This window comes from Pseudomonas sp. Sample_10 (assembly GCF_004321495.1).
In the GTDB taxonomy this organism is placed as follows: Bacteria; Pseudomonadota; Gammaproteobacteria; order Pseudomonadales; family Pseudomonadaceae; genus Aquipseudomonas.
In genome coordinates this window covers 1-54,679 of sequence record NZ_RCOE01000003.1, presented here as the reverse complement: position 1 = coordinate 54,679, position 54,679 = coordinate 1, and the positions used below count along the sequence as shown (strand labels likewise).

Below are 54,679 nucleotides of genomic sequence, written 5' to 3'. Positions count from 1 at the left end.
CGTCCGGCCCGTGACCTGCTGGCGGCGATTCCCGCCGGGGACGTGCGTTCGGCCATCGATATCGGCTGCGGCCCGGGCAACTCGACCGAGTTGCTGGTGGAGCGCTTCGCCGGTGCCACAGTGCGAGGGCTGGACAGTTCGGCCGACATGATCGAGGCCGCACGCAAGCGCCTGCCCAACGTGCGGTTTGATGTTGCCGACATCGACACCTGGAACGACAACGGCCCGTTCGATGTGATCTTCGCCAACGCGGTGCTGCAGTGGGTGCCTGATCACGCCACATTGCTGCCTTCGCTGGTGAATAAACTTGCACCCGGTGGCAGCCTGGCAATCCAGATGCCGGACAATATCAATGAGCACTCCCACCGCTTGATGCGCGAAGTGGCTGCTGATGGGCCATGGGCAGGCAAATTGGCGAACGCCGCCGGCCAGCGAACCGACATTGAAAGTGCAAGCGGTTACTACTCGATACTGAAAGCCTGCTGCACCCGCGTCGATGTGTGGCGCACCACCTACCATCATCCACTCGCAGGGGGCGCCTCGGGCGTCGTCGAGTGGTTCAAGGGCAGCGGTTTGCGGCCGTTTCTCGAGCCGCTGAATGAGGCCGAGCGGGCGCAATACCTCAAGCAATATCAGACAGCTATCGAAAAGGCCTACCCGGCGTTGAGCGACGGATCGGTGCTGTTGCCGTTTCCACGGTTGTTCATGGTGGCGACGCGCTGAAGCGAAATAGGGACAGATAAGTCATCTGTCCCTATTTTTGACCGCTGAGAAAATCACTGCGGTTTGCTTTTCCTTGAGCGCCTGGCGCTCAAGTATTCAAAAACAAATGAAGCAAAGCCGAACAACCCGATCATTGAAATGATCATGATCCCCAACTCTGAACTTTCCATGCTGATCTCGATGCGAAGGGTGAGCCCAGAGGATAAGACATCCATTTACGGTCTCAACGCCTTGCTACGCCTTCTTTACTGGCGCACGCCGATCCTTACGCAAAATATACGGGCGGCTTTCAGCGCTGCACGCAACCAACATCATCATCGGTGCTTGAATCGATCTTCGTAGGAGCCGGTCGGCACAATACCTGTGGGAGCTGGCTTGCCAGCGATGGCGATCGTGAAGATGCTATCGCCAGCGAGCCGGCTCCTACACAGGGCCATTATGCAATCAGGAGGGTTCTGCATCCATTCGACGGGCAATGACATCCAACACATCGCAGCCATCGCGCAAAGGTATGCAGCACAACAATGCGAAATCGCTGAGGATGACCGAGTCAGTGCTGATTTCACCGCGCATCGCGAGGTTTTCGAGAACCTGTGTCACAGCACCGATTCGATAACGGGCGCTGCTGAGCAGGGAATGCAAGGGTTGGGTGGTGTTGACGTAAAACGTGGGGAGGTCGTCGGCGTTGCTGGTTAAAGCCATGAACTCTTTCATGAGTATTGCTCCACTGAGTTGAGGTCTACCAGCCAATCGTCGCCAAACGAATGGGTGGCAACTGTACGCAGGTTGGCGAACCGGAGTGGAAGCCGGCAGATCCGAGGATCTCCCACGCACAGCTGCCATAAAACGACAACTCTACAGATGCAAAAACGCCTGCAAACAAGCCAGAGCGCTTTTGCATTCCACTTCAGGTCGCCAAACCCGACACGCCATTTGGGCGTGCCCGGACTATAGGTCTCATGACAAAGACACAGCAATGCGCAAGTGTACGGACATTTCCCAGACTATTGTAGGACGTTGCTTTATCTGCGAACCGGACGGCCAAGCGCCTGCTCAAAGCACGATTTCAGCAACTCCCGCCCATAAAAAAACCGGCCACTGGGGCCGGTCGATACATCGCTGAAAACAAGCTCAGCCCTGCTGCAACACCTTGAGCGCTGCCGACGCCAGAAAGCCCGAACGGCTTTTCTCTTCCGGGTGGTGCAGCACATATTCATCAATCCGGTTGAGCAGGTAGCCAGGAAGCGTGATGTTCAGCTTCTGGGCCTTGCCCAGGTATTTGGTCACGTCGATGTCCACCAGCGCCCAAGCACACCCTGCGTATTTCGGATCGGCTGCATGCAAGGTCACCTTGTTGGCGGGCGGAATGGGTGAACCGTCTTCGGCCAGAATCTCGAAATGACCTTCGATGGCTTCGCGTGCCATTGCCATCGCGTCATCCAGATCTTCCCCGGCGGAAAAACACCCCGGAATGTCAGGGACTTCAACGCCCCACGCGTGTTCATCGTTGCCCATTGAAATGGCAATTGGGTAAAGCATGTTCAGTGTCCTCCGAGGACTAGGCGCCTACCATTCGATCAAAGCAGCGCCTGTTGCAAAATACTGATGGCCGTTTTCTTGAGCAGATCTTTCTTCGGGTGAGGAACCGTCACCAACCCCGGCTTGGTCGGGTGCTTGAAGTGATGATGACTGCCCCTGATCCGTACCAGATACCAGCCGTCCGCAACGAGTTGGCCTATCAAGAATCGACTATTCACAACACCTCCTTGTGGTGTGCTTGTGGTTACTATACCTACTGAATTTTTGTAATCAACACTATAACCACCAAATCGTCCTGGTTTGGCGGTGTGCTGTGATAAAAGTCGAGTCTAGGAGGACGTGGCGGGAAGGGGATTATGCAACGCTGGATTTAAATGTTTTGTGTATTGCGAGGTTTTTCTACGAGTACGCTCGCAGGAAAACCAGAGATAAAAAAACCGGCCATTTGGACCGGTTTTGAGCGCTGCATCCCCTGTCACGCAACACCTGCAAGCAGACTTTCATAAGGGATTCGCAACCCGTCATGAAGGCGCTTGATCATCGACAGGCTCAGTTTACGCTTGCGATTCAGCACTTCCGACACGCGTCCGCTCGTACCGATGAAGGGTTCCAGATCACGAGGCGTCAGGCCTTGCTGATCCATGCGAAATTTTATCGCCTCAATTGGATCGGAAGGCGGCATCGGGTAATGCTCGTCTTCGTACTTTTCGATGAGCAGCGCAAGAATTTCCAGCTCATCGCCATCGGACGAGCCTACTTCCGCGCCCCATAGCTGCTCAACGCGGGCAAATGCCGCGGTCAGGTCCTCTTGGCTGCGAATGGGTTTAATGTTCATCATACGGTCTCCGCATTGATCTGATCGTACTGGGCGTGGGTGCCAACGAATCGTATGAAACCGAGTTGACGCTGGTAATCAATTGCCATGATCACCCGGTACTTATTTCCGCCGATGTTGAATACAACCCTGCCACCTTTGAGGATGCTTGCTGTCCTCAGCTCCGCTTTGACTTCTTGCGGCGTGCTGTAAACGGCCTTTTCCATGTGCCGATACCATTCAACCAGTGGTGTTTCGGAGTCAGCATAAGCTGAGCTGCTTTCCCAGAACTCGCGCAATGTCCCTTTCGCAATCACACGCACTGCATTTCCTCCCATTTTGGGAGATGGTAGTCGTCGCTTTAAAGAGATGCAATCTCTGATTTCCGGACCAAATCCGTTTAGAAGACAAAAAAAACGTTAACAAAACTTAGATCTTGCGCAAAAACGCTAATTTTCCGTCTATGGAAAATCGAACCAAATCGCGCCCACAAAAAAACCGGTCACAAAGGACCGGTTTTTTCCGTCTCTACATCCCCCGTCAAAACCCTCTCAACGTGAGACCAAAAATTCGATTGGAGCGGGTGAAGGGAATCGAACCCTCGTTATCAGCTTGGGAAGCTGGAGTAATGCCATTATACGACACCCGCTCAGAGCGGTGACTTTGTACCAGATGTGCGTGTGGAAATGAAGTTTTTCTTTGCGCGATACGGCTTTAGCGCAGGTGAAACACTACAAGGACCTGAGACGGTCATTCGCGGGCAAGCCTCGTTCCTGCGGAACCGGGCTTGCTCGCGATGACGCTGTTTCAGATGGCCAATGCATGGTGGTCCTGGACGTAGTGGTAACGCGGTCGGCTTTCGTGCTGCGCCGGCTTCAGGAACCCCATCAGTGCGTTGCGGCTGTCTCGGCAGGCGGCTTTGTGTTCCATGTCGAGAAAATGGCCGGTGGCCTCAAGGGTGGTGAAGGTGGCGTGTTGCACGTGGTTGGCGAACAACCGGGCGCCATCGGCGGCGGTGTATTCGTCCCATTCGCCGTTCATGAACAGCACCGGCACATTGATTTTCTCTGCCGCTTTGAAAAAGCACTGGCGGTCGCTGTGCAACAGATCGCTGATGTGGAAATGCATCTGCCCGTACTCGTGATCGGCCAGGCTGCTGACGTGCCTGTAGTTGAAGCGCTTGAACAACGTCGGCAGGTGTTTGCCGATGGTGCTGTTGACCAGGTTGCCGACCCGGTCGCCATCACGGCTGCCGAGGTAGTCCACACCGCGCTCGAGATAGTCGAGCATGTGCGCGTTGATCTCCGGCGAGAACGAGCTGATCACGGCTTTTTCGATGCGCCGTGGCCGTTGGGCGAGGGCGACGAGGGTCGCGGCGCCACCCCAGGAAAACGACAGCACGTGTTCGGCGGCGAAGTGGTCGATCAGCTCCAGGAGGATCTGCCCTTCGACTTCCTTGGTCAGCAATTTCTCATGCAGGTTGTGGGCTTTTGACTTGCCCGCGTAGGGCTGGTCGTAGCAGACCACATTGAATTGCGGATGGAGGTTTTTCACGGTTTGTGCAAACGACGCAGTCGTGGCCATCGAGCCGTTGACCAAGATAATGGTCTTCTCTGCGGCGTCTGCGCGATAGAACTCCGTGTAAACCCGATACTGACCCTGTATATCCAGCACAGCGATTTCTGGCCTCATGTCATAAGACTCCTGGCAAGCGGGTATGCGCGCAAAAGAGATTGCACGAGCTTTGTGACAGGTAGGCATATGCCTTGGAATTTGGAGGCCCATGTCGATCCAGTGCAGTCCGGTCGACGGGTATTGTTATTGGCGGGCAGTCTGCCGGGTGAGGCCGGAACCCAAGGGTCCCTACCGGCAAAAAGTTTCTTAGAAGTATGTTGTGACTCGTCGGTCACAATTCGGGCCGACGTCCTGATTCAAGCAGGGGTCACATCATTGCGCAAGTGCTTTGGTAAATTGTTCGACAACTTCTGCTGAGTGGTAGGCTGCTTAGATCGATTGGATCTCTTCGGCGCTTAAAGCGCGGTATTCGCCCGGTTTTAGCGAGGTGTCGAGTGCCAGCGGGCCCATGCGTTCGCGGTGCAGGCGCAGCACTTTGTTGTTGAAGTGGCCGAACATACGCTTGACCTGGTGATAGCGGCCTTCGACGATGCTCAAGCGTGCGCACTTTGGTGCGAGCAGCTCCAGTTCGGCGGGTTGGGTGGTGAGGTTTTCGAAGGCGAAGTACAGGCCTTCGTGGAATTTGATTGCGTATTCGGGGCCGATGTCCTGTTCGGTTTCAACGAAATAGACCTTCGGCAGTTTGGTCTGCGGTTGGGTCAGGCGTCGTGACCAGCTGCCGTCGTTGGTGATCAGCATCAGGCCGGTGGTGTTGAAGTCCAGGCGCCCGGCAATGTGCAGCTCGTCTTTGTCCGGCTCGTGGATCAGGTCGAGAACGGTCGGGTGTTGCGAGTCGCGGGTGGCGCTGACGCAACCGGCAGGCTTGTGCAGCATGAAGTGACGCAACGGTTTACCGGCTTGCAGTACGTCATTGTCGACTTCAACGCGGCTGAATTCACGGACCTCACTGTGTGGATCGCTGACGACTTTTCCGTCGATCCGCACGCGTTTTTCCACCAGCAACAGGCGCACTTGCTTACGGTTGAAGCACGACAGGTTGCTGAGGAAACGGTCGACGCGCATGTTTGAAAGTCGGCAAGAAAAGGGCCGCGCATCTTACTCGATCGGTCGAGCCGCTGCTTGCAACTGCAACTGCAACTGCGCCTCGACTTCGGCGCAGCGCGGGCACAGGCATGAAGCGTTGCGCAGTTCGGCCGGCAGTGCCTGGAGCACCGCCGGGTCGATACTGACGCCATAACACCAACACGCCCGATCGGCAGTTCGCGGATCGGCCAGGGTGCAGTCGTTGGGGGCGCCGCAAGCGGGGCACAGATCAGGCTGGTTCATAACGGGAGTGAGGCTTTTCCACGCAGGTTCGATTGCGGCCACTTTGTTTGGCCCGATACATCGCATGATCGGCCCGCGACAGCAGGGTGTGCAAGGTGTCGTTGGCTTGCAGGGTAGTCAGGCCGATGCTGACTGTCAGATGCAGCACGTTGCCGTTGTAGGCATAACGTTGCTGTTCCACGTGCCGGCGAATTTTCTCGGCGATTTTCAGACCCGTCTCAGCGTCGGTGTCCTTGAGCATCACGATGAATTCTTCACCGCCCCAGCGGCAGACAATGTCGGAATGCCGCAGACAGCTTTCCAGATCCCGCGCAAAGCCGATCAGCACCTGATCGCCGGCAAGGTGGCCGTAGGTGTCGTTCAGTGCCTTGAAGTGGTCCAGATCCAGCAGCAACGTCGTCAGCGGCTTCGGTTCGCGCTGAGCTTCGTGCATCGCTTGTGCAGCCAGCAGATCGAAGCCTCGGCGATTGGGCAACTCGGTCAGGCTGTCGAGGGTGGCCTGGGCCTGGATTCGGCTCTGATAGCGCTTGATCACCCGGTTGAGCAGGGTCAGCACGCTCAGGGTGACCACCAGGCAAATCAGCAGGTTGAGGTACAGCGAGCGACGGATGTCACTGAGGTCACCGTCTTCGAGTTTGTCGACGAACAGATACCAGTTCAGCTCCGGGATGAACCGCACGTTGAGGAAATGGCCCTGGCCCTGGCCGGAATATTCGTAGCTGCCGCTGTGGGGCTTGGGCAACTGGCTGACCAGGTTTTTCATGCTTTCAAGTTCGCCCAGAGGCTGCCCGGCCTGGGCGCCTTGCGGACCCCCTTCGGCACCGGTGAGTACCAGCCGCCCAAAGGTGTCGACGAAGTACACACTGCGCTGGTAATGCTGTTGGTACTTGTCGATCAGTTTTATCACGGCATCGACCGTGAGCCCGACACCGGCGGCACCGATGAAACGGTTGTTGTAGTCGTAGACTTTGTAGTTGATGAAGACGGTCAGGTTGTCCTTGTTGGCGAGGTCCGGGTCGACGTTGATCTCGTAGGGATCCTTCATGTCACGCACCCGAAAATACCAGGCATCTCGCGGTTCGGTGGCCTTGACCTGCTTGAGCACTCCTTTGGCGTGGTAGTAAGTCAGGCTGGTGTTGGAGACGAAAAACGCGGTGTAGGCGCCGTAGTGGGTCATGACCTCGTTGAGATAACGGGTCATTTGATCGGTGTCTTTTTCACCGTTGACCACCCAGTCGCGCATGAAGGTGTCACGGGACATCATCGAGGAAATAAGGATCGGTCTGACAAGGTCTTTCTGGATTTCCGAGTACACCGTATCGGAAGTCAGCGGCAGTTCGGTGTTGACGATGTTGTCGCGGATTGATGCCCGCGAGGCGTAGTAACTGAGGAATGACGTGGCCAGGAAACCTGCGCCCAGCAACCCGATCAGCGTGAGTATCAACCAGCGTTGAGAATACAGCGGCGAGCGGAGCGGCATGGCAATTCCATTGTCAGTAATCCGATGGCAGACATTCTAAGGGCTGTCGCCGAAAATAACTGCTCCATGTACGCCGCGAATGGTCGTTCCCACACAGTTGGAGGGTTTGATCGTTCCCACGCTCCGCGTCCCTTCGCCCCGGTGACGCGGAGCGTCACAGGAGCGTTCCCACGCAGAGCGTGGGAACGATCAGTCAGGCGAGGGTTTTCAGGTAGGCACGCCAGCCGCCCAGGTGGCTGATATTCACCGCCCCTTCCAGTCCATACGATTCGCAGATAAACCCGCTCTCCCAGCGACCATCCGCCAGTTGCACCTTGCCCAATCCCAGCGGCGCGGGAATCCCGATCAGGAATGAGCCAAGTTCACTGCTCGGCAATTCCCACACTTCGACGGCGATGGCCACGCCACCTTCCTTGACGCGGACCATGCCCGGACGAAACGGCGGGCCACCGGCCAGGGCGTAGAGTTGATAGTCGGGTGAGCTGGTCGTCGTTTCCACCCATCGAGCGCCGCGCTGCTTGAGCTGCCAGTTCAGCGCCAGCCCGTCCAGGTGTGCGCCGCAGACCACCAGCCGCGCACGATCATTGCGCGCCACGGATGTCGGAGCAGGGGCAGACAAACCCTGCTGGCGCTGCAAACCAGCGGCCACGCTCAACAGGTATTGATCGGTAAACGCCCGACCAAACAGCGTCACACCCCAAGGCAAACCGTTGCCCATGAAAGCGCTGGGCACGGCCACAGCGGCGTAGTCCAACAGGTTCATGAAATTGGTGTAGTAGCCCAGTTCGGAATTACGCTGGACTGGTTCGGCGGCGAGTCCTGCCAGTGTGACCGGGCGGCCGATGGTTGGCGTGATCACGCAGTCGAGATTTTCCAGCGCCTTGTCGCACAGGGCTTTCAACGCTTGCAGATGGTATTGGGCGCGGAAGGTTTGCACGCCACTGACAGCCGGGGCCTTGGCCAGCACGGCGCGGATCACCGGCAACACGGCCTCGGGATTTTGCGCCATCAACTCGCCGGCCACGCTGTAGCGCTCAGCCACCCAGGGGCCTTCATACAACAGGCGCGCGGCTTCAAGGAAGGGCGACAGGTCGAGCTCAACGGCTTCACCGCCCAATGCCTTGAGCTGATCGATGGCCTCGGCGAACAGCACCGGCCCCTCGGTGCAGCCGAAGAACTCCAGGTCTTGCGCCCGCGGCACACCAAAGCGGAACGGACGCACGACACCAAACGCCGAGCCGTCATTCCACAGCGGGTTGCTGCGGCTGTACTCATCCCTTGGGTCTAGTCGGGCGGTCAATGCCAGCAACTGACTGGCTTCGCGGGCGGTCGCGGTAAACGTGGTCACGCAGTCCAGCGTACGACAGGCCGGCACTACCCCGGCGGTGGAGATCAGGCCCTTGGTGGCTTTCATCCCGACCAGATTGTTCAGCGCTGCCGGGACGCGTCCGGAGCCTGCGGTGTCGGTGCCCAAGGCAAAACTCGCGACACCGAGCGCTACTGCCAACGAAGAACCGGCACTGGAACCGCCCGACGGATATTCCGGCAACACGCTGTTCGGGCACGCGCCATAGGGCGAACGACTGCCGTTGAGGCCGGTAGCGAACTGGTCGAGATTGGTCTTGCCCAGCGGCACCGCGCCCAGCGCCAGCAGTTGTTCGACGATAGTGGCCGAACGTTGCGGTACGTAGGCAAAGGCCGGGCAAGCCGCCGTGGTCGGAACGCCCGCCAGATCAATATTGTCTTTGATCGCGAACGGCACGCCGTACAGCGGCAGGCTGTCGATTTCTCGACCGTCGAGCGCGGCTAGATAGGGTTCCAGTTCTTCGACACTCAGCAAGTGGATGAACAGGTGGTAGTCCGGGTTCAGCGCTGCGGCTTTGTCCCGCAGGCTCAGCAGCAATTGCCGAGGTGTGGTGCTGCCGTCGCGGTAGGCGTTGCGCAGGGCGTCGAGTTGCAGATTGATGTTCATGGTGTGCGTCCTTTTCAAAATGGGTTCAGTCGAGTGCCAGCACCACGACGCGCTGTCCGGCGCGCACCGCCGAACCCGGTTGCACGCGGATCTCGCGCACCACGCCGGCCATCGGGGCGAGCAGGGGGATTTCCATCTTCATCGACTCCAGAATCACCAGCACATCGCCGGCTGCGACACGGCTGCCGGTTTCCACCTGAACCTGCCAGAGGTTGCCCGCGATGTGGCTGTCGACGCTCAGTTGGCCATCGTCCAGCGGTGCGTCTTCGATCACTTGCGGGGCCAGTTCCTCGCTATCGAAATGCGCCTGGCCGCTGGCGATCCAGCGCTCGCGTTCGGCATTGAAGGCGGCTTGTTGCTGGTCGCGAAAAGCATTGATGGTCTCGGCTTCCTGTGCCAGAAACGCCTGGTAATCCGCCAGGTTCAGCTGGCTGTGCTCGATGTTCAGATCGAAACGCCCGAGAGGGAAATCCCGGCGAATGCGCAGCAGTTCATCGGAGCTGACCGGGTAGAAACGGATCTGGTCGAAGAAGCGCAGCAGCCACGGTTTGCCGTCGAACGCGGCGACCTCGCGGTAGCGGTTCCACATCTGCAACGTGCGCCCGACGAACTGATAACCACCGGGGCCTTCCATGCCGTAAACGCACATGTAGGCGCCGCCGATACCCACCGAGTTCTCGGCGGTCCAGGTACGGGCCGGGTTGTACTTGGTGGTGACCAGGCGATGGCGCGGATCGAGCGGGGTGGCGACCGGTGCGCCGAGGTAAACGTCGCCCAGGCCCATCACCAGATAGCTGGCGTCGAACACCGTGCGTTGCACTTCATCGAGGTTCGGCAGGTCATTGATACGGCGGATGAACTCCAGATTGCTCGGGCACCACGGCGCGTCCTTGCGCACGGTGGTCATGTACTTCTCGATCGCCAACTGGCACGCCGGATCGTCCCAGGACAGCGGCAGATGGACGATGCGCGACGGCACTTGCAGGTCCTTGGCGGCGCACACCGCGTCCCATTCACCGGCGACGATGCCGAGCAGGTCGGACAGCGGCAGTTGTTCGGGTTGATAGTGGATTTGCAGGGAACGGATGCCGGGTGTCAGGTCGATCACACCGTGCAAGTCTTGGCTTTCCAGCGCCTGCATCAAGGCGTGGGCGCGGAAACGCAGGACGAGGTCGAGTTCGGGGGCGCCGATCTCAAGCAGCAAATGCGTGTCGCCCGACAAACGCGCGACCAGTCGGGTATCGTCCTGGCCAAGATCCAACACCACTGGCGACACAAGACCCTGTGGGAGCACTTGGCCTGTGGCGAGCGAGCAAGCTCCCTCGCCACAAAGGCTTTGTGTTGCCAATTGACGGGCGGTCTTGAGGTCGACGGGTAGAAACTGCACCTTGTCCCCAGCCTTCAATTGCCCCAACTGCCAAAGATCGGCCTCGATCACCGTCACCGGGCAAACAAACCCACCGAGGCTCGGGCCATCCGGGCCGAGGATCACCGGCATGTCCCCGGTGAAATCCACCGCACCGATGGCGTAGGGATTGTCGTGAATGTTCGACGGGTGCAGACCCGCCTCGCCACCGTCGGCCCGCACCCATTGCGGCTTCGGCCCGATCAGGCGCACGCCGGTGCGGCTGGAATTGAAATGCACTTCCCACTGCGTAGCGAAGAAGGTCTCGATGTAGTTCTCGGTGAAATATTCCGGGGCTCCGTGGGGGCCGTAGATCACACGGATCTGTCGCACGGCTGGCAACGCGGTGACGAGTTCCTCAGTCAGTTGGTGACCGACGCTGAGGTCGCTCAGCGCCGGAACATGCAACACGTCACCGGCCCGCAGGGCACGACCGCCATGGCCGCCGAACTGGCCGAGGGTGAAGGTGCTTTTGCTGCCCAGATAATCCGGCACTTGCAGGCCGCCGCGCAGGCACAGGTAGCTGCGGGCACCGGCGCCGGCGATGGTGCCGAGACTCAAAGTCGCCCCTGCGGGGATCAGCAACGCCGTGTTCATCGGCACGCTTTCACCGTTCAACGTCAATGGAATCACAGCCCCGGTCACGGCGATCACGGCTGCGCAGTTGAAGCGCAGCAACGGCCCGCTCATGGTGATTTCCAGTGCCGCTGCGCCTTCGTCGTTGCCCAGCAAGCGGTTGCCCAGACGCAATGCACGACTGTCCATCGGTCCCGACGGCGGTACGCCGACAGCCCAGTAGCCGAGGCGGCCGGGATAGTCCTGGACACTGGTCTGGGTGCCGGCGCTGATGACTTCGAAAGTGTTGGCCTGATAAACCAGGCCTTCCAGGCAACGGGTCCATGGCTGGCCGCTGGCGAAGGGGGTATCGAGCAGAATCTGCCGCAGATAATCGCGGTTGGTCTCCACGCCATACAGTTGGCTTTCGCCGAGGGCTTGATGCAAATCGGCACGGGCTTCTTCGCGAGTCGGCGCCCAACTGATGACCTTGGCGATCATCGGGTCGAAGTAGGGCGGGATCTCGCACCCGGCCTCGACCCACGTGTCGATGCGCAGTTGTATGCCGTTGGCCGAAGGGAAATCCACCGCAGTGAGCAAGCCCGGGCTCGGCTGGAAATCCCGTCCCGGATCTTCCGCATACAGCCGCGCCTGGATCGCGTGACCCTCAGGTTTCAAGCCGTGCATCAGCTCGCTCAACGGCGGTAAATCACCGGCCGCCAGTTGCACCATCCAGCGCACCAGATCGACGCCCCACACCTGTTCAGTGACGCCGTGCTCTACCTGCAAGCGAGTATTCACTTCCAGGAAATAGAAGCGTTGGGCGTCGCTGTCGAAGACGAATTCCACGGTGCCGGCGCTGCGGTAACTCACTGCTTTGGCCAGTTTGATCGCGGCGGCACAGAGTTCATCGGCCATGCCGTCCGGCAGGTTCGGTGCCGGGGTTTCTTCGAGGACTTTCTGGTTGCGCCGCTGTACCGAGCAGTCACGTACACCGAGGGCGATCACTTCACCACAACCATCGCCGAACACTTGCACTTCCAAGTGGCGGGCACGCTGGATGTACTTCTCGATGAACACACCGGCATCGCTGAAATTGTTCTGCCCCAGGCGTTTGACCGCTTCGAAGGACTCGCTCAACTCGGCTGCACTGCGGCACACCCGCATGCCGATGCCGCCACCGCCGGCGGTGCTTTTGAGCATCACCGGGTAGCCGACCTGTTCACCGGCGAGCAGGGCGGCGTCGAGGTTGTCGAGCAGTTCGGTGCCTTCGAGCATCGGCACGCCGTGTTGTCTGGCCAGTGCACGGGCGGTGTGCTTGAGGCCGAACACCCGCAGTTGCTCTGGCGTCGGGCCGATGAAGGCGATGTCGGCGGCTGCGCAGGCTTCGGCGAACGCAGCGTTTTCCGACAGAAAGCCATAGCCGGGATGGATCGCCGTGGCGCCCGTGGATTTGGCGATGGCGAGGATTTTGTCGACCGCCAGATACGTGCCGGCGGCGGCACCTTCGCCGAGGCTGTGGGCCTCATTGGCTTGCAGGATGTGCAGGCTGGCTGCATCGGCTTCGGAGTAAACGGCAACGCCCTGGACGTGCAGTTCGCGCAGGGTACGCAGGATGCGACAGGCAATGGCGCCACGGTTGGCGATCAGGACTTTTTCGAACATGGCATAACCCCTGAAGGGGATGCGGGCCGTCCCGCAGTTTTTCGATAAGCGCCGAGGTCGTCCCCAGCGGCAGAATCAATTCTCTTCAGACCAGCACCGACTCCTGTGGGAGCTGGCTTGCCAGCGATAGCGATGGGTCAGTCGCCATCAATGTGCAGTGTGTTGGCCTCATCGCGGGCAAGCCCGCTCCCACAGTGTTAGCGGTGGTCTGGAGATTTCAGGCACTGCCCGGAACGGGCCTGGCACAGGGCAAACAACCAACGGCGCAACCGCGAAAATTTCAGTTCCATACCAGCAGCTCCGCAGGGGTCGGGTTGTAGGCGTTGCACGGGTTGTTCAGTTGCGGGCAGTTGGAGATCAGCACGATCACGTCCATCTCGGCACGCAGATCGACGTATTTGCCTGGTGCGGAAATCCCGTCTTCGAAGGTCAGCCCGCCGTCGGCGGTGACCGGTACATTCATGAAGAAATTGATGTTCGGCCCGATGTCGCCCTTGCCCAGTCGTCCGTCGTGGACGCAAGCGCGCAGGTAGTTGTCGCGGCAGCTGTGCATGTAGCGTTTTTCCAGGGCGTAACGCACGGTGTTGCTCTCTTGTGCACACGCGCCGCCGAGGGTGTCATGACGCCCGCAGGTGTCGGCGACGATGGTCAGCATCGGCTTGCCGAGGTTGGAGTACAGCACGCTGCCGGTACTCAGGTACACGCTGTTCTGCCGGCGCAGGGTGCGCTGTACGTCGTAGCGTTCCCTGGGGTTGGCAACGCTGTAGAACAGAGTATCGACCGCCTGGTTGCCTTCGAGGTCGAGAATGCGCAAGGTCTGGCCGGCCTTGACCTCCATCAGCCAGGGTTCACCGGCGGGGATGGTGGCGCGGTAGATCGCGTTTTCCGGCTGCTTTTCAGTGTTGATGAGAGCGAGTGACATGGCAGCGATCCTCAGGCAAACAAACGGTCGGTGTTGATGAAGCCGCGCTCGTTTTCCGGGCGCGAGGTGCGGCAGTGTTCGGCGACGCTGGGATCGGCGTTCATCCAGCTCAGCTTCAGTGGTTTCGGTGCGTACTCGGGCGAAGGGTCCATCGGATGTTGCAGCGCGGTGAGCACCACCAGCGTGTCCATCGGTGCGTACAACTCGATGTAATCGCCGGCCCTGGAATTGCCCTCGACAAAGTGGAAGCGCCCGCCGTCATCGACGTTGACGCGACTGAACAGGTTGAGGGTCATCAGCAAGTCCGACAGGCCCAGACCCCATTTGCCCAGTTCCACCAACAGGTTGTCGGTGCCGTTGCGGAAGAAGCCGTTGCGCAGTTCCTGGTAGCGCCCGGCGCCGTATTTTTCCGCGACTTCTTCAGCACAGAGAACGCCGCCGAGACTGTCGCTCCAGCCGCAGGTGTCGGCGGTGATGGCGGCCAGCACGCGGCCCATGTCCGAATACAGGCAATGACCGGCGGTGAGCTTGGCGGTGTGCTGGCATTTGAGGCTGTCGGGCAGATTCAGGCGCTCGGTTTTTTCGTTGGCGTTGAGCAGCGTCAGGCTGACGTTGGCGCCGCCGCGAAGGTCGGTCAGGCGCAGCAGTTGGCCGCGCTTCAGGACAAAGGAGCGATGACCTCCACCGGGGAGCATTTCTTCGGCGAAGGGCGGGAACAGTTGGGTCGAATCAGTCATGTGGAAGTCCTCTCAAGCGGTTCGAAGCGCGCTTGCCAGTTGCACCGGCAAGGCATCGACGGCGGCACGGGTGGTGCGGCGGTCAGTGTTCAAAGGGATGTCGTAGGTGATGCGGGCGCCATAAGCGCCTGGGGCATGCGGATCGAGGCGGACCTTGTCGAAGACCAGCAAGCGGGTGCCGAGGCTGAAGCCTTCGCTCAGGTCGTGGGTGACCATGAATACGGTCAGTTGCGTCTCGCGCCACAGCTCCAGCAGCAAGGCGTGCATGTCTTTGCGGATGCCCGGATCGAGTGCGCCGAAGGGTTCGTCGAGCAGCAACACCCGGGGCTTCATGATCAGCGCTTGGGCGATGGCCAGGCGTTGCTGCATGCCACCGGAGAGCTGCGCCGGGTACTTGTCCAGCGAGTGCCCGAGACCAACTTTGTGCAACAGCACGGCGGCTTGCTCGCGGGCAGCCTTTTTGGCGCTGCCGAACAAACGCCCCAGCAAGGGCGAGCGGGGCAGTTCGAGGCCTAGGGCAACGTTGTCCAGCACGTTCAAGTGTGGGAACACCGAGTAGCGCTGGAACACCACGCCACGGCTGGCATCCGGCTCACCGGCCAAGGCCTGGCCATCCAGCAGGATTTCGCCGCGACTGGCTTTTTCCTGGCCGAGCAGCAAGCGCAGGAACGTCGATTTACCGCAACCGGACGCGCCGACCAACGTGCAGAACTCACCCTCACTGACGCTCAGGTTCAGGCCTTCGAGCACCACCTGATCGGCGTATTGCTGCCAGACATTTTTAACCGTGATGAAGCTCATGCGCGCGCTCCTTCGTACCAGGGGAAAGCGCGTTGGGTCAGGCGTTTCAGAGCCCAGTCCATCAGCCAGGCGAGCAGGGTGATCCACACCACGTAGGGCAGGATCACGTCCATTGCCAGGTAGCGGCGCACCAGGAAAATCCGGTAGCCCAGACCGTCGGTCGAAGCGATGGCTTCGGCCGCAATCAGGAACAGCCACGCCGAACCGAGCATCAAGCGCAACGAGATCAGCAGCCGTGGCAGCAATTGCGGCAGTACCACCCGCAGCATCAAGGTCCAGGTCGAAGCGCCGAGGGTCTGGGCCTTGATCAGCAGTTCCACGGGGATTTCCCGGGCGCGTTGTTCCAGGTCCCGGGCCAGTGCCGGGGTGATGCCGATCACGATCAGCATCACTTTCGACAACTCGCCCAAGCCGAAAACGATGAACAGGATCGGCAGGATCGCCAGCGGTGGCACCATCGACAACACCGTCAGCAATGGCGACAACGGCGCCCCGAACAGCGGCAGGGTGCCCGCCGCGATGCCCAGGCACAGCGCGGCCACGGCGCTGATGCCCAGGCCGATGGCCAGGCGACGCAGGCTGGAGGCGGTGTCTTGCCACAGCAGGTAGTCGCCGGTGCGGCTGTCAGCGGCGAAGGCCAGGCGTTTTACCGCATCGGTCATTTGCACGGCGCTGGGCAGCAGCTTGTCATTGGGGTTGTCCGCCAGTCGCTCGGCCGACCCCATGAAGTAGGCGAACAGCACCAGGGCGAATGGCAGGATCACCAGCAACAGGCGACTCGGGCGATCCGGGTGACGATTGATCAGGCGCATGGCCAAGTCCTCTTTTTACAACTTGGCGTCAGCGGCCATCTGCACGTAGCTGGGGTCGAAACGCAGCTTGAGGTTGCCCTTGTCGCCGCTGGTCACGCCATTGGCGAAGGCCATGCCGACCGCGCTGGTGTCCTTGGCGCCTTCACCCAGCAAGCCGTGCTGGAAGGAGAACTCGGCGACCTTGCGCATGGTTTCCGGCAGTTGCTTGCTGGTGCTGAAGGCCAGGGCTTCTTGCGGGGTGGCGAACAATTTGGTGGTGTCCAGTTGCGCCTGGAAACCCGCAAGGTCGGTGCCCGAAGCCTTGGCCATGTGCTCAAGGGCAGCCTTGCCGGCGGCGTTTTTCGCGTTCATCAGCTCGACCACTTCGAACCAGGCGCCGGTCAGGGCTTTGCCCAAGGCCGGGTTGTCTTTGAGGGTGGTGCTGTTGACCACCATCATGTCCATGATTTCCCCGGGGATCTGACTGGAGTTGAAGACTTCGGTCACCGCAGGTTTGGCCTTGATGTCCGAGAGCATCGGGTTCCAGGTGGTGACGGCGTTGACCTGATCGGTGTTGAAGGCCGCCGAGATATCGGCGTCCGAGGTGTTGACCACTTTCAGGTCTTTCTCGGTGAGATCCACCGAATCCAGGGCCCGGGCCAGCAGGTAGTGGGACACCGAGAGCTCGACCAGATTGACGTCCATGCCCTTGAGGTCGGCGACTTTCTTGCCTTCGCCTTTAAGCACGATGCCGTCGTTGCCGTTGGAGAAATCGCTGACGATCAGCGCGGTGCTGTCGACGCCGCCAGCGGCCGGAATGGTCAGCGCATCCATGTTGGTCATGGTGCAGCCGTCGAACTGGCCGGCGGTGTACTGGTTGATGGATTCGACGTAGTCGTTGAGCTGCACCACATCGATCTTGATGCCGTACTTCTTCGCCCATTTATCGACGATGCCTTGGCTGCCGGCGTATTCCCAGGGCATCCAGCCGGCATAAATCGTCCAGCAAACGCTGAAGTGGTCTTTCTGGGCGGCCTGGGATTGGCTGCTGAGCAACGCTGCAAACGCGGCGGCGAGCAAGGCGGGGAAACGTAGTCGGGACATTTCGGAATCTCCAGTTGATAAGGGCGGGCAGGAGTCAACGCGGCACCGCGAACGGTGGCTTGTCTCCCGGGCTTTTGTCCCGCCGTGTAACCTCAACTGGAGGTCGCCAACTCTCGGACCAGTCACTCGCACTTGCGAGCCGGAACCCTAGTCAGCCATTTGCAAATTGTGGTGCCGCGAACCTGTGATGACTCCTGCACGCGATTGCTAAAGCGAGACCCGTGCCAAGTCCGTAGAAGGCCTCTAGCGTGGGGGCGTGCAACATCTACGGTGAGTGCGCGAGGGGCGGGCTGCTTTGAGATGGTGCGTCGATGCACTGAGATGTGGCGCGGGCGGCCGCTGATCCGAAGGTCACTGCAATCCGGCACTCGGTGAGGGAATTTCAGTCAAAACAGGAGTCAGTCGGGCCTGCTCCGATTGTGGGTCTTTCAGGAGGCCGCCATGTTTCGTCGACTGTTGCTCGGTGCATTTTTGGGGCTCGGGTTGACCGGTTGTTATTACTACACCGGCTCCTACGACGTGTACTCCTCGCCTTATTACTACCCTGGTTATTCACCTTATTCCTACTATTACGGCCCACGCTATTACTACGGCGGTCCGCGCTTCTATGGTGGCTACCGCTATTACTACTGGGGCGGGCACGGGCCTCGGCATTACGGCGGTGGATATCGCCATGGTCACTACTAATCAGCCCGTGAATGGATGAAAAACCTTTCATCGGGCAGATGTTTCAACTTGTTGCTGGGACGCACCGGATTCGGAATTCGATGTCTGATCTTTCGACAGTCGCCGAATCATTGACTGTCGCCCGCCAGCGTCGCTGGTGCGGCTCACTCGCGGTCCAGGAGGCCGCTATGCTCTGTCTAAAAATGCTGCGTCGAGTGCTTTTGATTGCTGTGTCGGGCTTATCCCTGGGTGCATGCGTGCCTTATTCCGATGGAGGCGTCAGCTACTACAGTTCCGAGGTGTATACCTCGCCAGCGCCGGGCTACTACGCCGGGGGCGATCGTTACTATTCCAATGGCGGTTATTACTCGCCACCCGCCCGTTACTACGCGCCTCCTGCGCGATATTACAAACCAACGCCGCGCTATTACTCGCAGCCGCGGATCTACCAACCCGCACCGCGCTACTACCAGACGGCGCCGCGCCACTATCAGTCGCGCCCCGACTACCGGGCGCATCAGAGTCATGGCTGGGATGGCCGCAACCGTGGTGGTTGGGATGGACGTGACCGTGGTGGCTGGGACAGCAATAATCGGGGCCATGGCGGGCGTAACGACAACTATCGCGGTCGAGGTGACCATAACGGGCGCGGTGATCGGGACGGCCGGGGCAATCACCGCTGATCATTGCGTCTAATGAGAAAATCTGTGGGAGCAAGTTCGCTCCCACAGTTCGTTCAGAACTGGGAAAGATCCGCCAACGGATGCCGCCCCTCCCAAGCCTTGTGGAAGTGCGCTTCCACCACCGTTTCAGGCACGTTATTGATGTCCGGCCAGTGCCAGTGCGGTTTCTGGTCCTTGTCGATCAACCGCGCGCGTACGCCTTCGCTGAACTCCGGATGCCGGCAGCAGTTGAGGCTTAGCGTGTATTCCATCTGAAAGACTTCGGCCAGTGACAGATGTCGGGCGCGGGCGATCTGTTCCCAGACCAGGTGAGCGGTCAGAGGTGAGCCTTCGCTCATGGTCCGGGCGGCGCGACTGAGCAACGGATCGGCGTCATCACGCAATGGGCTGACCGCCTTCCATGCGCAGCGCACATCACTGACATCCAATAATTCATCGATGCGCTGGCGCCGCGGCAGCCACTGAGGCTCGGGCATTTGCGCAACGGCTTCCTGCTGCAAGGCCTTGAGCAGACTGTTTAGTTGCATCGGCGTCTGTTCCTGCCAGTTCAATTGCAGCAGACCTTCGATCAAATCTGCCTGCTGTTCATCGAGCAGGAAGCGATCGGCCAGGTCCAGATCAATCGCATCGCGCGCGTTCATGTGGGCACCGGTCAGGCCGAGAAACAATCCGAGCTTGCCCGGCAGGCGCGACAGGAACCAACTGGCGCCTACGTCGGGGTACAGGCCGATGGTGATTTCAGGCATGGCCAGTCGACTGCTCGGCGTGACAATACGAATGCTCGCGCCCTGCAGCAGGCCCATGCCGCCGCCGAGCACATAACCATGGCCCCAACAGATCAACGGTTTTGGATAGGTGTGCAGGCTGAAGTCCAGGCGATATTCCGCTGAGAAGAAGTTCGCGGCCAGAGGCGGCACTTCGCCCGGATGGGCCCGGCAGGCATCTACCAGGCTGCGTACCTCGCCGCCGGCGCAAAAGGCTTTGGCACCGTTGCCACGCAGCAGCACGCAAACGATTTGTGGCTCTTTGGCCCAGGCATCCAGTCGGTCGCGCAAGGCGTTGATCATGGGCAAGGACAGTGCGTTCAGCGACTTTTCGGCATCCAGTGTCGCAACGCCGATGCGGGCGCCGTCGGTGCCGGTGAGTTCTTCGAAGTGCAGATTCATCGTGACCTCGATCGGGAATTTGAGGGTTAAGTATGATCGCTGTGTAGGAAAGTGCCGGATCTGTGTCAGATCAATTGACAAGCGAGGTGTGCTTTCCTAGGGTTCGCCCCATTGTTTTTGCCGGATGTAACCATGACTGCTGACGACCGTATCAAACTCGAACCGAGCTGGAAGGAGGCCTTGCGTGCCGAATTCGACCAGCCCTACATGACGGAGTTGCGAAACTTTCTGCAACAGGAGCGGGCGGCCGGCAAGGAGATCTATCCACCGGGTCCGATGATTTTCAACGCACTCAATTCCACGCCGCTGGACAAGGTCAAAGTCGTGATTCTCGGCCAGGACCCGTACCACGGCCCGGGCCAGGCCCATGGTTTGTGTTTCTCGGTGCAACCGGGCGTACCGGCGCCGCCCTCGCTGGTGAACATCTACAAAGAGTTGAAGCGTGACCTGAACATCGACATCCCCAACCACGGTTATCTACAGAGTTGGGCCGAGCAGGGCGTACTGATGCTCAACACCACCATGACTGTCGAGCGCGCCAACGCCAATGCGCACAAGGACAAGGGCTGGCAGTTTTTCACCGATCGGATCATCGAAGTGGTCAGCCAGCAGCAGCCGCACCTGGTGTTCATGCTGTGGGGCGCTCATGCGCAGAGCAAACAGAAGCTGATCGACGCCACCAAACATCTGGTGTTGACCTCGGTGCACCCGTCTCCGCTGTCGGCCTATCGCGGGTTTCTTGGTTGCGGGCACTTCAGCCGAACCAACAAGTTTCTCGAGCAGAATGGCGAGACGCCGATCGAGTGGCGGTTACCGCCAATTTGATGATTGCCCCATGGGCCCTTGTGGCGAGGGAGCAAGCTCCCTCGCCACAGGTCCATCAGTCTGAATCCGGGTTTCGGTTCCAATACTTGAACAACGGCTCCGCCAGAAACAACACAAACAACAACCGCATCACCTGCATCGCCGTCACCAGCGGCACCGACAATTGCAGGGTCTCCGCCGTCAGGCTCATTTCGGCAATCCCGCCCGGCATCATGCCCAACGTCAGCGAACGCAGATCCAGGTGGGTCAGCGCACTCAAGCCCAGTGCCGCTGCCGTGGCGATCAACATGGTCAGCACCGTGCCGATCAAGGTCCGGCCCATGAATGAAGGCGCGCGACGGAAAAACTGCCGGTTGAAGTGACAGCCCAGACCGCTGCCGATCAACCATTGGCCGATCTGGCTGCCGCCGTTGGGCAAGCCGATGTGCAAATCCCAACCGATACTCACCGCCGCACTGACCAGCAACGGTCCGAACAGCCACGGATTGGGTTGACGCAGGCGCTCCCAAATCCAGGCGGCCAACGCTCCTGCGGGAAACAGAATCGCCAGCCAGCGCCAATCGATGCTGCCAGCGTGGGAAATCGGCGCACCGTCGCCCATCAGGTATTTGAACGCTGCCGGGACACACAGTACGACGACCAGCACGCGCAAGCTTTGTCCCGCCGCAACACGGCTGAGCACTGCGCCGTTGCGGGCGCCGAGGTTGACCATCTCCCCGGAGCCGCCCGGCATGCTGGAGAAAAATGCGGTGGCGCGATCTTCACCGGTACGCCGCATCAACCAGACACCGACCACGGCCGACAGGCTGGTCACCAACGCACCAAAGAAAATCAAACCGAAATGACTCAGTACCTGTTCCATCACCACCGGGGTGAAGTGCAGGCCAATACCGATGCCGACGATCCACTGGCCGCACTTGCGTCCGCCAGGGATTTCGGCCAGTTGCCACGGCGTCAGGCAGCGCACGAGGATGATCGCCAGCAACGAGCCGACCATCCACGGCAAAGGCCAGCCGACCTGACTGGCGAGATAACCGCCCAGCAGGCCGACCAGCGGGGTTCCCCACCAAAGCTTGAAGGGGGACCGATCAGACATCGGCGATAGCGCGTTGCGCAACGGAGCGCTTGCGCCAGATGCGTACAATCGGCACCAGCAACATGACCACGATCAACCCCCAGACACCGACGGTGATACCGCTCGACCAGAGAATATCCAGCGAACCGTTGGAAATCGACAAAGCCCGACGAAGATTCTGCTCCATCAAACCACCGAGGATGAAACCCAGCAAAACCGGCGATAACGGGAAGTCCAGCTTGCGCAGGATGTAACCGAAAATACCGATGCCGATCATCAGGAACAGATCGAAGGTCGTGGCGTGTACGGCGTACACGCCAATGGCGGTGATGATGGCGATCATCGGCACCAGCGCCCAGTTCGGTACGGCAAGGATTTTGGTGAAGATGCGAATCATCGGGATGTTCAGGATTACCAGCATGATGTTGGCGATGAACAAAGAAGCAATCAGCCCCCAGACGATGTCCGGTTGCTGCTGAAACAGCAGCGGGCCGGGCGTGATGTTGTACAGCGATAGCGCGCCAATCATAACTGCCGTGGTGCCCGAGCCGGGAACGCCAAGCGTCAGCATCGGCACCAGAGCACCGCAAGCCTCTGCGCCAATGGCGGTTTCCGGTGCAGCCAGGCCACGCTTGTCGCCTTGACCGAATTTTCCGCCGGGGCCTGCGATGCGTTTCTCGGTCATGTAGGCCACGGCGCTGGCCAGCGTCGCACCAGCCCCCGGCAGCACGCCCATGATGAAGCCGAGCACCCCGCAACGCATGTTCACCCAGAACACCGAAGCGGCTTCCTTGAAGTTGAACAGCATCCGGCCGGTCGCCTGGAAGGCTTCCTGGCCACGGTGGGTTTTTTCCAGCAGCAACAGGATTTCGCTGATGGAGAACAGACCCAGCACCAGCACCACGAATTGAATGCCGTCGGTGAGGTGGATGTTGTCGCCGGTGAACCGGTACACACCGCTGTTGGCATCAATGCCGACGGTCGACAGGAACAGGCCGATCAGCGCCGCGATAAACGTCTTGAGCGGCCGATCACCCGCCATGCCGCCAAGGCAGACAATCGCAAACACCATCAGCACGAAGTATTCCGCGGGGCCGAAGGCGATCGCCCACTTCGCCAGCATCGGCGCGAACACCACCATCCCGCAGGTGGCGATGAAGGCGCCGATGAACGAACTCCATGCCGATAGAGACAAGGCCACTCCGGCCAGACCCTGGCGGGCCATCGGATAGCCATCGAGGGTGGTCATGACGGTCGAGGCTTCGCCCGGAATGTTCAACAGGATCGAACTGATCCGACCGCCATATTCGCAACCCAGGTAAACCGCCGCCAGAAGGATCAGTGCCGACTCTGGTGGCAGACCCAATGCAAACGCGATCGGGATCAGTAGCGCCACCCCGTTGATCGGACCCAGGCCGGGAAGCAGACCGACAACGGTGCCAATCAATGTGCCGCTCAGTGCAGTCACCAGGTTGTAAGGGGTTAGCGCGACACCGAAGCCGTGACTCAAATAACCAAGCGTATCCATATCAGTTCTCCAGAACGTCGAGCAGGCCCAGTGGCAGTGGCACGTCCATGACTTTGTCGAACAGCAGGTACAGGCCGACGCTCATCAAGCTGATGATGACTGCTCCCGGCAACCAGCGTCCGCCGTACAGGCGGGCCAGCGGAATCCCAACCAGCATGCTGCTGAGGATGAAGCCCAACGGTTCGAACAGCCCGGCGAAAACCAGCAGCAACAGCACGCAGACAGCAATCTTGGTCAAGGTCTCGCGATCCATCGGCGGATCTTCATCGGTGTGCTTGATTGGCGAGGGGCGATACACCATGTAAACCAGCGCCAGGCCCATCAGCCCGAGCATCAACAGCGGAAAGGCCCGCGGGCCGATCGGCTCGTAGGAAAAAGGTGCCTGATAAGGTAGGGCCATCGCCACCAGGCTCAGGCAGACCAGCAACAGCACCGAAGCAAAAATGCGTTGTAAGAGCATGAGGAACTCCTGTGCCGCGATTCCGCCAAACGGAGTCGCGGCCACTAGACAGAGGCGATCACTGGATCAGGCCGAACTCTTTGGCCAGCACTTTGTAGTCCGCAACTTGCTTCTTCACGTAGGTGTCCAGTTCCGGGCCGGTCATGGCGAACGGGAACAGCTCACGCTGATCGCGCAGCTTGGCGAACTCGGGTGAAGCGAGCAGTTTGTCGAAGGAGTCCTTCCACCAGGCGTAGTCTTCGTCGCTGACTTTCGGCCCCAGGTAGAAACCACGAACCACTGGCCAGACGATGTCGTAGCCTTGTTCGCGAGCGGTAGGAATGTCCTTCATTTCCGGCTCGTCCAGGCGCTTGTCGGAGAACACCGCCAGCAGGCGCATGTCGCCGCTCTGGATGTGCGGCATGGAGTCGGAGATGTCGGTGCTGCCGACCTGGATGTGACCACCGAGCAGGGCGGTGGCGATTTCTCCGCCGCCTTCGAGGGCGACGTAACGCAGGTCACGCGGGTTGATCCCGGCGGCTTTGGCGATCAGCGCGGTTTGCATCCAGTCCTGGCTGCCCACGGTGCCGCCGGAACCGATCACCACTTTGCTCGGATCTTTTTTTAGAGCCTGCACCAGATCGTCGAGCGTCTTGTAGGGCGAATCGCTTTTCACCGCGATGGCACCGTAGCTGGTGCCGACAGCGGCGAGCCAGCGCACATTGGTTTCATCGAAACGCCCGAACTTGCCTTGTGCCAGGTTCAATAGCGAACCACTGGACCATGCCACCAGCGTGCCGGCATCGGCCGGGCGTTGGGCGACCACCGCGTTGTAAGCAACCGCGCCGACACCGCCGGGCATGTAGGTCACACGCATGGGCTTGGTCAGCAATTTTTCATTGACCAGCGCGCTCTGTGCCAGTTTGCAGGTCAGGTCGAAACCACCACCCGGGGAGGCCGGAGCGATGCATTCCGGACGTTTGGGTTCGGCCATCAGTTGACCGGCGAACAGCATGCAGCTGGCGGCGAGGGCGAGACGGCGCATTGATCGATTCATTTTTGTCTCCACAGGAGTTTTTGTTTTTGGGGATGATTCAGGTGCGGCAGTTACGCGCCGTGCAGCCGGGTTCGACGCTGGCGAAGGTATACGATGGGGAGTGAGCGATGGGGCGGGGCGTGCAAGCCTGATGTTGGTTCGACAACATGATTGGGTACCTCGGTTATTGTTCTTATTGTCGAAAACGCATCGAGGCGTTTTTCGGGAGCTACATTTCAAAGCACGATTGGATGGCAGGCAGACGAAACCATCCGTCGCCCGACTCTAACGGCCCAACCTTTCGCTAACCTTTCAGAAGACTTTCACGGTTGTTCAGGCTTCACAGCGACGGATGCCGCTGTAAACTCCGCGCCAAAGAATGGTGTCGACCATCCCTGAATGAGGAAAAGATCCATGCGTGTTCTGCTCGTCGAAGACCATCTGCAGCTCGCCGAAAGTGTCGCCCAGGCGCTCAAGAGCACCGGTTTGACCGTGGATGTGCTGCACGACGGCGTGGCGGCCGATCTGGCGTTGGGCAGCGAGGAATACGCCATGGCGATCCTCGATGTCGGATTGCCGCGCATGGACGGCTTCGAAGTCCTCGCACGCTTGCGCGCAAGGGGCAAGAATCTGCCGGTGTTGATGCTGACGGCGCGCAGCGACGTGAAGGATCGGGTGCATGGCCTCAACCTTGGCGCCGATGATTACCTGGCCAAACCGTTCGAGTTGACCGAGCTCGAAGCGCGGGTCAAGGCCCTGCTGCGCCGCAGTGTGCTGGGTGGTGAACGCCTGCAACGCTGCGGCGTGCTGGCCTACGATCTGGAGACCCGGCGCTTCACGCTCGCCGAGGAGCTGCTGACCCTGACCTCGCGCGAGCAAGCTGTGCTTGAGGCACTGATCGCCCGTCCGGGGCGGGTGATGAGCAAGGAGCAACTGGCCTCCCAGGTGTTCGGCCTCGACGAAGAGGCCAGCCCCGACGCCATCGAAATCTATGTGCACCGTTTGCGCAAAAAACTCGACGGCCAACCGGTTGCCATCGTGACCTTCCGCGGCCTCGGCTATTTGCTGGAAAGCCGCGATGCATAAACCCAGCAGTCTGCGCTGGCGGTTGCTGTGGAATCTGGCATTGCTGCTGGTGGTATTGATGCTGGCCAGTGGTTTGAGCGCGTACTGGAACGGTCGCGAGGCCGCCGATACCGCCTATGACCGAACGCTGCTGGCCTCAGCGCGGACCATCGCTGCGGGTCTCTCCGAGCGCGATGGCTCTCTGAGTCTCGACGTGCCCTACGTGGCCCTCGACACCTTCGCCTACGACAGTGCCGGGCGGATTTTCTATTTGGTCAACGATATCCATCAAAACCTGATTTCCGGCTACGAAAACCTTCCGGCTCCTCCGCCCGGAACCCCGCGCACCGATGATTACCCGGCGCTGGCGCGGTTCTATAACGCGACGTATAGGGGGCAGAACGTGCGGGTCGTCAGCCTGCTCAAGGCTGTCAGCGAACCTAACATGAACGGCATGGCGGAAATCCGCGTGGCGGAAACCGATGAAGCGCGGGTAAGCATGGCTCGCAGCCTGGCGGCAGACACTTTGCTGCGTCTGGGCATGTTGGCCGTCGGGGCGCTGATGATCGTCTGGTTCGCGGTGAGCGCCGCACTACGTCCGCTGGAGCGCTTGCGCACGGCGGTCGAGGAGCGTCAGCCCGATGATCTGCGGCCGTTGCCGCTGGTTGAAGTGCAACACGAATTGTGGCCGTTGGTGCGTGCGCTCAATCACTTTACCGAACGTCTGCGTGGACAATTCGAGCGACAGGCGCAATTCATTGCCGATGCCGCCCATGAGCTGCGCACCCCGTTGGCGGCGCTCAAGGCGCGGCTTGAGCTGGGCTTGCGTTCGGACAAGCCACAAACCTGGCGCAGCACACTGGAAACCGCGGCGCAGGGCACAGATCGCCTGACTCATCTGGCTAACCAACTGCTCTCGCTGGCGCGGGTCGAAAACGGTGCCCGGGCGATTGCCGAGGGCGGCGCGCAATTGCTCGATCTCAGTCAATTGGCGCGAGAGCTTGGCATGGCCATGGCGCCGCTGGCCCACAAACGCGGCGTAGCGCTGGCGCTGGAGGCGGACGAGCCGGTCTGGTTGCGTGGGGAGCCGACCCTGCTTAACGAGTTGTTGAGCAATCTGGTGGACAACGCACTGGCCCACACGCCGCCGGGCGGCAACGTTATTTTGAGAGTCTCGGCACCAGCGGTACTGGAAGTCGAGGACGATGGCCCCGGAATACCTCTGGCTGAGCGCGAGCGAGTATTCGAACGTTTTTATCGACGCAACCAGCAAGTGGCCGGATCAGGTTTGGGACTGGCGATTGTCGGCGAGATCTGTCGCGCACACCTGGCGCAGATCAGCCTGCATGATGGTGAGCATGCAGGGTTGAAAGTTCGGGTGAGTTTCATTGCCGGGGAGTGATGGCATCTGTTCTGGAGTGTTCGCGGGCAAGCCTCGCTCCTGCAAGACGGTGGAAATCGTGTAGGAGTGAGGCTTGCCCGCGCAGCTTTCAGTAAAACATCGAGCGCGTTTCTTCCAAATCAGCACACATAGCCTTGTTGTCCGGATCGATCCCGAGTTTGACGAAGGCCGGAACGCTGAAAGGATCGATGCGTGAAATCGGGTGATCGGTATCTTTGTGGCAATACAGGCTGGCAACTTGCACCAAGTCGACATAATCGATCTGGGCTGATTGGCGCTTGAAGTTCTGATACAGCAGTGGCACCTGTACCAGCAATTCCGGAAACTCCCAGACCCTCAGAAGTTTGTCGCCGAGCAGCGGATGAATGCGCTCGATCACATGGTTGAGGCTGACCGGATCGGACAACAGTTCGTAGTGGTCTTCGGCATACGTCAGGATCGGCAACACACCTATTTGATGCACCAGTCCGCCAAGGGCTGCCTGATCGGGTTTGAGCTGGGTGTAGCTGCGGCACAGCGCATAGCTGACGCCGGCGATTTCCAGGCTCTTGCGCCAGACATCGCGCATTTTCTGTTCCACCACCTCGGAGCGGGCATGGAAAATCTGCTCCATGACCAGGCCAATCGCCAGGTTGCTGCTGTAGTTGATGCCCAGGCGGGTGATTGCCGTGTGCAGATCAGTGACTTCCTGGGTTGCGCGTAGCAGCGGGCTGTTGACCACTTTGATCAGGCGAGCCGACAGCGCCGTATCACGGCCGATGACTTTGCTCAAACTGCTGATACTGATTTCCGGGTCTTCAGCGGCCTTGCGAATCTGCAACGCCACTTCCGGTAATGTCGGCAGAACCAGGTCATCGTTATCGATGGCCTCAACCAAATCCTGTTGGACCTTTTCCGCCAGCTCAATCATTTAGTTTCTCTAGGTGTCGCAAAAAAGTACTGCGTTCAACGCTGGATTTCGCGGTCACGGTCCAGTTGATAAGGCAGGTCGAGCAAGTGCAGCGCAGGGCCGTCAATTGCACCCACATGAATATCGCCACCTTCTGCAGCTTCGGCTTGCAATACGGCCAACAGTTCAATGTGGTTTTCGCCACGGGCTGCCAGCACCACTTCACCGATTGAACTGTTGTGACTTGGGGAGAACAGTTGGGTACCGGGCTCAGGCAGGTCGCTGGCATCCAGTTTCACGCGATAGAGTCGACGCTTGAGTTTGCCCAGGTACTGCATCCGGGCAACGATTTCCTGACCGGTGTAACAGCCTTTTTTGAAACTCACGCCACCGACAGCTTGCAGATTGAGCATCTGCGGAATGAACAGCTCGCGGGTACCGGGCATGACCTGGCCGATCCCTGCACGGACCTGGCCCAGCAGCCACTGATTCAAGTCGCTTTCGGCCAGCATGGCGGACAGCTTGCCCTTGATGCTGTCGGCTTGATCGGCAGCGACCCAGAGTTCGGCACGCTCGGGTGAAATGCGAATGGCGATCAAACCGTCGTGACGCACAACACTGTCGGTTTCTGCCGGCAGGTCAAGTCCGAGGCTCTTTATTGCAGCATCGCCATGCTCGATGCCGAAACGAATCCAGGCAGCACTTTCGTCAGTCAGCTTGGACTTGGAGAACACAGCGTATTTTTTCAGGTCCGCCAATTGAGGTTCCAGCAGTTCACTGGCCATGGCCAGCAAGACGCCGTCACCTTCGAGCAGGATACGGAAGCTCGATTGCATCCGGCCTTTCTGGGTGCAGCGCGCGCCGAGGCTGGACTGTGTGTCGCTCAGGTAATTGAGGTTGCAGGTCAATTGGCCTTGCAGGAACTTGCCGGCGTCCGCGCCGCGGACCGCCAGAACACCTTCATGAGACAGCGTGCAGAAAAAAGCAGAATCGGCCATGGGTCATCGCAGGGTTAAAGAGTCTGGGGGACATGATAAGGGGGCGCCTTCGAAATGGGTAGTTCACAAAGGATCGCCGGTGCCCGACCAAAGCCGACTGTTCGGCGAAGCGCGGGGCTGTATACTTGCGGCCTATTTGAGGAGCGCTCCATGGTCGAAGATGTTGAACTGAATCGCCTCTACTGGCACAGCCGCCGCGGCATGCTTGAACTTGACGTGTTGCTGGTGCCGTTTGTGAAAGAGGTTTACGCAAGTCTGAACGAGGTGGATCGTGCGTTGTACGTCCGCTTGCTGGAATGCGAGGATCAGGACATGTTCGGCTGGTTCATGGAGCGCAACGAATCGGAAGATCCGGAGCTTCAGCGCATGGTTCGCATGATCCTGGATCGTGTCCAGCCCAAGTAATTCTTTCGAATGCCGCTGGCATGCCTCGCGGCAGTTGCTGGCGGCTTACGTTTTTGCCCAGTTGTTCGCACTGGGTTCGTTGCTTCTTCTTGAATTACCGCTCTGGGCCAGTCTGTCGGGTGCTTTGTGCTGCCTGCTCCATGGCATTCGGGTACTGCCACGCCAGATTCTGCTGACACACCCACAAGCGTTTTTGGGCTTGCGTCGCGATGCCGATGGCTGGCAGTTATGGAATCGGGCGGCGGGGTGGCAATCGGTGCAGCTGCGGCCCGATAGTTTGGCACTGCCCTGGGTGGTGGTGCTGCGTTTTCGCCTGCAAGGTGAGCGACGGATCCGGGCCATTTGCGTACCCCGGGATTCGCAGGCGGCGGATATACACCGACGCCTGCGGGTTCGGCTCAAATTCAGTCGGCGTAGGTGGGCGGCACCAGAATAGTGTCCAGCGCCACTGGCAACATGTTCGGATAGTCGAGGGTGTAATGCAGGCCGCGACTTTCTTTACGCTCCATGGCTGACAGAATCATCAATTCGGCCACCTGAGCCAGGTTGCGCAACTCGATCAGGTCGCGGCTGACTTTATAGTTGCTGTAGAACTCGTCGATTTCATCGAGCAGCAACCGCACCCGGTGTTGGGCCCGTTGCAGACGCTTGTTGGTGCGCACAATGCCGACGTAGTCCCACATGAACCGACGCAACTCATCCCAGTTGTGCGCAATGATCACGTCTTCATCGGAATCCGTTACCTGGCTCGCATCCCAGGCGGGCAGGGCGATGGGGGCAGAAATCTGCGGCAACTGCTCAATGATGTCCGCAGCCGCCGAGCGCGCGTAGACAAAGCACTCCAGCAGCGAGTTGCTGGCCATGCGGTTGGCGCCATGCAGGCCGGTGAAGCTGGTTTCGCCAATTGCGTACAACCCGGGTACGTCGGTGCGACCTTGCTGGTCGACCATAACGCCGCCGCAGGTGTAATGCGCGGCCGGAACCACCGGGATCGGTTGCTTGGTGATGTCGATGGAAAATTCCAGGCAACGCTCGTAGACAGTCGGGAAGTGCGTCTTGATGAAGTCTTCTGATTTGTGGCTGATGTCCAGATATACGCAGTCAATGCCCAGGCGTTTCATCTCATGGTCGATGGCCCGTGCGACGATGTCCCGGGGCGCCAATTCGGCGCGGGGATCGAATCGCTGCATGAAGCGTTCGCCATTAGGCAGCTTCAAGTGCGCGCCTTCGCCGCGAAGGGCTTCGGTGATCAGGAAACTCTTGGCCTGCGGGTGGTACAGACAAGTCGGGTGGAACTGGTTGAACTCCAGGTTCGCCACCCGGCATCCCGAGCGCCAGGCCATGGCAATGCCATCACCACAGGCACCATCGGGGTTGCTGGTATAAAGGTAGACCTTGGCTGCGCCACCGGACGCGAGGATCACGAAACGGGCGCCATAGGTATCGACTTCTCCGGTACCACGATTGAGCACGTAAGCGCCCAGGCAACGGTCGCCTTCTAGGCCCAGGCGTTTTTCGGTGATCAGATCGACGGCGACGCGCTGTTCCAGCAGTTCGATGTTCGGCCGTTGCCTGGCCTGGGTCAGCAAGGTTCTGAAAATCGCCGCACCGGTAGCATCGGCGGCGTGGATGATACGTCGATGACTGTGTCCACCTTCGCGGGTCAGATGGAACTCGAATCCGCCGTCCTCAACAGTCGATTGCTCATCACGAGTAAAGGGTACGCCTTGGTCGATCAGCCATTGAATCGACTCTTTACTGTGCTCGACAGTGAAGCGTACGGCGTCTTCGTGACACAAGCCGCCGCCGGCATTCAGGGTGTCATCGACATGGGACTCGACGGTATCGGTGTCATCCAGTACCGCAGCGACACCGCCCTGCGCCCAGAATGTCGAGCCATTGGCGAGGTCGCCTTTGCTCAGGACAGCGATGCGCAAATGACCGGGCAAGGTCAGCGCCAGGCTCAAGCCGGCAGCACCGCTGCCAATTACCAGAACATCGTGTTGAAACTGTTGGCTCATTTCAGGATTCCGCTCAAAGCGACCCGGGTCAGGGAGGCGCTGGACAACTGGACAGGCGAGTCAGGTTCGCGAACAGCCCACTAGTATATAGAGGGGGGGATCGGCACAATAGCCGAGCCTATATGGCATTGTGAAACTACTGTGATGGAAAAGAGCTGACGCTTCGTCGGATGTTTTTTTGGTCGATTTGGCGACAACTGAACTGTATCGTGGATTTAACAGTCTTTTTCGCCGCACGGTCGCACAATGTCGGTTCATGCAGCTATAAATATTTGGAACTTTTGCCAAAGGCCCAAGATCAATAGACGGTTGCCTGATTCAAGGGACAGTGTCGGCTTCAGCGCGGGATCTGCTTTGGATCCTTGCCAGCGAAACCGATGACAAGATTATTCGCGCAGCCGGGGAATCTCGCGCTGCGTTTTTCGTGCGTGCCGATCAGAGCCCGCAGGAAACTTGCCTGGAGGGGGAGAACTTTTGCGAAAAGCCCGAGTCTATGTTTGCAAGTCCGGACGTTTAGTTGTGCAAGCCTCCTTCGAGCTTATCGAGGAGTGTTCATGCTAACCCAGGAAGAGGATCAGCAGCTGGTCGAACGCGTTCAACGCGGCGACAAGCGAGCGTTCGATCTGCTAGTGCTGAAATACCAGCACAAAATTCTCGGGTTGATCGTGCGTTTTGTGCACGACACCCATGAAGCCCAGGATGTGGCACAGGAAGCCTTTATCAAGGCCTACCGTGCACTAGGAAATTTTCGCGGAGACAGCGCGTTTTATACGTGGCTTTACCGCATCGCCATCAACACGGCGAAGAACTATCTGGTTTCACGCGGCCGCCGGCCGCCGGATAGCGATGTCAGTTCCGAGGATGCAGAGTTCTACGATGGCGATCATGGCCTCAAGGATCTCGAGTCGCCAGAACGGGCTTTGCTGCGGGATGAGATCGAAGGCACCGTCCATCGAACCATTCAGCAACTGCCGGAAGATTTGCGTACGGCTTTAACTTTACGTGAATTCGATGGTCTGAGTTACGAGGACATTGCGAGCGTCATGCAGTGTCCGGTGGGTACCGTGCGCTCCCGGATTTTCCGCGCTCGGGAGGCCATCGATAAAGCCCTGCAACCGTTGTTGCAGGAAAACTGAGACAGCGGCGACAGCCAAGAGAGGAACGCCATGAGTCGTGAAGCCCTGCAGGAATCGCTGTCCGCAGTGATGGATAACGAAGCGGACGAATTGGAATTGCGTCGGGTACTCAGTGCCTGTGACGATGTTGAAACTCGTGAAACGTGGGCTCGTTATCAGATCGCTCGGGCAGCAATGCACAAGGATCTGCTGCTTCCACGTCTGGACATTGCTGCGGCCGTTTCGGCAGCCCTGGCTGACGAAGCCGTACCGGCAAAAGCCACTCGTGGTCCATGGCGCAGCCTGGGTCGTCTGGCTGTCGCTGCTTCGGTAACGGTTGCCGTACTGGCGGGCGTTCGCCTGTACAACCAGGACGAGATCGCCGGTGTCGAACTGGCTCAACAGTCCAGCCAACAGAATCTGGCCGCTCCTCAAGTCAAGGGCCCGGCTGTTCTGGCAGGCTACAATGAGAGTTCGGAAGCCACTGGTCCAATGGCCAACGGTGTGTTGCAAGGTCAGCCAGGCTGGCATGATCAGCGTCTGCCAAGCTACCTGCGCCAACATGCTCAACAGGCTGCATTGAAGGGCACTGAGAGCGCTCTGCCTTACGCTCGTGCCGCAAGCCTGGAAAACCGTTAAGGAGGATCATGCGCGCCAAACCTCTACTTTCGCTTCTGCTCGGTGGCTGGTTCGTTGTTCCAGCCCACGCCGATGAAGCCCAGGACTGGTTGACCCGTCTTGGTCAGGCCGAGCAACAGCAAAGCTTCTTCGGTACCTTCGTCTACGAGCGTAACGGTAGTTTTTCTACCCATAACATCTGGCACCGCGTCCATGATGGAAAAGTCCGCGAGCGTTTACTCCAGCTCGACGGATCGGCTCAGGAGGTTGTGCGCGTTGATGGTCAGACACAATGTGTCAGCGGCACCCTGATAGCTGGGCTTGGGGACTCTCCCAATTCCGCCGCTCGTGCACTTGATCCACAAAAGCTCAAGAATTGGTATGACCTTGCTGTTATCGGCAAGTCGCGTGTTGCCGGGCGTTCAGCGGTAATTGTGTCTTTGACGCCTCGCGACCAGCACCGCTACGGTTTTGAGTTGCACCTGGACAAGGAAACCGGGCTGCCACTCAAGTCGTTGTTGCTCGATGACAAGGGGCGCCTGCTTGAGCGATTCCAGTTCACACAACTGGACACCGCTGATGTTCCGTCCGATCGCGATTTGCAGCCCGGCAGCGATTGTAAGGCGGTCAACCTCGACAGTGACAAGGCTTCGGCGGTGAAGACAGCCCAGGCCTGGCATTCAGACTGGTTGCCACCCGGATTCGAGCTGACCAGCAGCACGGTACGCAAGGATCCCGAGACCAAAACCCAGGTCAATAGCCTGATGTATGACGATGGTCTGGCGCGTTTTTCTGTATTCCTTGAGCCATTGAACGGCGCTGCCGTCACTGATACCCGCACTCAGTTGGGGCCAACGGTGGCTGTATCCCGGCGATTGACCACTGCGCAAGGTGAAATGATGGTGACGGTAGTGGGTGAAATTCCGGTCGGCACCGCTGAACGGATAGCCTTGTCCATGCGCAACGACGCCACTGCAACCAAGCAGTGAGCTGCAGTCGAAATGTTTCGTGAGCATTTCAGTTTGCAAATCCCCCCAAAATTTTTTATAGGTCAGAGCCCCTCGGCTCTGGCCTTGTTTGTTGTTCCCGGAACAAAAATACCGGCGTATCGTTTCCGGTGTTCCTTGCTCCATATCGCTTAACCATGCTCGTCGTAACGGGAGCCGTATGTCGATACCACGCTTGAAGACTTATCTTTCCATTTTTGCCACCGTGCTGGTGCTCGGTCAGTCGGTCGCTGCACAAGCAGTCGAATTGCCTGACTTTACGCAACTGGTTGAACAGGCGTCGCCCGCGGTCGTGAACATCAGTACCACGCAGAAGCTGCCGGATCGTAAAGTGAACCAGCAGATGCCTGACCTTGAAGGATTGCCGCCAATGCTGCGCGAATTCTTCGAGCGCGGCATGCCGCCGCAACCGCGATCGCCGCGCGGCGATCGTCAGCGCGAAGCCCAATCCCTGGGTTCGGGTTTCATTATCTCGCCAGATGGCTACATTCTGACCAACAACCATGTGATCGCTGACGCTGACGAAATTCTTGTGCGTCTTGCCGATCGCAGTGAAATGAAAGCCAAACTGGTCGGTACTGATCCTCGCTCCGACGTGGCGTTGCTGAAAATCGAAGGCAAGGATCTGCCGGTTCTCAAACTCGGCAAATCCCAGGATCTGAAGGCCGGTCAATGGGTTGTGGCGATCGGTTCGCCGTTCGGTTTTGACCACACCGTCACTCAAGGCATCGTCAGCGCCGTCGGTCGTAGCCTGCCGAATGAAAACTATGTGCCGTTCATTCAGACCGACGTGCCGATCAACCCGGGCAACTCCGGTGGTCCGTTGTTCAACCTCAACGGGGAAGTGGTTGGCATCAACTCACAGATCTACACCCGTTCCGGTGGTTTCATGGGCGTGTCGTTCGCGATTCCAATCGACGTGGCCATGGACGTTTCCAATCAGCTCAAAAGTGGCGGCAAAGTCAGCCGTGGCTGGTTGGGTGTAGTGATTCAGGAAGTGAACAAGGATCTGGCCGAGTCGTTCGGCCTGGAAAAACCGGCCGGTGCGCTGGTTGCCCAGATCCAGGATGACGGTCCGGCTGCCAAGGGTGGGCTGCAGGTGGGTGATGTGATTCTGAGCATGAACGGTCAGCCGATCGTCATGTCCGCCGATCTGCCGCATCTGGTGGGTGCACTGAAATCGGGGTCCAAGGCTAATCTGGAAGTGATCCGCGAGGGTAAGCGCAAGAACGTCGAACTGACGGTTGGAGCCATTCCTGATGAAGACAAGGAACTTGATGCATTGCCGAAGTCTGGTGCAGAGAGCAGCAGCAATCGCCTGGGTGTGTCGGTTGTCGAGTTGACCGCGGAACAGAAGAAAACCTACGACCTCAAAAGTGGCGTGGTGATCAAGGAAGTGCAGGAAGGTCCTGCCTCGATGATCGGTCTGCAACCGGGTGATGTCATTACTCACCTGAACAACCAGGCGATCGAGTCCACCAAGCAATTCACTGACATCGCCAAGGCGCTGCCGAAGAATCGTTCGGTGTCGATGCGTGTATTGCGTCAGGGGCGCGCCAGCTTCATCACCTTCAAACTGGCTGAATAAACCGGTTGCAGGTTGAACAAAAAAACCGCCTCGAAAGAGGCGGTTTTTTTATGCGGGTTTCAAATTATCCCATCATGTCCTTGATCATGCGCTCCTGCTCCATCAGCTCTCGCTGGCGGGCATCGATACGTGACGACAGTGGGAAGTTGGTGCCAGCCTTGCGCTTGGCGAAGTCCAGTTGCTGGATGGCCTGGCGGTAGTCGCCGACCAGCGCGAAGTATTCGGCCCGTGCCTGATGCAGGCCGATGATGTTGCCCGACAAGCCGCGCGTTTCTGCCACCTGATACCACACGTCCGGATCGTCCGGGCGTGACTTGAGCAGGCCTTCCAGCGCTTTTTCGGCGTCCGCGGCGCGGTTTTGTTTCAGCAGCAGATCGACACGCACCTGGTTCAGTGGATAGTTGCCGGGGTATTGAGTCAGCATCCGGTCAACCCGCGTTTGCGCGTCGGCCAGCCGATTGTTGGTGATATCCAGATCAATCTGCGCGAGGTTGTAGATGATCTCGTTTGGCGCCTTGGCCAACAACAGCTTGAGATTTTCCCGTGCCTCGTTCAATTGGCCGCCCTTGACCTGGGCGATGGCCAGGCCGTAGCGAGCAACATCGCTTTTCGGGTTTTCATCCAGCTGGGCACGGAAGCGCTTGGCACCCAAACCTGGCGTTTCCTCATAGATCAATTGAACGCGAGCGCGAATCAATTGATAACGCAAGGTGTCTTCGATACCACCCTGTGGCGCCTGTTCGGCGCGGTTGCGGGTGTCCGCGATCCGCGATTCAGTAACCGGGTGAGTCAGCAGGAATTCCGGTGGCTTGGCATCAAAACGGTACTGCCGCCCCAGGCGCTCAAACATGGAGGGCATCGAGCGCGGATCGTATCCGGCTTTTTCCAGGTTGAGGATGCCGATACGGTCGGCTTCCTGTTCGTTCTGGCGAGAGAAGCGCCGTTGTTCCTGGATCGCCGCCGCCTGCGTACCCGCAATGGCCGCGATCCCGGCATCACCGGCACCGGCTGCGGCAATCACGATACCGGCCAGCAGCGCGGCCATCATCGGCACTTGCATGCGTTGTTGTGCTTCAACGCCACGGGCAAAGTGGCGCTGCGACAAGTGAGCCAGTTCGTGCGCCAGTACCGAAGCGTATTCGCCTTCGCTCTGGGCGTTGAGGAACAAACCACCGTTGACCCCGACAATGCCGCCGGGTGCTGCGAAAGCGTTAAGTTGTGGACTGTTGATCAGGATGAACTCAAGACGCCGGTCATTGACCTGGCTGGTTTCGACCAGGCGATAAACGCTGGATTCGACGTAGTCCTTGAGTTGCGGGTCGTTGAGTTGTGACACCTGGCTGCGCAAAAGCGCGAGCCAGGCACGGCCCAGCTGGTATTCCTGCTGCGGCGAGACAATGGCAGAACTGGCGTCGCCGAGTGACGGCAGGTCGTCGGCGAAGCCCGGTGAGGCGAGCAGGCAAGCGAGCGTCAGCAGGGTAGGGCGCAAAAAAGTCATGCACAGAGCCTTAGTCGACAAAGAGCTTACTGTAGCCGGACACCAGCCCTGCGACCAGATATTCTAGGCAACTCGACTACCCGACCCGGAGTGATGCAATGATCGATGCTGTAGCCCATGACGTTGAGCTGGACGCCAGCGGCCTGAATTGTCCGTTGCCGTTGCTCAAGGCCAAGATGGAACTCAATCGGATGGCCAGTGGCGCGATACTCAAGGTCATTGCCACCGATGCGGGCTCGCAGCGCGACTTTCGCACCTTTGCCCGATTGGCCGGTCATACGCTGCTTCGTGAAGAAGACGAGGCGGGCGTTTACCGTTACTGGTTGAAAAAAGCCTGAAACCTGCGGCATTTGTTCTTAAGGATTATTGATGTTCAAAGTGTTACGCGACTGGATTCAGCGCTATTTCTCGGATGAAGAAGCAGTGGTGTTGGCGGTGCTGCTGTTTCTTGCGTTCACCGCGGTCCTCACCCTGGGCGGCATGCTGGCGCCAGTGCTGGCCGGGATGGTGCTGGCCTACCTGATGCAAGGGTTGGTGGTAGCGCTCGAACGGATGCGCGTGCCGGGCTGGGTGGCGGTGGGGCTGGTTTTTGCCTTGTTCATGGGGGTGCTGCTGGTATTCATCGTGGTGGTCGTGCCGCTGCTTTGGCATCAATTGATCACGTTGTTCAATGAATTGCCGGGCATGCTCGCCAAGTGGCAATCGCTATTGTTGTTGTTGCCCGAGCGTTACCCGCATCTGGTATCCGACGAGCAGGTGCTGCGGGCCATCGAAGCGGCGCGGGGCGAGATCGGAAAATTTGGCCAGTGGGCACTGACGTTCTCGCTATCGAGCCTGCCGTTGCTCGTGAATATCATGATCTACCTGGTCCTGGTGCCGATCCTGGTGTTCTTCTTTCTCAAGGATAGAGCCATGATCGGCCAGTGGGTGCGTGGCTACTTGCCACGCGAGCGGGCATTGATCACCCGGGTCGCCCATGACATGAACCGACAGATCGCCAACTACATTCGCGGCAAGGTCATCGAGATCTTCATTTGCGGTGGCGTGACCTACATCGCCTTCGTTGTTTTGGAACTCAACTACGCGGCGCTGTTGGCATTGCTGGTGGGAATTTCGGTAGTGGTGCCTTATGTCGGCGCCGTGGTGGTGACCGTGCCGGTGTTTCTGATTGCACTGTTCCAGTGGGGCTGGAGCGATGAATTCATCTACTTGATGGCGGTGTACGGGATCATCCAGACGCTGGATGGCAACGTACTGGTGCCGCTGCTGTTCTCCGAGGCAGTCAACTTGCACCCGGTGGCGATCATCTGTGCAGTGCTGCTGTTTGGCGGGCTGTGGGGGTTCTGGGGGGTGTTCTTTGCCATTCCCCTGGCGACACTGTTCAAGGCGGTGCTGGACGCGTGGCCGCGCAAGGAGCCGGTCGTGGCGCCACTGCTGTAGATTGTGGTGAAACGAAAAAAGATCGCAACCTGCGGCAGCTCCTGCGGGATTGGGTTCGATGCGCAGAAACGGCGACGAACTCTATTCTTGCAGGACCATGGGCTGCGATCTTTTTGGTATCAGGCCTTGTTCAGCGCCTGAGCGGCAGCCAGCACGGCATCAACATGCCCCGGCACTTTCACGCCGCGCCATTCCTGACGCAAGACGCCATCCTTGTCGATCAGGAATGTACTGCGATCCACGCCCATGTATTCCTTGCCGTAAAGCTTCTTCAGCTTGATCACGTCGAACAGCTGGCAAAGCGCTTCTTCCTTGTCGCTGATCAGCTCGAACGTGAACGCCTGCTTCGCCTTGAAGTTCTCGTGGGACTTCAGGCTGTCGCGAGAAACCCCGAACACTTCGGTATTGGCGGCTTTGAAAGCCTGCAGTTGATCGCGAAAGCCCTGACCCTGGGTCGTGCAGCCCGGTGTGCTGTCCTTTGGATAGAAGTAGATCACCACTTGCTTGCCTTTGAGGTTCGCCAGGCTGACGGTCTGCCCACTGGTGGCGGGTGCTTCGAAGTCGGCAACCGGTTGGTCGATGGCAACGGCCATGAAAAGCTTCCTTACATTGGGTTCTGTGGGCGCCACGGTTCGATCAGGGCATCCAGGTTCAGCGCGTCGGCGAAGTCCAGGAACTGATCGCGCAGCCAGCTGATTTGCACGCCGGCCGGCAACGTCACGGTAAATGTGGCATTGAGCATGGTCCCGCCGGTCTGCGGTGCCTGATACGTGTCGCAGGTCAGGTTTTCCAGCTCGACGTTGTGATCCATGAAGAACTGGCACAACTCGTTGATGATGTCGGAACGGTAGGCCGAACTGACATAAGCAACATAAGGCAGGGCCTGGGGACGATTCTCCAGAGCCGCGCTGCGTACCACGTTGACGGTAAAGGCGTGCCGTTTGGCCAGTACCGGCAGGCTGCCTTCCAGGCGTGCCAGGGCATCCCAGCTGCCGGAGACTTCGAGAACCAGCGCACTGCACTCGCCATGACGGGTCAGGCGGGAGGTGACCACGGCGCAGCGGTTTTCATGGCTGGCACGGCACAGGACGTTGGTCAGCTCCATGGGGTTGGCGCCGAGGGCACTGATGACAAGGAATTGTTCGCGAACTGTGGGGGTGGACATGCAGCATTCCTAAAGCGATGAGCGGTCGGTACTTCTATCGGCTCGTTCTGCCGGGAGTGAGCCTGCGAATGCGGATTCAGAAAGCTCCGGGCGCAGGCTGCAACGTGCTCCAGTATGGCAGGAGCGGAGGGTGGCAACGCTGGGACGGGGCTTGTGATGCCGAAATTGGAGGCTCGAACCCGATGTACGAGCTTGTCAGTATCGATCAAAGTCTGAAGGGTAGCGAAAAGCGACGCCAAGGGGAATGGCGGCAGCGCAGTACTTCGCTTGTACAAGCATCTTGGCGCCAGTACCATTACCGCTCTCTTTTTCCGGCAGGAGCGGTTTCATGATTGCGGGCAGTATGGTGGCACTGGTCACACCCATGGATGCACAAGGGCGTCTTGACTGGGCCAGCCTCAGCAAGCTCGTGGATTTCCACCTCGAGAACGGCACCCATGCCATTGTCGCAGTCGGAACTACCGGCGAGTCGGCAACCCTTGATGTCGAAGAACACATTGCCGTCATCAAAGCCGTGGTCAAGCAGGTCAACGGTCGCATTCCGGTGATTGCCGGTACCGGCGCCAACTCGACTCGCGAAGCCGTCGAGCTGACCCGTAACGCCAAAGAGGCTGGCGCCGACGCTTGCCTGCTGGTCGTGCCGTACTACAACAAGCCGACCCAGGAAGGCCTGTACCAGCACTTCAAGCACATTGCCGAAGCCGTCGACATCCCTCAGATCCTCTACAACGTTCCTGGCCGCACTTCCTGCGACATGCAGGCCGAGACCGTCATCCGCCTGTCCACCGTGCCGAACATCATCGGCATCAAGGAAGCGACCGGCGATCTGAAACGCGCCAAAGCCATCCTCGATGGCGTCAGCAAGGATTTCATCGTCCTGTCCGGCGATGATCCGACCGCTGTCGAACTGATCCTGCTGGGCGGCAAGGGCAACATCTCGGTGACTGCCAACGTCGCTCCGCGCGAAATGGCCGATCTGTGCGAAGCCGCTCTCAAGGGCGACGCCGCGACCGCCCGTGCAATCAACGAAAAACTGATGCCTCTGCACAAAGACCTGTTCATTGAAGCCAACCCGATTCCGGTGAAGTGGGCTTTGGTTGAAATGGGCCTGATGCAGGAAGGCATTCGCCTGCCGCTGACCTGGCTGAGCGCACCTTGTCATGAAACGCTTCGCACGGCCCTGCGCCAGTGCAGCGTCCTGGTTTAATTGAGGAAGTACTACGCATGAAGCGAATGGCCGGACTTTCCGCACTTGCCTTGATTATCTCCAGCACCAGTGGCTGCGGATGGATCTGGGGCCCGGAAGGTTATTTCCGTGACCGTGGTAGTGATTACCTGGAAGCGCAACAGACTGCACCGATGCAACTGCCACCCGACATCACCACCGCCAAGCGTCTGGATCCGCTGTTGCCGATCCCGCGCAACGTCGCCGACGACACCGCCAAGGGCGAGTATGTTGTGCCTCGTCCGCAGCCGTTGTCGGCCGCTGCCGATGCCAGCCCGTACTCGCTGCAAAAAAGCGGCGACTCACGCTCGATTCTGGCGCAGAACCCTCCGGCCGAAATCTGGCCCGTGGCTGTTCAGTTCTTCCAGGACAACGGTTTCCGCCTGGATGAACAGCGCCCGCAAACCGGTGAGTTCACCACCACCTGGCAGCGTTCCGACGAACTGTCTGCTGCCATGGCCAAGCGCCTGAGCGCTGCCGGTGTCAGCACCGACAGCGAAACCCGTGTACGGGTACGTATCGAGCCGGGCGTGCAGCGTAATACCAGTGAAGTCTACGTGGTCAGCGCCGAGCGTCCCGCCGGCAGCACTGCCGACGTCGCTTTCACCAACCGTTCGGTCAACACAGGCCTCGATGCTGCACTGGTCGACGACATGCTGGCGAGCATGAGCCGCATCTCCGAGAAGGGCGGTTCTGTCTCCATGTTGGCTTCGCGTGATTTCGATGCGCCAAGCCGTGTCAGCCTCAGCGAAGACGGTAGCGGCAACCCGGTGCTGAACGTCGGTACCGATCTGGACCGTGCCTGGTCGAGCGTCGGTCGTGCGCTGGAACAAGGCGAGTGGCGCGTTGAGGACATCAACCGCAGCCTGGGCCTGTACTACATCAACCTGGCCGAAAAAGCCGAGAAGAAAGACGACAAGCCTGGCTTCTTCAGCAGCCTGTTCGGCAGCGCGCCGAACAAGGAAGAAGTTGAAGCCCGCGCCGAGCGTTATCAGGTTCGCCTGAGCAAGGTTGGCGAAAACGTTCAGGTTACCGTCGAGAAAAACATCAACACTGTCGCGCCTGCTGACGTCGCGCGCAAAGTGTTGAGCGTCATTCAGGACAACCTGGGCTGATCAAATGCGTTTTGCCGTTCTCGGCAGCGGTAGCCAAGGGAACGGCACGCTGATAGCCAGCGCTGAAACGTATGTGCTGGTGGATTGTGGTTTCTCCCTGCGGGAAACCGAAAAACGCCTGCTGCGCCTGGGTGTGAACCCTGCGCAGCTGAGCGCGATACTAGTGACCCACGAACATGCCGACCACGTGCATGGCGTGGGTTTGCTGTCTCGGCGCTACAATCTGCCTGTCTACCTCAGTCGCGGGACCTTGCGCGGGATGCGCAAACCGATTGAACCCGCAGGCCTTCTGGCCGGTGGCGAGCAACTGCAAATCGGTGCCTTGAGCATTGGTGTCATTGCCGTGGCCCACGATGCGCAGGAACCGACGCAATACGTTTTCAGTGATGGTGAGCGGCGCTTCGGCCTGTTGACCGATCTCGGCTCGTATTGCGACAAGGTGCTGGACGGTTATCGGGACCTCGATGCGTTGATGATCGAGGCCAACCATTGCCGTGACATGCTGGCTCGCGGTCACTACCCGTATTTTCTCAAGCAACGGGTAGGCGGTGAACTGGGGCATTTGAACAACCACCAGGCGGCATTCCTGGTGTCCGAGTTGGGCTGGCAAGGCCTGCAACACCTGGTCCTGGCCCATCTGAGCAGCAAGAACAACCTGCCGCAGCTGGCCCGGCAATGTTTTGTCGACACCCTCGGGTGCGACCCGGACTGGCTGCAATTGGCCGATCAAGATTCAGGGCTCGACTGGCGACATATCGCCTAGCCCATCTACTTAGCAAGCGGAGCCCATCATGGAAAAACGTGAAGAACTCTACCGCGGCAAAGCCAAGTCGGTTTACAAGACCGACGACGCTAACCGTCTGATCCTGCTGTTTCGTAACGACACTTCGGCGTTCGACGGCAAGCGCATCGAGCAGCTTGACCGCAAAGGCATGGTGAACAACAAGTTCAATGCCTTCATCATGCAGAAACTCGAAGCCGCCGGTGTGCCGACCCAGTTCGACAAACTGCTGGGCGACAATGAGTGTCTGGTGAAGAAACTGGACATGATCCCGGTTGAATGCGTTGTGCGTAACTACGCCGCTGGCAGCCTGGTCAAGCGCCTGGGTGTTGAAGAGGGCATGAAGCTCAACCCTTACACCTTCGAACTGTTCCTGAAAGACGACGCCAAGGGCGACCCGTTCATCAACGAATCCCACGTCGTGGCGTTCGGTTGGGGCACCGCCGAGCAACTGGTTCGCATGAAAGAACTGTCGCTCAAGGTCAACGAAGTCCTGAGCAAACTGTTCGACGACGCCGGCCTGCTGCTGGTCGACTTCAAACTGGAATTCGGCGTTTTCCACGACGGCACCATCGTCCTGGGTGACGAGTTCAGTCCGGACGGCTGCCGCCTGTGGGACAAGGCCACCGGCAAGAAAATGGACAAGGACCGCTTCCGTCAGGGCCTCGGTGACGTCATCGAAGCCTACGAAGAAGTCGCCAACCGTCTGGGCGTACCGCTTTAATCGACGCAAGCATCTGATAGCACAGAAATATTTCGCTCAGGGGGTTCGCTTCCGGCAAAAGTGTTGTTATGATGCGCGCCGTTGGAGAGATGCCAGAGTGGCCGAATGGGACGGATTCGAAATCCGTTGTACCTTCACCGGTACCTAGGGTTCGAATCCCTATCTCTCCGCCATTACATAGAAAAAGCCCCGTAGCTGAACAAGCTACGGGGCTTTTTTGTTTGTCCGGTTTTTTGTCGATGATTGATCGTCGGACCGAGCATCGTTTCGATGTAGGAAAAATACGCCGATTTACGAGAAAAATTACTCTCTGTTGTCGCTGAATTTACCGCTCCCTTAATCCATTGGCCGCCCCCGAGGTTCAGCGTTTTCTCCCGAAATATTCTCTGACACCCCCAGACTTCCCTCGAAAAAAACCTCATCTACTCTGGCATGCACAGGTCAGCGACCTGTTGTAATCAGCCATCGCAAGGAGCGAACTATGTATTTTGAGATTTACAGGCAAACCCGCGGCTCGATCCTGACTGGCAAAGGTCAGTGGAGGTGGCGTTTGCGGGCAGGGAATCATGAAACGATCGCCAGTGGCGAGGCATACGTCAACAAAGCTGATTGCGTGCATGCAATCAGCTTGATCAAGGGGACATCTGACCTGACGCCGGTCAAGCAGCTCCAGGCATGACGTGTCGAAGCTGCTCAATATCAGGGCAGCTTCGTTATATAGACGCCGATTGCGACATCTCCCTAAACTGTCGGCAGTTTTTTAGCGCCGGGGCAATGGATGAATCGCAACGAACTACGCAAGGCCGACATCAACCTGATGGTGGTGTTTGAGTCGCTGATGCTTGAGCGTAATGTCACCAAGGTGGCGAAGAAGCTGTTTCTCGGCCAGCCAACCATCAGCTCGGCGCTCAACCGCTTGCGTACGATGTTCGATGATCCTTTGTTCATTCGCGTCGGTCATCGCATGGAGCCGACGGCGCGGGCCGAAGAGATCTTTCGCTATCTGTCGCCGGCACTGGATTCGTTATCGGTGGCGTTGAGCCTGACCCACGATTTCGACCCGGGTAACAGCACTATGACCTTTCGTATAGGGATGTCGGACGATGTCGAGTTCGGCCTGTTGCCGCCCCTGCTGCGCGCGTTGCGCCAGGAGGCGCCGAAGGTGGTTTTCGTGGTGCAGAATGTTGATTATTGGCGAATTCCAGACCTGCTGGCGTCGGGGGATATTACGGTGGGTATCAGCCAGACTCGCGGCCTGCCCGCCAATGCCAAGCGTAAATTGCTGCGTCACATCTCTCCCAGCGTATTGCGCGCCGACGCATGCGATACGCCATTGACGGTTGATGAATACTGCTCGCGCCCGCATGTGCTGGTGTCCCATATCGCCAACGTCAGCGGTTTCGCAGATGAGTGGTTGGCGCAGATCGGTCGGTCGCGTCAGGTGGTGCTCTCGGTGCCTCAATACAGTTCGCTGCCAGCGTTGCTTGCCGGGACCGATCTGATTGCCAGCCTGCCGGACTACACCGCTGCAGCGATGGCGGCTTCGGGTCAGTTGTTCATGGAGCCGTTTCCGTTCAAGACCCCGACCCTGGAACTGTCCATGGTCTGGCTCAGTCATGCCGACAGCGATCCCGCCGAACGCTGGTTGCGGTCACGAATTGAAGCATTCATGGGTGAACGCGATCTGATGTCGCTACCCCAATAACCACGGCAGCGCTGTGCTATATGTACGTACTTGCCATTGATCTACAGGAATCCCGCCATGCCTCACCTGCACCTGGAATATACCGCCAATCTGCCTGATCTGAATGCCGATGTGGCGCTGATGCGGCTCAACAATACGCTGGTGGCTTCCGGTCAATTCGGTGCCGAATTTGACATCAAGAGTCGCGCAATAAAAGTCGAAACGTACAAGGTCGGGACGGCTCTGGCTGAGCGAGGCTTCGTGCATGTGAAACTGGCGGTGTTGAGTGGACGTTCGCCGCAGATCAAACAACAGTTGTCCGAAAGCTTGTTGGCGGTGGTAAAGGACCTGTGTGAGTGGCCGGCGGGCGTTGAAGTGCAACTGTGCGTGGAAATCCTCGACATCGATCGTGAGTCCTACGCCAAGGCCGCCATCGGCGTCTGAGTTTTCTGATGTACAGCTCGGCACAGGCCTTGATGATCTGTTCGCGCAACAAGCTGCCTTGCCGAGCCTTGGCCTGAACCCGAGCTGAATCATTCTCAAACAAGTTTAAAGTTCTTGCATGATCATGCATGCCAACTAATCGTTGGCTAATTTTTCACAAAAAATTGATAGTCGTGTACCTAAAGTTAGTGCTGTCGCCGTAAATGAAATTTTCGCATTTACAGCAGGCACTTCTTTTCAGGAACCGCCGATCATTATGTTGAAAATTAAAGCCGTGCGCCCCGAATGGGTCACACTGATTTCCAGCACCTTTCTATTAACCGGATTTAACCTGGTTCTCTGGAAACATCTTTTTGAAATCACCGCTGCCGATGGTGCGGGCATCGTCATGCGTTTGGCTTTCGCGGCGATGATCGTTGCAGCCTTCAACATTGTCTTGACTCTGCTGGCGTTCCGGCCAGTCATGAAACCGGTTTTGATGCTGTTGTTCATGGTCAGCGCTGGCGTCGCCTATTTCATGAGTCAGTACGGCGTACTGATCGATGCCGGCATGTTTCGTAACTTTGCTGAAACCAATGCCACGGAAGTTCGTGACTTACTGTCACTAAAGTTGTTTGTTTATATTCTGATGTTGGGTGTATTGCCGTCGTTGCTGTTGTGGAAAACACCGATCAATTACCGTCGCTGGCACCGTGAAGTGTTGAGTAAAGTTCTGGTGAGTGTGGCGTCGCTAGCCGTCATCGGCGGTGTGGCACTGGTCAACTATCAGGGCCTTGCTTCATTGTTTCGCAATCACCACGAATTGCGACTGATGGTGGTGCCCAGCAACTACATCGGGGCATCTTTTGGCTACTTGCGTGAGCAGGTCGCGTCTGCCCGGCAACCCTTTGCCACTGTGGGCGAAGACGCCCAGCGAAATCCGGTTTGGCAGACCCATGGCCGCAAATCCCTGACGGTGCTGGTGGTGGGTGAAAGCGCCCGGGCCGAGAACTTTGGCATCCTCGGCTATGACCGCGACACCACGCCAACGCTGAGTAAAGAAGCCGGCCTGATCGCCTTTACCGATGTGCATTCCTGTGGCACTGAAACCGCCGTCTCGGTGCCATGCATGTTTTCCAATATGGGGCGCAAGGATTACAGCGCGAGCAAGGCGAAGAACGAAGAGGGGCTGTTGGACGTGCTCAAGCGCGCGGGTCTGGACGTGATCTGGCGCGACAACCAGTCGGGCTGCAAAGGCACTTGTGATCGGGTCACGCTCGAGGATGTCAGCAAGTTGAAGGACCCGGTGTTGTGCGCCAACAGTGAGTGTCGCGACGAGATCCTGCTCCAAGGCCTGCAGCATTTCATCGATAACCTGGATAAAGACACGGTACTGGTGTTGCACCAGATGGGCAGTCACGGCCCGGAATACTTCAAGCGCTACCCGAAAGAGTACGAACGATTCACGCCGGTTTGTGAGAGTAATGCGCTGAACAATTGCAGCCGTGAAAGTATCGTCAATGGCTATGACAATACCCTGGTGTATACCGACCATGTGCTGTCGACACTGATCGATTTGCTGCGCAACAATCAGGACAAGGTCGATACGGCGATGCTTTACCTGTCGGACCATGGCGAATCCCTGGGCGAGTACAACCTTTTCCTCCACGGCACGCCGTACATGCTGGCGCCGGACCAACAAAAGCATGTGGCGATGCTCGCCTGGTTCTCCGACAGTTATCAAAAGTCATTCTCCGTCGACACCCATTGTCTGCAGCTAAGCCGTGAAAAGCCTCTTAGCCAGGACAACCTGTTCCACTCGATGCTGGGGTTGCTGGAGGTCAACAGCAAAGTCTATAACCAGGATCTGGATATGTTTGCCGGATGCCGCGCCGCAGTGATCGATGGCGTGTTGGCCGATAAATGAGCGCAGCGTGATCTTTGATGGTCTGGCCTGCATGCCCGGCAAGGCAGGTCGAATGGGAGTTGACGGGCTATTCTTCGGGTACGCCAGGTGTTTTCGTTGATGCTCTTGTTCAGTGGATGCGCGGAAATCGCCGGGGGCGATATATACTGCGGGCCATTCTTCAAGGGAGAGCCGTGTGGCCATCGATATTCACTGGATTCGCGACAACGATAGCCTCGGTCAATTTTGCGCCGAGTGGCAAAAGTTGCCATTCGTTGCCCTCGACACCGAATTCATGCGGGTCGACACCTTTTATCCGATCGCAGGTCTGCTGCAGATTGGCGATGGCGAACGCGCTTACCTGATTGATCCGCTGACCATCGATAACTGGCAACCTCTGGCCGCGTTGCTGGAAAACTCAGCCGTGGTCAAAGTCGTGCATGCGTGCAGTGAAGACCTTGAAGTCTTGCTGCGCCTGACCGGCAGCCTGCCGGCGTCGCTGTTCGATACGCAACTGGCCGCCGCTTACCTGAACCTTGGGTTCTCGATGGGATATTCGCGACTGGTGCAGGAAGTGCTCGGCATCGATCTGCCCAAGGGCGAGACCCGTTCCGACTGGTTGCAACGTCCGCTTTCCGAAACACAGATCAGTTACGCCGCGGAAGATGCCGTACATCTGGCAGAGGTGTTCGTAAAACTGCGCCCGAAGCTTTCCGACGACAAATATGCCTGGGTGTTGGAGGACGGTGCCGAACTGGTCGCCAACCTGCGCCGCGAGATCGACCCGTACGAGGTCTATCGCGACGCCAAACTGGCCTGGAAGCTATCCCGCGCTCAACTCGCGGTACTGCGTGAACTCTGCGCGTGGCGCGAAAAAGAAGCCCGTGCCCGTGACCTGCCGCGCAATCGCATCATCCGCGAGCATTCGCTGTGGCCGCTGGCGCGCACGCAGCCAGACAACCTTGGCGCGTTGGCGAAGATCGAAGACATGCATCCGCGTACCGTGCGTCAGGACGGCGAGTTTCTGCTTGATCTGATCAAGCGCTCTGGCAGTGTGTCGCCCGATCAATGGCCGCCCGCCGTGCCGGAGCCGTTGCCAGTGGACGCCGCCGCACTGCTCAAACAGCTGAAAGCCATCGGCCAGGTTGAAGCCGAGCGTCTGAACATTGCGCCGGAACTGATGCTGCGCAAGAAAACCCTGGAAGCGCTGCTCAAAAGCGGCTTCCCCAATGGTCCCTACCAATTGCCTGATTCGCTGCGTGGCTGGCGCCGCGAATTGATGGGCCAGGCGCTGCTCGACAGCCTGGCCACCGCCGGAGAACAGCCTTGAAACGTATTTGCTCCATCTACCGCAGCACCAAACGCAATGAAATGTACCTTTATGTACTCAAAAGCGATGCTCTGGAACGCGTACCGGAAACCTTGATGGCCGCCTTCGGCAAAGCCATCCACGCCTTCGACCTGGTGTTGAGCCCGGAGCGCAAACTGTCGCGCGAGGACATCACGGTGGTGCTGGAGAACCTCGACAAGCAGGGTTACCACCTGCAAATGCCACCGGCCGAGGACGAGTACATCGAACATTTGCCGGAAGAGTTGTTGCGACGCAACGACCCTATGTGATCGGTAGACAGGCTCTGTTCAGAGTCTTGATGAAACACTGGAATGATTTTGGCGATGGTCGCGCTGGCAGGGCGAAGCTCTGTCGGCGGCCGTCTGCACTGTTTTTGAAAGGTTTGATGCATGCGCGTTCTGATTGCTGAACACGACCACCCGGTGTACGCCCGCCTGTTGCGGGAGGCCGCGCCTGATCTGGAAGTCTTGACCAGTGGCGACTCTGCCGAACTGGCCCGACAGGCTGCCGATTGCCCGATCTGGCTCGGCCAGCCTGATTTACTGGCGACTTTGCTGCGCCAGGGTCACCAACCACAATGGCTGCAATCGACATGGGCTGGCATTACGCCGCTGCTGGCGGACGGCCTGCCGCGGCACTACCGCCTGACCCGCGCCGTGGGGATTTTTGGCCAGGTGATGGCCGAGTATGTGCTCACCTACATGCTGGGCCATGAGCGCGAAGTGCTGGCGCGGTTGGTCAGCCAGGTCGAACGCAAATGGGACAGTCGCCATGGTCAGAGCCTGGCGGGGCGCAAGGTGCTGATTGTCGGCACGGGTGACATCGGCCAGACCGTTGCGCAGTTCCTGATGCCGTTTGGCGTTGAACTGTATGGCATTGCCAGCAGTGCCCGGGAGCAGGCGCCATTTGTCGAAGTCGGCACGATGGCGGATTTGCCGCGCTTGGTCGGTGAAGTGGATTATGTAATCAATCTGCTGCCAAACACCCCAAACACCCACGATATCTACGATGCGGCGCTGTTCAGGCAGTTCAAGCCAACCGGACTGTTCATCAATGTCGGGCGTGGCGTTGCGGTGGTCGATGCTGATCTGGTGGAAGCCTTAAAAGAAGGTCATTTGGCAGGTGCGGTGATTGATGTCTGCCGCCAGGAGCCACTGCCGCAGCGCCATCCGTTCTGGACAGCCTGGGGTCTGTTGCTGACGGGACACAGTTCGGCACCGACTTCGCCATCGTTGATGGTCAAACTGTTTGTCGAGAACCTGCGGGCCTATCAGGCGGGCGAGGCATTGCGCGGGGAAGTGGATTTCAATCGCGGGTATTGAGCCCAGTGCGATCAAAACTGTAGGAGCGAGCCTGCTCGCGATGGACGGGAACGATAACGTGCCCTGTCTGAATGATCGCGGCGTCTGGGCATTCTTCGCCAGCAGGCTGGCTCCTACAGGTACAACGGTGCCCTCATTTAGAGGGAGAAATCGCCTTCAGTGGCCAGTTCGCTCAACGGACGACGCGGGCTTGGCTCTTCACGAGCTTGCAGGTACTCGGCCAGGGTGGCCTTGTCGCCCAGCTTGCCGACTGCCACGGCCGCGTGCAGGGCATAGCCTTCAGGAATGTTCAGCTCCTTGCGGGTCAGTTCCTGGTCGAAACCGGCCATGCCGTGAGTGTGCCAGCCACTCAGGCTCGCTTGCAGCGCCAGGTGGCCCCAGGCCGAACCGGTGTCGAAGGTGTGCCACAGCGCCGGGGTTTCTTCAGTGGCGCCAGGTACCGCGAAAGTGGTTTTCGAAATCACGATGACCAGTGCCGAGGCGTGTTGCGCCCAGCTTCGGTTGAACTCGTTCAACAGGCCCAGATAGCGTTCCCAGTTTGGCGTATCGCGACGCGCGTAAAGAAAGCGCCAAGGCTGCGAGTTGTACGCCGACGGTGCCCAGCGGGCGGCTTCGAAGAAGCTCAGCAGGGTTTCTTCTGGAATGGCCTCGCCGGTAAAGGCGCGGGGCGACCAGCGATCGGTGAACTGGGGGTGAATGGCGTACTCGGCAACGCGTGGGTTTGCACTCATCAAGAGATTCCTTGCGACGTTTGAAAGTAGGGGCGACGCAAAACCCTACTTGGCGGCGCCAAAACTGACAAGCGCGTTCTACCGACAGTCGCCAATGCTTGGCCCACAGGGCTGCGGGCACTAGACTGGCGGCCTTTTCATCACCTGATGTCGATGCTCGAGCCATGGCCGCCAAAGTAGAACCGTTCTGGAAACGCAAAACCCTCGATCAACTCGATCAAGAGGAATGGGAATCGCTGTGCGACGGTTGTGGCCTGTGCTGCCTGCAAAAGCTTGAAGATGAAGACGACAACAGCGTCTATTACACGCGCATCGCCTGCAAACTGCTGGACTTGAAAACCTGCCAGTGCACCGATTACCCGAACCGCCGCGACTCCGTACCCGATTGCATCCAGCTCACGCCCGGCAAGGCTGACGAGTTCAAGTGGCTGCCACCGACCTGCGGTTATCGCCTGGTCAGCGAAGGCAAGGATTTGCCACTCTGGCATCACCTGGTCTGTGGTGATCGCGACGCAGTGCACCACGAGCGTATTTCCCAGTCCGGACGCATGCTCGCCGAAGGCAGCGTGCCGGAAGATGATTGGGAAGATCACCTGATTTTCCGCGCGGGTTAAGCGAACTGCGAGTCAACGGTTTCACCAAGGAGTGTGTATGGCTGTGGGGTGGCAGCGGGCGCTGATCGCAGGAATATGGCTATTGAGTTCGCCGGTGTGGGCGGCGAAGAAGGTCGATCTGGATTACCACGTGCTGCTGTTACCGCACAGTGATCAGGCGCAAGTGCGCTTGACCCTGGCCCAGGGCTCGGCGGTACGCAGCCTGGATTTCGCCCTCGGCGACGGCAGCCGTTACAGCGATTTCAAGGCCGACGGTCAATGGCAGCTCACACCCGGCAAGCAGGCCCGCGGCATCTGGCGCCCGGCGTCGGACAAGGCCAGCCTGACCTATCGCGTGCGTATCAGCCATGGCCGCAAAAGCGCCAGCTTCGATACACGCATGACACCGAGTTGGGCGTTGATGCGCGGCGACGATCTGGTGCCCGCCGCCAGGCTTGATCAGCAGGACGGGATCGAACTGGTTTCACGCCTTGAGTTTGAGTTGCCCAATGGCTGGAAAAGCGTCGAGACGGCCTGGCCGCGAATCGGCAAGAACAAGTTCCGCATCGACAACGTTTCCCGTCTGTTCGACCGGCCCACGGGCTGGATGCTTGCGGGCAACCTTGGCAGCCGCCGCACCCGGCTCGGTGAAACCGAAGTCACGGTGACGTCCCCGCAAGGCCAGGGCATGCGGCGAATGGATGTACTGACGCTGCTGACGTTTGTCTGGCCGCAAGTCCAAGCTGTGTTTCCTCGGCACCCCACCAAGTTATTGATTGTGGGTGCCAACGATCCGATGTGGCGCGGTAGCGTGGCGGCGCATGAGTCGATCTACTTCAACAGTCGCCTGCCACTGGTCAGCGAAAGCGGCGGCAGCGCGCTGGTGCGTGAATTGGTCCAGGTGTTCGGTCGGATCAATGACTCACAGCGCAGTGACTGGATCAGCGAAGGATTTGCCGAGTACTACGCCATTGAATTGCTGCGCCGCGCCGGCGGCATGAGCGATGAGCGGTTCGAGAGCCTGCATGGAAAACTGCTCAAGTCTGGCCAGAAGGTCACGACATTGCGCGGGGAGCAGGTCAATCCGGCGCAAGTGGCCAGGGCAGTGGTGTTGTTGCAGGATCTGGACCGCGAGATTCGCCTGAAGACGCGCAACAAGCGTTCGCTGGATGATGTGGTGCGCGGAGCGATGCGGCTGGAAAGCATCGATACCAAGGTGTTCGTGCAGCTCAGTGAGAGCGTACTTGGTGAGCCTTCCAGGGTGTTGGATAGCGAGTTGCTTCGGTAAAGATCAAAAGACGCAGCCTGCCGGCGCTCCTGCAAATGAGCTTTGCAGGTGCGCCGGCAGGCTGCGATCTTGTGATTTTCAGGCTTTCGGCGACTTCAACGAATCATTGCCGGTGACCGTAGCGGTTTTGGTCGCCGCTTCGGCATTGGCCTTCAGCGTCTTCAACTCTTCACCGGCACGCTGGATTCTTGCGCGCACGTTGTCCATGTCCTGACGACTTTTTTCCAGCAGGCTTTTGGCCGAGCTGTGGCCGGTGATGCCACGGGCCAGGGCCACGCCGCCGATAGCCACCTGGATCAGGCCAAAGATGCCGCCGCGCCGCAGACCCTTGCCGACCATTACCACGCCCCCGGCCAGCGAGCCGATGCGTTCCCAGCCCTGAACGTTTTGATCGGACGGGCTCTGGAAGGGGGTGGATTCGATGCGCTCTACGCGTTTGAGTTCGCTCATGATCTGTCTCCAGGCAGCAAGGACTGTTTCAGTAATCGATAGTTAAGCTGACTGCGCAGGCGTGCCGCTTGTTCCATCGAATGTGCGGCAACTCAGCGGAATTTTGGTCCCGAACGAGTATTGAGACCTTTGGCCATGCGGTCGTAGAGCACGACGTTGACCGTAGCGGCCAGGTTCATGCAGCCGGTGGTCGGGATGTAGACCACGTCTTCGCACCAGTCGCGAATTTCCTTATCCAGCGAACCGTCTTCCGGGCCGAAGATGTACAGCGCGCGGTCCGGGTGGGTGTACTCGGGCAGCGGACGGGCGCCCTCGACCAGTTCCACGGCGACCGGAACGCAATTGAGGGGCAGGATTTTCTTCAGGTCATCGATGCCGATCAGTGGGATGTCGTAATGGACGCGCTTGGTATCGGTGACGAAATCGGCGGCCCGTTCATAACGCTTGCCGGTGTAGAACACCGACGCCACGCCATAGCAGCCAGCGGCGCGCATCACGGAGCCGACGTTCTCCGGTGATTTGGGGTTGAACAAACCAATGCAGCTGTACCGTTTGTCTGCCACGAGCGGGGTGCCTTTTGCGAAAAAAGCGCGATTATACGGGGATTGGGGGAGGGGTGGTCAGTGATCGTTCCCACGCTCCGCGTGGGAATGCATCCCGTGACGCTCTGCGTCACATTCAAAAGCGGAACGCGGAGCGTCCCTGGCGGCATTCCCACGCAGAGCGTGGGAACGATCAGTGCAAGACCTTCAGTCTTCTTTCTTCATCAAGCCGGCCAGCGCGGCAAACGGGTTATGCGTGGCCTTGGCGATTTTCGGCGTGCTCAGCGAGCCTTCGCCGAAGTATTGCTGGTCGGTATAACGCGAGTGCTCGTTATCGTGGCAGTACAGGCACAGCAACTCCCAGTTCGAGCCGTCCTGTGGATTGTTGTCATGGTTGTGGTCGCGGTGGTGCACGGTCAGTTCGCTCAGGCGCTTGCCGGAGAACT

58 protein-coding genes, 2 tRNA genes and 1 riboswitch (1 of these 61 cut by a window edge) are annotated in these 54,679 nt (G+C 58.9%); of the genes, 28 read left to right on the top strand and 32 right to left on the bottom strand.

Features of this window, described 5'->3' with window-relative positions; translation table 11 throughout:
* Positions 1-723 carry the 3' portion of a trans-aconitate 2-methyltransferase gene (gene tam / locus D8U18_RS00335; RefSeq protein ID WP_130906096.1) on the top strand. It extends 48 nt beyond the left edge of the window, so 723 of the gene's 771 nt are visible here — the last part of the coding sequence; its start codon lies beyond the left edge, outside the window; the stop codon is at positions 721-723.
* Between the two features lie 444 nt (positions 724-1,167).
* Here the strand turns inward: tam and D8U18_RS00330 are convergent, their stop codons facing one another.
* The 17 genes from D8U18_RS00330 to D8U18_RS00245 all read right to left on the bottom strand — a co-directional run bounded on the left by D8U18_RS00330 (position 1,168) and on the right by D8U18_RS00245 (position 17,469).
* Positions 1,168-1,437 carry a short-chain dehydrogenase gene (locus D8U18_RS00330; protein WP_131106775.1) on the bottom strand — a complete coding sequence of 90 codons (270 nt, stop codon included), beginning with the start codon at positions 1,435-1,437 and terminating at the stop codon, positions 1,168-1,170.
* A 417-nt stretch (positions 1,438-1,854) separates the two neighbouring features.
* Positions 1,855-2,262 (bottom strand): type II toxin-antitoxin system HicB family antitoxin, encoded by a 408-nt coding sequence (locus tag D8U18_RS00325; RefSeq protein WP_131106774.1) that lies wholly within the window; start codon positions 2,260-2,262, stop codon positions 1,855-1,857.
* A gap of 38 nt (positions 2,263-2,300) precedes the next feature.
* Entirely contained in the window at positions 2,301-2,480 is a 180-nt protein-coding gene (locus tag D8U18_RS00320) for a type II toxin-antitoxin system HicA family toxin (protein ID WP_085710214.1), read from the bottom strand.
* A gap of 257 nt (positions 2,481-2,737) precedes the next feature.
* Positions 2,738-3,097, bottom strand: a complete 360-nt coding sequence (locus tag D8U18_RS00315; protein ID WP_056856047.1) for a hypothetical protein — start codon at positions 3,095-3,097, stop codon at positions 2,738-2,740.
* On the bottom strand, positions 3,097-3,399 hold the full coding sequence (locus D8U18_RS00310) for a type II toxin-antitoxin system HigB family toxin (protein WP_056856046.1): 303 nt from the start codon (positions 3,397-3,399) through the stop codon (positions 3,097-3,099). Before D8U18_RS00310 ends, D8U18_RS00315 begins: the two co-directional genes overlap by 1 nt.
* 252 nt (positions 3,400-3,651) lie before the next feature.
* Positions 3,652-3,725 (bottom strand) — tRNA-Gly (locus tag D8U18_RS00305).
* 158 nt (positions 3,726-3,883) lie between these two features.
* On the bottom strand, positions 3,884-4,768 hold the full coding sequence (locus D8U18_RS00300) for an alpha/beta hydrolase (RefSeq protein ID WP_131106773.1): 885 nt from the start codon (positions 4,766-4,768) through the stop codon (positions 3,884-3,886).
* Positions 4,769-5,080: 312 nt separating this feature from the next.
* On the bottom strand, positions 5,081-5,773 hold the full coding sequence (locus D8U18_RS00295; RefSeq protein ID WP_131106772.1) for a pseudouridine synthase: 693 nt from the start codon (positions 5,771-5,773) through the stop codon (positions 5,081-5,083).
* Positions 5,774-5,806: 33 nt separating this feature from the next.
* Complete coding sequence (locus D8U18_RS00290; protein WP_131106771.1) at positions 5,807-6,037, bottom strand: cysteine-rich CWC family protein; 231 nt, start codon at positions 6,035-6,037, stop codon at positions 5,807-5,809.
* Entirely contained in the window at positions 6,024-7,517 is a 1,494-nt protein-coding gene (locus D8U18_RS00285) for a sensor domain-containing diguanylate cyclase (protein ID WP_130906100.1), read from the bottom strand. Before D8U18_RS00285 ends, D8U18_RS00290 begins: the two co-directional genes overlap by 14 nt.
* Before the next feature lie 193 nt (positions 7,518-7,710).
* A complete protein-coding gene (atzF, locus tag D8U18_RS00280; protein ID WP_131106770.1) occupies positions 7,711-9,489 on the bottom strand; it encodes an allophanate hydrolase in 1,779 nt (592 codons plus the stop codon).
* A gap of 25 nt (positions 9,490-9,514) precedes the next feature.
* Positions 9,515-13,114, bottom strand: coding sequence for an urea carboxylase (gene uca, locus D8U18_RS00275; protein ID WP_131106769.1), 3,600 nt, complete (start codon positions 13,112-13,114; stop codon positions 9,515-9,517).
* A gap of 280 nt (positions 13,115-13,394) precedes the next feature.
* Positions 13,395-14,036 (bottom strand): urea amidolyase associated protein UAAP2, encoded by a 642-nt coding sequence (locus D8U18_RS00265; RefSeq protein ID WP_130906103.1) that lies wholly within the window; start codon positions 14,034-14,036, stop codon positions 13,395-13,397.
* A gap of 11 nt (positions 14,037-14,047) precedes the next feature.
* Positions 14,048-14,773, bottom strand: a complete 726-nt coding sequence (locus tag D8U18_RS00260) for an urea amidolyase associated protein UAAP1 (RefSeq protein WP_130906936.1) — start codon at positions 14,771-14,773, stop codon at positions 14,048-14,050.
* 12 nt (positions 14,774-14,785) lie between these two features.
* Complete coding sequence (locus D8U18_RS00255) at positions 14,786-15,574, bottom strand: ABC transporter ATP-binding protein (RefSeq protein ID WP_131106768.1); 789 nt, start codon at positions 15,572-15,574, stop codon at positions 14,786-14,788.
* Positions 15,571-16,386 (bottom strand): ABC transporter permease, encoded by an 816-nt coding sequence (locus D8U18_RS00250; protein WP_056856036.1) that lies wholly within the window; start codon positions 16,384-16,386, stop codon positions 15,571-15,573. The genes D8U18_RS00255 and D8U18_RS00250 overlap by 4 nt, the downstream gene beginning before the upstream one ends.
* Positions 16,387-16,401: 15 nt before the next feature.
* Positions 16,402-17,469: a putative urea ABC transporter substrate-binding protein gene (locus D8U18_RS00245; RefSeq protein WP_056856035.1), complete on the bottom strand. Its 1,068-nt coding sequence runs from the start codon at positions 17,467-17,469 to the stop codon at positions 16,402-16,404.
* A 61-nt stretch (positions 17,470-17,530) separates the two neighbouring features.
* A riboswitch (guanidine-I (ykkC/yxkD leader) is annotated at positions 17,531-17,631 on the bottom strand.
* A gap of 279 nt (positions 17,632-17,910) precedes the next feature.
* Here D8U18_RS00245 and D8U18_RS00240 point away from each other — a divergent pair.
* Together D8U18_RS00240 and D8U18_RS00235 are read left to right on the top strand one after the other, a co-directional pair.
* Positions 17,911-18,156, top strand: a complete 246-nt coding sequence (locus D8U18_RS00240; RefSeq protein ID WP_131106767.1) for a hypothetical protein — start codon at positions 17,911-17,913, stop codon at positions 18,154-18,156.
* Positions 18,157-18,323: 167 nt separating this feature from the next.
* Positions 18,324-18,818 carry a hypothetical protein gene (locus D8U18_RS00235; protein WP_056856033.1) on the top strand — a complete coding sequence of 165 codons (495 nt, stop codon included), beginning with the start codon at positions 18,324-18,326 and terminating at the stop codon, positions 18,816-18,818.
* Between the two features lie 53 nt (positions 18,819-18,871).
* Here D8U18_RS00235 and D8U18_RS00230 read toward each other — a convergent pair whose 3' ends face one another.
* The gene (locus tag D8U18_RS00230; protein WP_131106766.1) at positions 18,872-19,984 is read right to left on the bottom strand and encodes an enoyl-CoA hydratase/isomerase family protein; all 1,113 of its coding nucleotides are present in this window, start codon (positions 19,982-19,984) and stop codon (positions 18,872-18,874) included.
* Positions 19,985-20,116: 132 nt separating this feature from the next.
* Between D8U18_RS00230 and ung the strand changes: the two genes are divergently transcribed.
* Positions 20,117-20,809: a uracil-DNA glycosylase gene (gene ung / locus D8U18_RS00225; protein ID WP_056856031.1), complete on the top strand. Its 693-nt coding sequence runs from the start codon at positions 20,117-20,119 to the stop codon at positions 20,807-20,809.
* A gap of 55 nt (positions 20,810-20,864) precedes the next feature.
* On the opposite strand, the gene D8U18_RS00220 is transcribed toward ung, so the two are convergent.
* Genes D8U18_RS00220 through D8U18_RS00205 form a run of 4 tightly spaced genes read right to left on the bottom strand, consistent with a single transcriptional unit; the run spans position 20,865 to position 24,908 of the window.
* Entirely contained in the window at positions 20,865-21,905 is a 1,041-nt protein-coding gene (locus D8U18_RS00220) for an AbrB family transcriptional regulator (RefSeq protein ID WP_130906109.1), read from the bottom strand.
* Positions 21,898-23,412, bottom strand: coding sequence for a tripartite tricarboxylate transporter permease (locus tag D8U18_RS00215; RefSeq protein WP_056856029.1), 1,515 nt, complete (start codon positions 23,410-23,412; stop codon positions 21,898-21,900). The genes D8U18_RS00220 and D8U18_RS00215 overlap by 8 nt, the downstream gene beginning before the upstream one ends.
* A 1-nt stretch (position 23,413) precedes the next feature.
* The gene (locus D8U18_RS00210) at positions 23,414-23,872 is read right to left on the bottom strand and encodes a tripartite tricarboxylate transporter TctB family protein (protein ID WP_056856028.1); all 459 of its coding nucleotides are present in this window, start codon (positions 23,870-23,872) and stop codon (positions 23,414-23,416) included.
* A gap of 58 nt (positions 23,873-23,930) precedes the next feature.
* The gene (locus D8U18_RS00205; protein ID WP_056856027.1) at positions 23,931-24,908 is read right to left on the bottom strand and encodes a tripartite tricarboxylate transporter substrate binding protein; all 978 of its coding nucleotides are present in this window, start codon (positions 24,906-24,908) and stop codon (positions 23,931-23,933) included.
* 393 nt (positions 24,909-25,301) lie between these two features.
* Here D8U18_RS00205 and D8U18_RS00200 point away from each other — a divergent pair, with 393 nt between their 5' ends.
* Together D8U18_RS00200 and D8U18_RS00195 are read left to right on the top strand one after the other, a co-directional pair.
* Positions 25,302-25,973 (top strand): response regulator, encoded by a 672-nt coding sequence (locus tag D8U18_RS00200; RefSeq protein WP_056856026.1) that lies wholly within the window; start codon positions 25,302-25,304, stop codon positions 25,971-25,973.
* Positions 25,966-27,354, top strand: a complete 1,389-nt coding sequence (locus D8U18_RS00195; RefSeq protein ID WP_131106765.1) for a sensor histidine kinase — start codon at positions 25,966-25,968, stop codon at positions 27,352-27,354. The genes D8U18_RS00200 and D8U18_RS00195 overlap by 8 nt, the downstream gene beginning before the upstream one ends.
* Positions 27,355-27,442: 88 nt before the next feature.
* On the opposite strand, the gene D8U18_RS00190 is transcribed toward D8U18_RS00195, so the two are convergent.
* Both D8U18_RS00190 and D8U18_RS00185 read right to left on the bottom strand, forming a co-directional pair.
* Entirely contained in the window at positions 27,443-28,264 is an 822-nt protein-coding gene (locus D8U18_RS00190; protein WP_056856024.1) for an HDOD domain-containing protein, read from the bottom strand.
* A 35-nt stretch (positions 28,265-28,299) separates the two neighbouring features.
* Positions 28,300-29,241: a folate-binding protein YgfZ gene (locus tag D8U18_RS00185; RefSeq protein ID WP_056856023.1), complete on the bottom strand. Its 942-nt coding sequence runs from the start codon at positions 29,239-29,241 to the stop codon at positions 28,300-28,302.
* A 150-nt stretch (positions 29,242-29,391) separates the two neighbouring features.
* Between D8U18_RS00185 and D8U18_RS00180 the strand changes: the two genes are divergently transcribed.
* On the top strand, positions 29,392-29,646 hold the full coding sequence (locus D8U18_RS00180; protein WP_056856022.1) for a succinate dehydrogenase assembly factor 2: 255 nt from the start codon (positions 29,392-29,394) through the stop codon (positions 29,644-29,646).
* On the top strand, positions 29,630-30,082 hold the full coding sequence (locus D8U18_RS00175; protein WP_082557647.1) for a protein YgfX: 453 nt from the start codon (positions 29,630-29,632) through the stop codon (positions 30,080-30,082). The genes D8U18_RS00180 and D8U18_RS00175 overlap by 17 nt, the downstream gene beginning before the upstream one ends.
* On the opposite strand, the gene nadB is transcribed toward D8U18_RS00175, so the two are convergent.
* On the bottom strand, positions 30,051-31,667 hold the full coding sequence (gene nadB / locus D8U18_RS00170; RefSeq protein WP_131106764.1) for an L-aspartate oxidase: 1,617 nt from the start codon (positions 31,665-31,667) through the stop codon (positions 30,051-30,053). The genes D8U18_RS00175 and nadB overlap by 32 nt on opposite strands.
* A gap of 554 nt (positions 31,668-32,221) precedes the next feature.
* Between nadB and rpoE the strand changes: the two genes are divergently transcribed.
* From rpoE to D8U18_RS00150, 4 genes are all read left to right on the top strand, one after another.
* On the top strand, positions 32,222-32,803 hold the full coding sequence (gene rpoE, locus D8U18_RS00165; RefSeq protein WP_003172477.1) for an RNA polymerase sigma factor RpoE: 582 nt from the start codon (positions 32,222-32,224) through the stop codon (positions 32,801-32,803).
* A 30-nt stretch (positions 32,804-32,833) separates the two neighbouring features.
* Complete coding sequence (locus D8U18_RS00160) at positions 32,834-33,421, top strand: RseA family anti-sigma factor (protein ID WP_056856020.1); 588 nt, start codon at positions 32,834-32,836, stop codon at positions 33,419-33,421.
* A gap of 8 nt (positions 33,422-33,429) precedes the next feature.
* Positions 33,430-34,389 (top strand): MucB/RseB C-terminal domain-containing protein, encoded by a 960-nt coding sequence (locus tag D8U18_RS00155; protein WP_130904296.1) that lies wholly within the window; start codon positions 33,430-33,432, stop codon positions 34,387-34,389.
* Between the two features lie 178 nt (positions 34,390-34,567).
* Positions 34,568-35,995 (top strand): DegQ family serine endoprotease, encoded by a 1,428-nt coding sequence (locus D8U18_RS00150; protein ID WP_056856018.1) that lies wholly within the window; start codon positions 34,568-34,570, stop codon positions 35,993-35,995.
* 64 nt (positions 35,996-36,059) lie between these two features.
* Here the strand turns inward: D8U18_RS00150 and D8U18_RS00145 are convergent, their stop codons facing one another.
* Positions 36,060-37,493, bottom strand: coding sequence for a M48 family metalloprotease (locus D8U18_RS00145; RefSeq protein ID WP_056856017.1), 1,434 nt, complete (start codon positions 37,491-37,493; stop codon positions 36,060-36,062).
* Positions 37,494-37,591: 98 nt separating this feature from the next.
* On the opposite strand from D8U18_RS00145, the gene D8U18_RS00140 reads away from it, so the two are divergent.
* Complete coding sequence (locus D8U18_RS00140; RefSeq protein ID WP_056856016.1) at positions 37,592-37,831, top strand: sulfurtransferase TusA family protein; 240 nt, start codon at positions 37,592-37,594, stop codon at positions 37,829-37,831.
* Positions 37,832-37,862: 31 nt separating this feature from the next.
* Positions 37,863-38,933: an AI-2E family transporter gene (locus tag D8U18_RS00135; protein ID WP_056856015.1), complete on the top strand. Its 1,071-nt coding sequence runs from the start codon at positions 37,863-37,865 to the stop codon at positions 38,931-38,933.
* A 119-nt stretch (positions 38,934-39,052) separates the two neighbouring features.
* Here D8U18_RS00135 and D8U18_RS00130 read toward each other — a convergent pair whose 3' ends face one another.
* Positions 39,053-39,526 carry a peroxiredoxin gene (locus D8U18_RS00130; RefSeq protein ID WP_056856014.1) on the bottom strand — a complete coding sequence of 158 codons (474 nt, stop codon included), beginning with the start codon at positions 39,524-39,526 and terminating at the stop codon, positions 39,053-39,055.
* Between the two features lie 11 nt (positions 39,527-39,537).
* The gene (locus D8U18_RS00125; RefSeq protein ID WP_056856013.1) at positions 39,538-40,098 is read right to left on the bottom strand and encodes a glycine cleavage system protein R; all 561 of its coding nucleotides are present in this window, start codon (positions 40,096-40,098) and stop codon (positions 39,538-39,540) included.
* 328 nt (positions 40,099-40,426) lie between these two features.
* Here D8U18_RS00125 and dapA point away from each other — a divergent pair, with 328 nt between their 5' ends.
* From dapA to D8U18_RS00060, 12 genes are all read left to right on the top strand, one after another.
* Positions 40,427-41,305: a 4-hydroxy-tetrahydrodipicolinate synthase gene (gene dapA / locus D8U18_RS00115; protein WP_056856012.1), complete on the top strand. Its 879-nt coding sequence runs from the start codon at positions 40,427-40,429 to the stop codon at positions 41,303-41,305.
* 17 nt (positions 41,306-41,322) lie between these two features.
* Complete coding sequence (bamC, locus tag D8U18_RS00110; RefSeq protein ID WP_056856011.1) at positions 41,323-42,438, top strand: outer membrane protein assembly factor BamC; 1,116 nt, start codon at positions 41,323-41,325, stop codon at positions 42,436-42,438.
* A gap of 4 nt (positions 42,439-42,442) precedes the next feature.
* Complete coding sequence (locus tag D8U18_RS00105; RefSeq protein ID WP_056856010.1) at positions 42,443-43,201, top strand: MBL fold metallo-hydrolase; 759 nt, start codon at positions 42,443-42,445, stop codon at positions 43,199-43,201.
* A gap of 28 nt (positions 43,202-43,229) precedes the next feature.
* Entirely contained in the window at positions 43,230-43,943 is a 714-nt protein-coding gene (gene purC / locus D8U18_RS00100) for a phosphoribosylaminoimidazolesuccinocarboxamide synthase (RefSeq protein WP_047526793.1), read from the top strand.
* A gap of 83 nt (positions 43,944-44,026) precedes the next feature.
* Positions 44,027-44,116 (top strand) — tRNA-Ser (locus tag D8U18_RS00095).
* A 308-nt stretch (positions 44,117-44,424) separates the two neighbouring features.
* Positions 44,425-44,622 (top strand): DUF1508 domain-containing protein, encoded by a 198-nt coding sequence (locus D8U18_RS00090; RefSeq protein WP_056856009.1) that lies wholly within the window; start codon positions 44,425-44,427, stop codon positions 44,620-44,622.
* Between the two features lie 99 nt (positions 44,623-44,721).
* Positions 44,722-45,648, top strand: coding sequence for a LysR substrate-binding domain-containing protein (locus tag D8U18_RS00085; RefSeq protein ID WP_056856008.1), 927 nt, complete (start codon positions 44,722-44,724; stop codon positions 45,646-45,648).
* A 57-nt stretch (positions 45,649-45,705) separates the two neighbouring features.
* Positions 45,706-46,071, top strand: coding sequence for a 5-carboxymethyl-2-hydroxymuconate Delta-isomerase (locus D8U18_RS00080; protein WP_056856007.1), 366 nt, complete (start codon positions 45,706-45,708; stop codon positions 46,069-46,071).
* A gap of 256 nt (positions 46,072-46,327) precedes the next feature.
* Positions 46,328-47,977, top strand: coding sequence for a phosphoethanolamine--lipid A transferase (locus D8U18_RS00075; RefSeq protein ID WP_131106763.1), 1,650 nt, complete (start codon positions 46,328-46,330; stop codon positions 47,975-47,977).
* A 175-nt stretch (positions 47,978-48,152) separates the two neighbouring features.
* On the top strand, positions 48,153-49,286 hold the full coding sequence (gene rnd, locus D8U18_RS00070; RefSeq protein WP_056856005.1) for a ribonuclease D: 1,134 nt from the start codon (positions 48,153-48,155) through the stop codon (positions 49,284-49,286).
* Positions 49,283-49,576 carry a YcgL domain-containing protein gene (locus D8U18_RS00065; RefSeq protein ID WP_053155806.1) on the top strand — a complete coding sequence of 98 codons (294 nt, stop codon included), beginning with the start codon at positions 49,283-49,285 and terminating at the stop codon, positions 49,574-49,576. Before rnd ends, D8U18_RS00065 begins: the two co-directional genes overlap by 4 nt.
* Positions 49,577-49,696: 120 nt before the next feature.
* Positions 49,697-50,629, top strand: a complete 933-nt coding sequence (locus D8U18_RS00060) for a D-2-hydroxyacid dehydrogenase (protein ID WP_056856004.1) — start codon at positions 49,697-49,699, stop codon at positions 50,627-50,629.
* A 137-nt stretch (positions 50,630-50,766) separates the two neighbouring features.
* On the opposite strand, the gene D8U18_RS00055 is transcribed toward D8U18_RS00060, so the two are convergent.
* On the bottom strand, positions 50,767-51,360 hold the full coding sequence (locus tag D8U18_RS00055; RefSeq protein WP_131106762.1) for a nitroreductase family protein: 594 nt from the start codon (positions 51,358-51,360) through the stop codon (positions 50,767-50,769).
* A gap of 164 nt (positions 51,361-51,524) precedes the next feature.
* Here D8U18_RS00055 and D8U18_RS00050 point away from each other — a divergent pair, with 164 nt between their 5' ends.
* Together D8U18_RS00050 and D8U18_RS00045 are read left to right on the top strand one after the other, a co-directional pair.
* Positions 51,525-51,974 (top strand): YcgN family cysteine cluster protein, encoded by a 450-nt coding sequence (locus tag D8U18_RS00050; RefSeq protein ID WP_056856002.1) that lies wholly within the window; start codon positions 51,525-51,527, stop codon positions 51,972-51,974.
* A gap of 37 nt (positions 51,975-52,011) precedes the next feature.
* Positions 52,012-53,241, top strand: coding sequence for a hypothetical protein (locus D8U18_RS00045; RefSeq protein ID WP_130906681.1), 1,230 nt, complete (start codon positions 52,012-52,014; stop codon positions 53,239-53,241).
* Between the two features lie 78 nt (positions 53,242-53,319).
* Here the strand turns inward: D8U18_RS00045 and D8U18_RS00040 are convergent, their stop codons facing one another.
* The 3 genes from D8U18_RS00040 to D8U18_RS00025 all read right to left on the bottom strand — a co-directional run.
* Positions 53,320-53,691: a DUF2892 domain-containing protein gene (locus D8U18_RS00040; protein WP_056856000.1), complete on the bottom strand. Its 372-nt coding sequence runs from the start codon at positions 53,689-53,691 to the stop codon at positions 53,320-53,322.
* A 92-nt stretch (positions 53,692-53,783) separates the two neighbouring features.
* On the bottom strand, positions 53,784-54,254 hold the full coding sequence (locus D8U18_RS00035; RefSeq protein ID WP_056855999.1) for an RNA methyltransferase: 471 nt from the start codon (positions 54,252-54,254) through the stop codon (positions 53,784-53,786).
* 186 nt (positions 54,255-54,440) lie between these two features.
* On the bottom strand, positions 54,441-54,679 hold a 239-nt coding region (locus D8U18_RS00025; RefSeq protein WP_131106760.1), incomplete at its 5' end, for a YajD family HNH nuclease.

Coding starts and splice junctions, on each gene's coding strand:
- D8U18_RS00330 (WP_131106775.1), bottom strand. CDS start 1,437: ATGAAAGAGTTCATGGCTTTAACCAGCAACGCCGACGACCTCCCCACG.
- D8U18_RS00325 (WP_131106774.1), bottom strand. CDS start 2,262: ATGCTTTACCCAATTGCCATTTCAATGGGCAACGATGAACACGCGTGG.
- D8U18_RS00315 (WP_056856047.1), bottom strand. CDS start 3,097: ATGAACATTAAACCCATTCGCAGCCAAGAGGACCTGACCGCGGCATTT.
- D8U18_RS00300 (WP_131106773.1), bottom strand. CDS start 4,768: ATGAGGCCAGAAATCGCTGTGCTGGATATACAGGGTCAGTATCGGGTT.
- D8U18_RS00295 (WP_131106772.1), bottom strand. CDS start 5,773: ATGCGCGTCGACCGTTTCCTCAGCAACCTGTCGTGCTTCAACCGTAAG.
- D8U18_RS00290 (WP_131106771.1), bottom strand. CDS start 6,037: ATGAACCAGCCTGATCTGTGCCCCGCTTGCGGCGCCCCCAACGACTGC.
- D8U18_RS00285 (WP_130906100.1), bottom strand. CDS start 7,517: ATGCCGCTCCGCTCGCCGCTGTATTCTCAACGCTGGTTGATACTCACG.
- atzF (WP_131106770.1), bottom strand. CDS start 9,489: ATGAACATCAATCTGCAACTCGACGCCCTGCGCAACGCCTACCGCGAC.
- uca (WP_131106769.1), bottom strand. CDS start 13,114: ATGTTCGAAAAAGTCCTGATCGCCAACCGTGGCGCCATTGCCTGTCGC.
- D8U18_RS00265 (WP_130906103.1), bottom strand. CDS start 14,036: ATGTCACTCGCTCTCATCAACACTGAAAAGCAGCCGGAAAACGCGATC.
- D8U18_RS00260 (WP_130906936.1), bottom strand. CDS start 14,773: ATGACTGATTCGACCCAACTGTTCCCGCCCTTCGCCGAAGAAATGCTC.
- D8U18_RS00255 (WP_131106768.1), bottom strand. CDS start 15,574: ATGAGCTTCATCACGGTTAAAAATGTCTGGCAGCAATACGCCGATCAG.
- D8U18_RS00250 (WP_056856036.1), bottom strand. CDS start 16,386: ATGCGCCTGATCAATCGTCACCCGGATCGCCCGAGTCGCCTGTTGCTG.
- D8U18_RS00245 (WP_056856035.1), bottom strand. CDS start 17,469: ATGTCCCGACTACGTTTCCCCGCCTTGCTCGCCGCCGCGTTTGCAGCG.
- D8U18_RS00240 (WP_131106767.1), top strand. CDS start 17,911: ATGTTTCGTCGACTGTTGCTCGGTGCATTTTTGGGGCTCGGGTTGACC.
- D8U18_RS00235 (WP_056856033.1), top strand. CDS start 18,324: ATGCTCTGTCTAAAAATGCTGCGTCGAGTGCTTTTGATTGCTGTGTCG.
- D8U18_RS00230 (WP_131106766.1), bottom strand. CDS start 19,984: ATGAATCTGCACTTCGAAGAACTCACCGGCACCGACGGCGCCCGCATC.
- ung (WP_056856031.1), top strand. CDS start 20,117: ATGACTGCTGACGACCGTATCAAACTCGAACCGAGCTGGAAGGAGGCC.
- D8U18_RS00220 (WP_130906109.1), bottom strand. CDS start 21,905: ATGTCTGATCGGTCCCCCTTCAAGCTTTGGTGGGGAACCCCGCTGGTC.
- D8U18_RS00215 (WP_056856029.1), bottom strand. CDS start 23,412: ATGGATACGCTTGGTTATTTGAGTCACGGCTTCGGTGTCGCGCTAACC.
- D8U18_RS00210 (WP_056856028.1), bottom strand. CDS start 23,872: ATGCTCTTACAACGCATTTTTGCTTCGGTGCTGTTGCTGGTCTGCCTG.
- D8U18_RS00205 (WP_056856027.1), bottom strand. CDS start 24,908: ATGAATCGATCAATGCGCCGTCTCGCCCTCGCCGCCAGCTGCATGCTG.
- D8U18_RS00200 (WP_056856026.1), top strand. CDS start 25,302: ATGCGTGTTCTGCTCGTCGAAGACCATCTGCAGCTCGCCGAAAGTGTC.
- D8U18_RS00195 (WP_131106765.1), top strand. CDS start 25,966: ATGCATAAACCCAGCAGTCTGCGCTGGCGGTTGCTGTGGAATCTGGCA.
- D8U18_RS00190 (WP_056856024.1), bottom strand. CDS start 28,264: ATGATTGAGCTGGCGGAAAAGGTCCAACAGGATTTGGTTGAGGCCATC.
- D8U18_RS00185 (WP_056856023.1), bottom strand. CDS start 29,241: ATGGCCGATTCTGCTTTTTTCTGCACGCTGTCTCATGAAGGTGTTCTG.
- D8U18_RS00180 (WP_056856022.1), top strand. CDS start 29,392: ATGGTCGAAGATGTTGAACTGAATCGCCTCTACTGGCACAGCCGCCGC.
- nadB (WP_131106764.1), bottom strand. CDS start 31,667: ATGAGCCAACAGTTTCAACACGATGTTCTGGTAATTGGCAGCGGTGCT.
- rpoE (WP_003172477.1), top strand. CDS start 32,222: ATGCTAACCCAGGAAGAGGATCAGCAGCTGGTCGAACGCGTTCAACGC.
- D8U18_RS00160 (WP_056856020.1), top strand. CDS start 32,834: ATGAGTCGTGAAGCCCTGCAGGAATCGCTGTCCGCAGTGATGGATAAC.
- D8U18_RS00155 (WP_130904296.1), top strand. CDS start 33,430: ATGCGCGCCAAACCTCTACTTTCGCTTCTGCTCGGTGGCTGGTTCGTT.
- D8U18_RS00150 (WP_056856018.1), top strand. CDS start 34,568: ATGTCGATACCACGCTTGAAGACTTATCTTTCCATTTTTGCCACCGTG.
- D8U18_RS00145 (WP_056856017.1), bottom strand. CDS start 37,493: ATGACTTTTTTGCGCCCTACCCTGCTGACGCTCGCTTGCCTGCTCGCC.
- D8U18_RS00140 (WP_056856016.1), top strand. CDS start 37,592: ATGATCGATGCTGTAGCCCATGACGTTGAGCTGGACGCCAGCGGCCTG.
- D8U18_RS00135 (WP_056856015.1), top strand. CDS start 37,863: ATGTTCAAAGTGTTACGCGACTGGATTCAGCGCTATTTCTCGGATGAA.
- D8U18_RS00130 (WP_056856014.1), bottom strand. CDS start 39,526: ATGGCCGTTGCCATCGACCAACCGGTTGCCGACTTCGAAGCACCCGCC.
- D8U18_RS00125 (WP_056856013.1), bottom strand. CDS start 40,098: ATGTCCACCCCCACAGTTCGCGAACAATTCCTTGTCATCAGTGCCCTC.
- dapA (WP_056856012.1), top strand. CDS start 40,427: ATGATTGCGGGCAGTATGGTGGCACTGGTCACACCCATGGATGCACAA.
- bamC (WP_056856011.1), top strand. CDS start 41,323: ATGAAGCGAATGGCCGGACTTTCCGCACTTGCCTTGATTATCTCCAGC.
- D8U18_RS00105 (WP_056856010.1), top strand. CDS start 42,443: ATGCGTTTTGCCGTTCTCGGCAGCGGTAGCCAAGGGAACGGCACGCTG.
- purC (WP_047526793.1), top strand. CDS start 43,230: ATGGAAAAACGTGAAGAACTCTACCGCGGCAAAGCCAAGTCGGTTTAC.
- D8U18_RS00090 (WP_056856009.1), top strand. CDS start 44,425: ATGTATTTTGAGATTTACAGGCAAACCCGCGGCTCGATCCTGACTGGC.
- D8U18_RS00085 (WP_056856008.1), top strand. CDS start 44,722: ATGAATCGCAACGAACTACGCAAGGCCGACATCAACCTGATGGTGGTG.
- D8U18_RS00080 (WP_056856007.1), top strand. CDS start 45,706: ATGCCTCACCTGCACCTGGAATATACCGCCAATCTGCCTGATCTGAAT.
- D8U18_RS00075 (WP_131106763.1), top strand. CDS start 46,328: ATGTTGAAAATTAAAGCCGTGCGCCCCGAATGGGTCACACTGATTTCC.
- D8U18_RS00060 (WP_056856004.1), top strand. CDS start 49,697: ATGCGCGTTCTGATTGCTGAACACGACCACCCGGTGTACGCCCGCCTG.
- D8U18_RS00055 (WP_131106762.1), bottom strand. CDS start 51,360: ATGAGTGCAAACCCACGCGTTGCCGAGTACGCCATTCACCCCCAGTTC.
- D8U18_RS00050 (WP_056856002.1), top strand. CDS start 51,525: ATGGCCGCCAAAGTAGAACCGTTCTGGAAACGCAAAACCCTCGATCAA.
- D8U18_RS00045 (WP_130906681.1), top strand. CDS start 52,012: ATGGCTGTGGGGTGGCAGCGGGCGCTGATCGCAGGAATATGGCTATTG.
- D8U18_RS00040 (WP_056856000.1), bottom strand. CDS start 53,691: ATGAGCGAACTCAAACGCGTAGAGCGCATCGAATCCACCCCCTTCCAG.